The organism is Candidatus Blastococcus massiliensis AP3, assembly GCF_000582785.1.
Lineage (GTDB): Bacteria > Actinomycetota > Actinomycetes > Mycobacteriales > Geodermatophilaceae > Blastococcus > Blastococcus massiliensis.
The window spans coordinates 1,058,557-1,108,464 of the sequence record NZ_HG931173.1; the positions used below are offsets into that span (position 1 = coordinate 1,058,557).

The window sequence follows — 49,908 nt, forward strand, 5'->3', positions numbered from 1 at the left end:
AAGGCCCGCCCCCGGCGAGTGCCGCGATGACCGTGGCCGTGCGGTCCAGGTCGTCGGCCGGGCCGAGGGCGCCGACGAGCACCCGGGCCACCAGCCATCCGGCCGCTGCCCCGAGCACGCCCGGCAGGAGCAGCTCGAGGGCCGCCTTGCCGGCCAGCGCGCCCGGTCCGGCGCCGCGGGCGGCCAGGAGGCGCACCTCCGCGCTGCGCCGGTCGGCCCAGAACCCTCCGGCCGCGGCCGCGAGCAGGAGGGCCAGCACCCCGGCGGCGGCAGCGACGGCCAGCACCGGACCGCGCAGGCCCGCCTCGATCAGCTCGGCCCGCTCCACCGCCTGGTCCAGCCGGCCGTTCCAGCCCAAGGGGATCAGCGTCGACGCTTCGTCGTCGGCGAGTTCGCCGGCCGCTTCCCGCTGCTCGGCCACCAGACCCCGCGCCTCCTCGACGGAGAACTCACTGGGCCGGGTGGGCACCGTCTCGATGACCCGCAGCTGGCCCGCGGCGCTGCTGATCGCGGTCAGCGTCACCTGGTCGGTGGCCAGCAACAGAGCCGGCGGGGGGACGTTCGCCGAGGCCGCGTTGAGGTAGAGCTCGCCGTAGGCGCACCAGTACGGGCCCGCGTCGGTGTCGAAGAGATCGGTGTAGACGCCGGCGACCGGGACGGTCACCCCGGCGACGATGATCCCGTCCCCGACGATCGCCCCGGCGGCCTCCGCGTAGGAGGCGGGCAGCCACACTCCGGCTCCGCCGGCGGAGTCGACGACCTCGACGTGGTCGGTGATCCCCGGACGCCAGATCAGGTTCGCCGGCTGCGACAGCGGCGCCCCGGCGGTGTCGCGGACGGGCATCGCCGCCTGCGGGTTGCCCGCCGGGCCGACCGACCTCGTCACGAGCAGCGCCCGCTCGGGGTCGCGCCCGCGGTCGGTCCAGAGCTCCCGGGTCCTGTCCGCCGCCTCGACCAGCTGCTCCGGTGGCGTCCCGGGCTCGAACTCCAGGGTGGCGAAGGTCGCCGGCTGCGCGGCCTCCGCGCACTGCGGGGCCAGCTGCGCCTGCAGCGCGGCGGAGCGGGCCGAGGAGAGCAGCAGCGGGGCCGAGGCCAGCGCGCAGGCCAGCACCGCCGTCGTCACCAGGACGGCCAGGACGGTGACCGGCGAACTCAGGGCCAGCAACGGAGCGCGACGCCACGGGGCCAACCGCCACGGCCTCACACCGGCACCTCCCCGCCGAGCCGTCCGTCGCGCATCGACAGGACGCGGTCGGCCCGGTGCCAGGCCTGCTCGTCGTGGGTGGCCAGCAGCACCGCCGAGCCGCGGCCGGCCTGTGCCGCGATCGCGTCCAGCAGCGCGTCGGCGTGCCCGCGGTCCTGATGGGCGGTGGGCTCGTCGGCGAGGAGGACGGCGGGTTCCAGCACCAGCGCGCGGGCGACGGCGGCGCGCTGCTGCTCACCGAGGGAGGTCTGGTGCGGATAGCGCTCGGCGATGCGAACGAGCCCGAGCTCCTCCAGCAGCTGCCGCCCGCGGGGCTCCGCGCCGGCGAGGTCCCCGGCCAGTCGGGCGGGCAGCAGCACGTTGTCGGCCAGCGACAGGTCGGCGACCAGCCCCAGTGCCTGCGGCACGAGCGCGAGCTCGGGCCAGTCGAGGTCAGCGGGCGGCCGCCCGGAGAGCGGGCCGGTGTAGGTCAGCGTGCCGGAGTCGGCGGTGTCCCAGCCGCACAGCACCGCCAGGAGCGTGCTCTTGCCCGAGCCCGACGGCCCTGCGAGCGCCACCACCTCCCCACCGGCGACGGCGAGGTCCGCACCGGCCAGTGCGGGGACGATCTCCGACCCCCGGGTGAACGTGCGGACCAGCCCCCAGGAGACGAAACCGGGCCGGCCGTCCGTCGTCCCGGTCACGGCACGACCCGGCCGTGGTCCAGGTGCACCGTCCCGTCGGCGACGGCCATGACGCGCGGGTCGTGGGAGGAGACGACGAAGGCGACCCCCGAGGCGGCCAGGTCCGACATCGCCGCGAGCACCCGCTCGGCCGCGGCGGTGTCGAGCTCGGCGGTGGGTTCGTCGGCGACCACCAGCGTCGGCGAGCCGACCACGCTGCAGGCCACGGCGAGGCGCTGCTGCTCCCCGCCGGAGAGCTCGGCGGGGCGGTGCGCGCCGCGGTGCCCGAGACCCAGCCGGCCCAGCAGGTCCTGGACCTCGTCGCCGTCGACCGTCGCGCCGCGCATGGCCGCGGCCAGCCGGACCTGCTCTATGGCTCCCAGGTAGGGCAGCAGGTTGTCCCCGGGCCGCTGGAAGAGGTAGGAGACCTGGCGCCTGCGCAGCCGCCGCCGGCCGCGGGCGCGCAGCTCGTCGACGCGCTGCCCGCCGACGTGCACCGATCCGGAATCGGGCCGGTCGATGCAGCCGAGCAGCCGCAGCAACGAGGACTTGCCCGCTCCCGAGGGCCCGACGACGACGGTCACCCGGGCCCGGGGGATGCCGAGGGTGACCCGGTCCAGGGCGGTCACCGGCTCCGTGGCCGTGCGGTAGGTCTTCACCACGTCGGTGCACCGCGCGGCCATGCCGTCGGGCGTGTCCTCCGCGTGCGGGGACGGCGGGGCGCTCCTGGGCTCCAACCGACCACTCTCCTACCCCGGACCGGCGGCGCGCACAGCCGGACCCCCGCCGTTGCTGAGCGGAGACCCTAGTTCCGACCAGCCGTTTCGCGGTGCAGCGGCGGAGCTCCCGGTGCCCAGGTGTGTCGTTCCGCCGTCTCTGGGTAGGGCCCTGGGGGACGAAAGGAGCTCACATGAGCGGCGAGGACAAGACCAACAACAAGATGGAAGAGCTCGGCGGCAAGGCCAAGGAAGCGCTGGGCAACGCGACCGACGACAAGGACCTCCAGGCCGCGGGCCAGAAGGACCAGTCCAAGAGCAACCTGAAGCAGGCCGGCGAGAAGGTGAAGGACGCCTTCAAGTAACCGCCTGCACGTCAGGGACCGCAGGGGCCGCACTCACCCGGGTGCGGCCCCTGCGCCATGTTCCGGGACTTTCGGCGCCGAAAGTCCGTCGGTCGTCCTGGACTTTCGGCGCCGAAAGTCCTCATCCCGTCGGTTCCAGCGGCCTCAGCGCCGTGCGGATCCGCCGTACGACGGCGTCCATGTCCCTGAGATCCGCTGCGCTCAGGCGGATCACGCGCCAGCCCGCTGCCACGAGCCGTTCGTACCGACGATCGTCGCGCCGGATCTGCAGCTCCTCGAAGTGGTGCGCCCCCTCGTACTCGACGATCAGCCGGTGCTCGGGCCAGGCCAGGTCCACCCGGCCCAGGAAGGTGCCGTCCTCGAGGACGACGAACTGCGGCACGGGGTCCGGCAGCCCGGCTCGCGCACAGGCCACGCGCACCCAGGATTCCGGTGGGCTCTCACTGCGCCCGTCGACGAGCGGCAGGACCTTCTCCACCCGCGCGCGGCGCCACCGGCCGTGGGCTGTGGCCAGGTCGCGGCGACATGCGTCGAGGTCCAGCCGGCCGGCTCGGACCATGCCGTCGAGCATCGCCACTGCGGCAGGGAGCGGTTCGAGGGTCGCCACTTCCCATGCAGTGCGCAGTGGAGCCGTCAACCGCAACCCGTCTTCGGTCGTCATCACCTCGCAGGACCGGAGCGCCGTGCGGTGCGCGCGGACTCCTCGCGGCCCCCGCCACGTCGAGTCGGGCGGGACGAGCACGACCACGGGATCAGCGGCCGACGCGAAGTTCGCACCGAACCACGGGGCGGCGGATCTCCCGCCCAGAACCCCGTCGGCGGGCATGAGGAGTGCTGCCGCCCGCGCCAGCAACGCGTGGTCGACCGAGAGTCCCGGATCGGCGTAGACGTTCCGCATCAGGCGCCGGTAGAGGCCGGACTTGAGCTGCTTCGTGGTCACGGCGCCCTCGGACACCGCGTGCGAACCGAGGAAGACGCCGTGCAGTCGCTGCACAGGAGACATGCGGCCACCCTCGGGGACGTCGTCCTGTCGTGCGGGCGTCGTCCACAGGCCGAGGCCTTTCGGCGCCGAAAGTCCCTCGGTCGTCCCGGACTTTCGGCGCCGAAAGTCCGTCAGGTGGACGTGAGGAGGGCGCGGACGGCGGGGAGGAGGGGGCGGTCGGCGGCTATCCAGTCGAGGTCCTCGAGCTCGTCGAGCCCGACCCAGCGCAGCGCCGCGTGCTCGTGCGCGACGGGGGTCCCCGACGCGACGCGCGCCGACCACACCCGCATCGTCGACGCACCCGGTTCGCCGCCCCCGACCCGACCGTCGAGCACGACCTCGCCCAGGAACTCCTGCGGCACGATCGGCACGCCGAGCTCCTCGGTGCACTCGCGCACCAGCGCGGCCAGGTCGGACTCGCCGGGCTCGACCTTCCCGCCGGGGAACTCCCAGCACCCGTCGTAGGGCCCACCGGAGCGCTGTGCCACCAGCACCCGGTCCCCCTCGACCAGCGCGGCTCCCACCACCCGGACGACGGCGCGACCACGAGCCGCCGCCGCGGCGGCGAACGCGTCCAGGTGCGCCTGCATCGCCGGGACGATCCTCCGGCGCATGGCCCGGTCGGCCAGCACGCCCAGGACCCCCGGCAGACCGCTTCCCCCGACGATCTCCTCGTCGATCCGCGTGCCGTCCGCGGTGGCGGTGAACCGGCGGGTGTGGGTCAGCGTGCGCCGTCCGCCCGGGCCCCCGTGCGTGTGGACGTCGGAGTGCGGGCGCACCGACTCGACTTCCCGCAGCGGTGTCGGCCAGGGCCGGCCCAGGACGCGGGCGACGTCGAACGCCACGGTCAGCGGCGCCTCCACCAACGTGGTGAAACGCAGCCGCAACACCCGGCCACTGTTCCACGCCACGGCAGGATGGCAGTCGTGCGCATCAATGCCCGGGTCGACTACGCCGTCCGAGCCGTCGTCGAACTCGCCGCCGCGGCGCCGGACTCGATGACGGCCGACGCCATCGCCACCGCCCAGGGCATCCCCAGCCGGTTCCTGCAGGCGATCCTCACCGACCTGCAGCGGGCCCGGCTCGTGACCAGTCAGCGCGGCCGGGACGGCGGCTACCGGTTGGCCCTGCCGGCGTCGGAGATCTCCATCGCCCGGGTCATGCGCATCGAGCAGGGGTTCCTCGCCGAGGTGCACGGCCAGCGCCCCGAGGACGTGCGCTACCCCGGCGCGGCCGCCGACCTGGCGCAGGTCTGGGTCGCCGCGCGGGAGGCGTACCGGCGGGTGCTGGAGGGGGTCACCGTCGCCGACGTCGTCAGTGGCCGGCTGCCCGCGCACGCGGCCGAACTGGTGGCCATCGACGAGGCCTGGCGCTCGTTCGGCAACGCCTCCGGCGACTGACCGCGGGAGCCGGTGCGCGACACTGGCGGCCATGTCCGCAGCACCGCGTCCCGGCGTCACCGTCTTCCTCACCGGCCTGTCCGGCGCCGGCAAGTCCACGATCGCCGATGCGCTGGTCGACCAGCTGGAGTCCGAGGGGCGCCCGGTGACGGTGCTGGACGGCGACGTCGTCCGCACGCACCTGTCCAGCGAGCTGAGCTTCGCCAAGGAGCACCGCGACCTCAACATCCGCCGGATCGGCTGGGTCGCCGGCGAGGTGGTCAAGCACGGCGGCACCGTCGTCGTCGCCGCGATCGCGCCCTATGAGGAGGCCCGCGAGCAGGCACGGAAGCTGGTCGAGGCCCACGGGCGGTTCGTGCTGGTGCACCTGTCCACCCCGCTCGCGGTCTGCGAGCAGCGGGACGTCAAGGGCCTCTACGCCAAGGCGCGCGCGGGCGAGATCCCGGAGTTCACCGGTGTCAGCGACCCCTACGAGCCCCCGGTCGCCCCCGAGCTGGTCATCGACACCTCGGTCACGCCGCTGGCCGAGTCGGTCGCCCGCATCCGCGCCGCGATGGCCTGACGACGGCGGTGTGAGCCGCTCCACGCCACGACGTCGGGCGATTGTGGCACCATCGACGCCGTGACTGGTCGCGGCGTACTCCTCGTCGCGCGCCTGCACATCGATCTCGCGCGCGTCTCCAGCGCCACCTGTCACGCCTCGCGCTGACCCAGGTCCCCCCGCGCAGCACCCCTGCGCATCGAACCGGCAGCGCCCTCCCGACCGCGGCAGGCTGCCGTGCCGGGTGCAAGGCGCAGGAAGAAGTACCGAGACGTGACGACCCCCACCCGCACGAGCAACCGCCCCAAGCGCGGCGAGGGCCAGTGGGCTCTGGGCTACCGGGAGCCGCTCAACCCCAACGAGCGGATGAAGAAGGACTCCGACGGCCTCGAGGTGCAGCAGCGCATCCTCGACATCTACTCGAAGACCGGCTTCGACGGCATCGACCCCGGTGACCTGCGCGGCCGGATGCGCTGGATGGGCCTCTACACCCAGCGCGCCCAGGGCATCCCCGGCGGCAAGACCGCCGTGCTGGAGCCCGAGGAGCTCGAGGACTCCTACTTCATGATGCGCGTCCGTATCGACGGTGGGCAGCTGACCAGCGACGGGCTGCGGGTCATCGGCGGGATCAGCACCGAGTTCGGGCGGGACGTCGCCGACGTCACCGACCGGCAGAACGTGCAGTACCACTGGATCCGCATCGAGGACGTGCCCGAGATCTGGCGCCGCCTCGAATCCGTCGGCCTGAGCTCGATGGAGGCCTGCGGCGACGTCCCGCGCGTCATGCTCGGGTGCCCCCTCGCCGGGATCCTCGAGGACGAGGTCCTCGACGCCACCGACGTCATCGCCGAGACCGTCGCCACGTACGTCGGCAACCCCGTCTTCAGCAACCTGCCGCGCAAGTGGAAGACCTCGATGTCCGGCTGCGTGGACCACTGCACCGAGCCCGAGATCGACGACGTCTCGTTCGTCGGCGTCGTCAACGAGGACGGCGAGGCCGGCTACGACCTGTGGGTCGGCGGCGGCCTGTCGACCAACCCGCGGTTCGCCGAGCGGCTCGGCGTCTTCGTCCGCCCCGACCAGGTCACCGAGGTCTGGGCCGCCACGACGGCGGTCTTCCGCGACTATGGCTACCGCCGGCAGCGCAACCGCGCCCGCATCAAGTTCCTCATGGCCGACTGGGGCCCGGAGAAGTTCCGCCAGGTGCTGCAGGACGAGTACCTGCACGCACCGCTGCCCGACGGCCCGGCCCCCGCCCCGGCCAAGCACGACCAGCGCGACCACGTCGGCGTCAGCCGGCAGAAGGACGGCAACAACGCCGTCGGGTTCGCGCTGCGCACCGGCCGGATCAGCGGCTCCCTGCTCAGCACGATCGCCGACCTCGCCGACGAGTACGGCCAGGGCCGCATCCGGACGACGACGCAGCAGAAGCTGGTCATCCTCGACGTCCCGGACGACCGGGTCGAGGCCCTGGTCGAGGCGCTGGCCGCCCACGACCTGCAGGTGCGGCCCAGCGCCTTCCGCCGCGGCACCATGGCCTGCACCGGCCTGGAGTTCTGCAAGCTCGCGATCGTCGAGACCAAGCAGCACGCGCAGGACCTGTACGCGGAGCTGGAGAAGCGACTGCCCGAGTTCGACACCCCGATCGGCATCAACGTCAACGGCTGCCCGAACAGCTGCGCTCGCTTCCAGACCGCCGACATCGGGTTCAAGGGCTCGATGGTCAAGGACGACAACGGCGAGATGGTCGAGGGCTTCCAGGTGCACCTGGGCGGCCACCTCGGCGTCGAGGCGACCTTCGGCCGCAAGTTCCGCGGGCACAAGGTGACCAAGGCCGAGACCGCCGACTACTGCGAGCGGGTGCTGCGCGGCTTCCTGGAGCACCGGACCCCGGGCGAGTCCTTCGCCCACTACGTCTCCCGGGCCGAGGAGGCCTGGTTGCTGTGACGGTGCTCCTGTGAGCGAGGAGGCGGGCGCGGGAAGGACCCGGCAGCTGCCGGTGTTCCACTGCCCGTACTGCGGGGACGAGGACCTGACCCCGTACGAGGGTGAGTCGAATTCGGGCTGGCGCTGCAGCGCCTGCCTGCGGGCGTTCTCGGTCCGCCTGATCGCAACGGGGGTGCAGCAGTGACGATCGCCATCGGCGCCTCGCCGGAACTGGCCGCCGAGGCCGACGCCCGCTTCAGCGGCATCGCCGACCCCGTCGAGCAGGCCCTCGCCGTGCTGAGCTGGGCCGGCGACACCTTCGGCGAGCGGTTCGCGATCACGTCGTCCATGGCCGACGGGCTGCTCTCGCACCTGGCGAGCCGCGCGATCCCCGGCGTCAACGTGATCTTCCTCGACACCGGCTACCACTTCGCGGAGACGATCGGCACCCGCGACTGGATCAGCGGCGTCCTGCCGATCACGCTGCTCAACGTCACCCCGCCCCAGACCGTAGGGGAGCAGGACCTCTCGTTCGGCGCGGAGCTGCACGACCGCGATCCCGACCTCTGCTGCGAGCTGCGCAAGGTGAAGCCGCTGGCCGAGGCGCTCGCCGGGTTCGCCGCGTGGGGGTCCGGGGTGCGCCGCGACGAGTCCCCGACCCGTGCGGACACGAAGCTGGTCGACTGGGACGCCAAGCGCGGCATGGTGAAGGTCAACCCGATGGCCGCCTGGACCCAGGACGTCGTCGACGCCTACGTCGCCGAGCACCAGATCCCGGTGAACCCGCTGTTCGAGCTCGGCTACGGCTCGATCGGCTGCGCGCCCTGCACCCGGCCGGTCGCACCCGGTGAGGATCCCCGCGCCGGCCGCTGGGCGGGCTCCACCAAGACCGAGTGCGGCCTGCACACCTGAAAGAGGACCGTCGGGAGGATCGGCACATGCCGCGACCTCCCCGCCTCTCCCCCGACGCCGTCGCCGATGCGCTGACCGGTCTGCCCCGGTGGTCCGGCGACGCCGACGGGCTGCGGCGCACCGTCGAACTGCCGAGCTTCCGGGACGCCGTCGCCGCGATCGTGGCGATCGCCGACGTCGCCGAGGAGATGGACCACCACCCCGACGTCGACCTGCGCTGGCGCACCCTGCACCTGACGCTGGTCAGCCACTCCGCCGGCGGGGTGAGCGAGCTCGACCTCGAGCTCGCCCGCCGCATCGACCCCCTGCTCCCCGACGGCGTCTAGTGCACGAACCGCCCCCCGGCCCCGGCGGACTTCCGGCGCCGGAAGTCCGGACCCGGTGGACTACACGCCGGTGACGGGCAGGACGAGCAGGCGGAACAGCCGGTCGGCCTCGGCGTCGGGGTCCTCGGTGAGCCCGGTGTGCACCGGCCCCGGCTGGATGACCGTGCTGCGGGGTGCGGTCAGCCAGCGGAACCGCGATCCGAGCGCCTCCCGCCCGGCCGCGCCCGCACCCGGGTCGGCGGCGCACACGTCGGCCGCGGCCTGCAGGGCGCGCTCGATCGCGGCGGCGTCGGCCGTGGGGTCCAGGGCGCGCAGTCGTTCGGGGTCCAGCTGCACCCGCGACCCCAGGTAGTCCCGCTGCCGGCAGTAGACGAGGACGCCGGCGTTGAGGAACTCCCCGCGCTCGACGCGCGGCACCACCCGCAGCACCGCGTACTCGAAGGTGTCTCGGCTCATCGTTGGGTGACCCCTTCCGGCGGCGGAGGCCCCAGCCAGGAGGGGCGGTTCTCGCCCCGCGGCGCCCGCCGGCGGCCCGCTCCACCGGCCTCCGCGGCGGCCACCAGCCCGGGCAGCCAGGCGTCCCGGGCGTCCAGCCGCGCGAGCAGCTGGTCGGCGTACCGGCCGCGCAGGTCCCCGGGCGGCTCGCTTTCCAGCCACTCGTCGGGCACCAGCGCCAGCACGCCCATCAGCAGCTCGCGGGTGACCAGCGGGGCCAGCGCGGTGTCGGCGGCCGGTACGTCGGGCGCGCACTCGATCAGCGCGTGCGTCGACGCGTCGTAGGGCCGCGTCACGGCGGCTCCTGCGCCCGGCCAGTGGTGGTGGAACGTCAGCGCGGCGCCGTGGTCGATCAGCTGCAGCTCGCCGTGCCAGAAGAGCATGTTCGGGTTCCGCCACGAGCGGTCGACGTTGCCGACCAGCGCGTCGAACCACAGCACCCGGCCGGCCGGCCCGCCGTCCACCCCGTCGGCACCGGCCTCGAAGTCCAGCGCCCCGGGCAGGTAGTCCAGGCCGAGATTGAGCCCGGCGGAGCGCTGCAACAGGTCCTGCACCTCGACGTCCGGCTCCCCCACGGCGAGCTCCGGGGCGACGTCGACGGTCACCAGCGTCGGCACCGGCAGGCCCAGTGCCCGCGCCAGCTCCCCGCAGACCACCTCGGCGACCAGGACGTTCACGCCCTGCCCCGCCGCCCGCCACTTGACGACGTAGGTGCCCAGGTCGTCGGCCTCCATCAGCCCCGGCAGCGAGCCACCCTCGCGCAGCGGGGTGACGTAGCGGGTGGCGGTGACGGAGGCGAGCACAGTGCCGGGGACCCTACCGGCGCGCGGGTCGGCGAGACTGCATGACGTGGGCCTCCTCCGCACGCTGACACCTGCCGACCTCGTCGATGCCCCGTTCACCTACGACGAGGTCGGCGGCACCGGCGCGGCGGAGCTGCCCGCCGGCTACCACCACGCCACGCACACCGCCGTCGTCGGCTCGGGACGGGCGGACTTCGAGCGCGCCGCGACCGCCGTCCTCGACTGGGGTCAGCAGCGGGGCGCCGGCCTGCGGGTGCGCGCGGACGGTCCGGCCGGACGCCCCGGCACCGTTGTCGTCCTCACCGCGGGCCTCCCCCGGCTCGGCTACGACATCCCCTGCCGCGTGGTGTGGGCGGCCACCGACGGCGACGAGCGCGGTTTCGCCTACGGCACGCTGCCCGGCCACCCGGAGAGCGGTGAGGAGCGCTTCGTCGTGCGGCTGACCCCGGCCGGCGAGGTGGTGTACGAGATCCGGGTGTTCTTCCGGCTGGCCTCCCCCGCCGCCCGGCTCGCCGGGCCGCTGAGCATGGTGCTGCAGCGGCTGGCCACGGCGCGCTACGTCAGCGCGATCCGCACGGCCGCGCGCGCCTAGATCAACCGGCTCAGCCAGTCGACGGCGCCCCTCAGGCCGACGCCGATGAGCGCCGCTCCGAACAGCAGCCCGAGGGCGACCGCTCCCCATGGCGCGTCGTCCACTAGACGTCCCGCCGCTCGAAGAGGACGACGCCGAGGACCCAGGCACCCACCGCCCAGGCCGCGACGACGCCAGTGCCCACCTGCCAGGTCGTGGGCACCGCGAAGAAGGCGTCCTGGCCCACCCGCAGCATGGGCAGCGCCTGCGAGAGCCGCTCGGCCCACGACGGTCCGGACAGCGCGAGCACCGGTGGCAGCGCGAACACCAGCGCCGCCCCCACCCCGACCGCCCCGGCGGTGGAGCGCAGCACCGCGCCCAGCGCCACCCCGAGCACGCCCACCAGCGCCGTGGCGGCGACCTGGAGGCCGAGCGTGCGCAGCACCTCGTGGTCGGTCGGCGGGACACCGCCGGGCACCGCGGTGAGCGTGCGGGCGGCGAGGAAGCAGGGCGCGGCCAGCACCGCGCCGAGAAGGACGCAGTAGGTGACGACGACGGCCGTCTTGGCCAGCAGCAGGCGGGTGCGCCGTGGGACGGCGGTGAGCGTGGCCACCGCACTGCCCGACGCGAACTCGGCGCTGACGGCCAGCACCCCCACCACGAGCAGGACGAGCTGCCCGAAGGCGAACCCGACCAGCGCCGTCTGCACCGCGACCTCGGGGCGCTCCTCCGTGTCGGTCCCGGCGGCGGCCAGCGCCCCGACCGCTCCCACCACGAGCACGAAGACCGCCGTCGCCCACCAGGTCGAGCGGACCGACCAGAGCTTGGTCCACTCGCTGCGCAGCACCGCCGAGAACGGGACGCCGCTCACGGCACCGCCGCCCGGTACTCGACCTCGTCGCCGGTCAGCGCCAGGTAGGCCGCCTCCAGCGACGCCGTGACGCGGCTGAGCTCGTGCACGCGGACGCCGGACAGGAACGCGACGTCACCCACCTGCTCGGCGTCGAGGCCCTCCACCCGCAGGGACCCGTCGATCTGCAGCTCGATGGTGGCGCCGGCCCGCTGCAGAGCGGCCGCCAGCACCGGCGCCTGCGGGCTGCGCACCCGGACGGCCGAGTGCGCGCCCAGCAGGTCCGCCATCGGGAGGTCGGCCAGCAGCCGCCCCCGCCCGAGGACGACGAGGTGGTCGGCGGTGTCCTCCATCTCGCTCATGAGGTGGCTGGAGACGAGCACGGTGCGCCCCTCGTCGGCGAGGTCGCGGAGCAGCTCCCGCACCCACCGGATGCCCTCGGGGTCCAGGCCGTTCACCGGCTCGTCGAGCAGCAGGACGTCGGGGTCCCCGAGCAGCGCGGCCGCGATGCCCAATCGCTGACCCATGCCGAGCGAGAAGCCCCGTACCCGGTCATGCGCCACGCTGCCCAGGCCGACGAGCTCGATGACGTCGTCCACCCGGTGCGCGGGCAGCCGGTTGCTCTGCGCCAGGGCCAGCAGATGGGCGTGCGCCGTCCGTCCCGGGTGCCGTGCCCGGGGATCGATGAGGGCTCCCACCCGGCGCATGGGGTGGGCCAGCTCGCGGTAGGGGCGGCCGAGCACCCGCGTCGTCCCCGAGGTGGGGCGGGTGAGCCCGAGCACGCAGCGCAGCGTGGTGGTCTTGCCCGAGCCGTTCGGCCCGAGGAAGCCCGTGACCCGGCCCGGGTGGACGGTCGCGGTCAGGTCGTCGACGGCGACCCGGGAGCGGTACTCCTTGGTCAGGCCGTCGAGCTCGATCACCGGGCCAGCATGGCCAGCGCGGCGCCCCGGTGGAAGAGGGACGCGCTACCCCTCCCGGCGGACGGTCTCCCGTTCGCGCTCGATGAGCTCCTTGCTGCGGACGAGACGGATCAGGGTGACGACGAACAACCCGCCCGCCATGTTGAGCAGCACCGTGTACCAGAACCAGGCCAGCCAGTCCGCGTAGCCGAACGGGGCGCCCGCGTGCAGGGCACCGAAGATCAGCAGCGAGTCCAGGACCGAGTGGAACAACACCAGACCGGCGAGCAGGAAGCCGCCGATGACGGAGGCGGCGAGCTTCCCGGTCTCTGAGTCCGCGCCGTGCTGCATGCGGGTCATCAGCGTGATCACGCTGCCCGCCAGGAAGGCCAGGCAGACCGACCGCAGGTCCAGGGGCGCCTCGACGAAACGGGCCGCGGACTCGACGGCGGCGCCGGTCAGGTCGGGGAACCCCTGCACGACCACCCACATGACCAGCCAGCCGCCGACCAGGTTCGCCACCAGCGTCCCGGCCCACAGCTTGGCCAGCTGAGCGCTGCTCGCCCGGCCGGCGAACACCGCCGTCACCGGGACCAGGAACCCCTCGGTGAACAGCTCGCTGCGCCCGAGCATCAGCGCGATGAAGCCGACGCTGAAGGCCAGCCCCGCCAGCAGTTCGCTGCCCGTCGCCTCGAGGACGGCGAGCAGGGCCAGCACGCCGACGGCGATGTCCAGCCCGCCGGCGAGCCCCGTCGCCAGCACCTCGCGCCACCGGCGGTGCAGGCGCTGGGCGCCCTCGCTGACGATCTTCTCGAACGCCTGGGCCACCTCGTCCTCGGCCGGCGCGTCGGTATCGCCCAGGTCGGCACGCTTCTCGTCCTGCTCGTCCACGGTTCTCCTCCAGGTCGGACACCGGGACCGGGATCCGGGCGGCGCGTGCTCGCGCGGCCCTACCCGGAGCGGGCTCGGCCCCACACCTCGGGTCGCCCCCGGCCACGCGGACCAGCAAGATCGGCGACCGTGGACCGCGACCTGCTCGAGTACGCCGTGGAGCTGGTCGAGGAGGCCGGGGGGCTGGCGGCCCGGCGGTTCGCCGAGGCCATGCCGCGGACCGGCGCCGCCGGCGCGACGACACCGGTCGAGGTGGAGGTGGAGCGGCTGCTGCGCACCCGGATCTCCGCCCGCTACCCCGACGATGCCGTGCTCGGGAAGGAGTCCGAACCCTGTGCGGGGACCGACCGCCGGCGCTGGGTGCTCGACCCGATCAACGGCACCAGCCTGTTCGCCCAGCGGGTGCCGACGTTCAACGTGCTGCTGGCCGTGGAGGACGCCGAGGGGCCGGCGGTCGCCGTCGCCGGCTACCCCATGAGCGACGAGGTGCTCTACGCCGGCCGGGGGCTGGGCTGCTGGCACTCGCTGGCCGGCCGACCGCTGCGGCAGGTGCACGTCAACGACCACGAGCGGCTGCGCGGCGCCGTGGTGGAGATGCTCAACCCGCTGGCCTGGTCGGAGGAGCTGCTGCTCACGCTGCACCGCGAGCTGTACCTGCAGCCGTGGACCAAGGGCGACGTGGACCTCGCCACCGGGCTGGCCGACGCGCTCGTCATCGCCGGCCAGCCGATGGGCTACGAGGACCTCGCCGTCCTGCCCCTGCTCGTCGGCGAGGCGGGCGGGCGGGTCACCGACCTGTCCGGGCGCCCCGTCCTGCTCGGCGACGGCACCGTGCTGGCCACCAACGGGCGGCTGCACGACGCCCTGCTGGAACTCGTCGCCGGGCTCCCCCACGGCCGCGACTTCGCCGCGCTGCGCCGGGACCCGACCGCCTGACGACCGCGGATCACTTCAGGAACGGCGTCCGCTTCAGCAGCTTCAGACCGGCGGTCATCACCGAGGCGTACTTCTCCAGGGGCAGGCCGGGCATCGGCCCGATCGGCAGCCCGCGCTGCACCGCGACGGTCTGCGACTCGGTGTACTTGAGGATCCCCTCGGCCCCGTGCCGCCGGCCGACGCCGGAGTCCTTCATGCCGCCCATGGGGGCGTCGTGGGAGGCCCAGGCCGCGGCGTAGGCCTCGTTGACGTTCACCGTTCCCGACCGGATCCGGGTGGCGAGCTCGGCGCCCCGCCGCGGACTCGACCAGATGCTGGCGTTGAGGCCGTACTCCGTGTCGTTGGCCCGCTCGACCGCCTCGTCGGCGTCGCGGACCCGCGTCACGGCGACCACCGGGCCGAACGTCTCGTCGCGGCAGAGGTCCATCTCCTCGGTGACGCCCTCGAGCACCGTCGGCTCGTAGAACAGCGGCCCGAGGTCGGGGCGGGGCTTCCCGCCGGCCAGGACCCGCGCCCCCTTGGCGACGGCGTCGTCGACGTGCGCGCGCACCGCGTCGAACTGGTCCTGGCTGACGAGGGATCCCATCTCGGCGTCCCACGTGGTCCCCGCAGCCAGCCTCATCGCCTGCACGCGCTCGGCGAAGGCGGGCACGAACCGGTCGTAGACCGCGTCCTCGACGTACATCCGCTCGATGCTGATGCACAGCTGGCCGGAGTTGGAGAAGCAGGCGCGGATGGCGCCCTCGACCGCCTTGTCCAGATCGGCGTCTGCCAGGACGACCATCGGGTTCTTGCCGCCCAGCTCGGCCGAGAAGCCGATCAGCCGGCGGGCGCACTGCTCGGCGACGATCCGTCCGGTCGCGGTGGAGCCGGTGAACATCAGGTACTCGACGCCCTCGATCAGCGGCGCCCCGAGCACCTTCCCGGCACCGGTCACCACCTGGAAGAGGTCTCGCGGCAGGCCGGCCTCGAACAGGAGCTCGACGGCGATCAGGGCGGTGAACGGCGTCTGGGCGTCGGGCTTGAGGACGACGCCGTTGCCGGCCAGCAGCGCCGGGATCGCGTCGGACACCGCCAGGGTCAGCGGGTAGTTCCACGGGCTGATGACCCCGACCAGGCCCTTGGGGTGGTGGTGCTCGACGGTGCGGGTCAGCACCGGCAGCGCACCCTGGCGGCGCGTCGGGCGCAGATGCTTCGCCGCGGTGTTCGCGTAGTACCGCGCGGTCATGGCGACGTCGGCCAGCTCCTCGAAGGCGCTGACCCGGTTCTTGCCGGTCTCGGCCTGGGTGACGTCGAGGATCTGCTCCTGCCGCTCGAGCACCAGGTCGTGGTAGCGGAGCATCACCGCGCAGCGCTCGGCCAGCGGGCGGGCCGCCCACTCGGCCTGGGCCGCCCGCGCCCTGCGCTGCGCCTCGGCGACGTCCTCGGCGGTGCAGGTCGGCACCTCCCCGATCACCGCCCCGTCGACAGGCGCGTGCGACGCCTGGCGGGGGCGTCCGGGGGCCGCGGTGACCAGCGCCGCGAGGCGGCCGGCGAGGGCGGGGTCCAGGGGGCCGGGGGTGGTGGTGCCCGTCGGGGCGAGCTCGGCGGTCGACATGCCGGGGCCCTACCCGGGTCGCCGGGCGTCCACGCAGGTCAGGCGCTGGGGCCGAAGCGCTCCACCCGGATGGACGACGCCGGGCGTCCCGACGCCAGCAGCAGCTGGGTCGCCGCCTCCGCGAACGGCGCCGACCCGCAGACGTACACCGTCTGGTCGGGCTCCCACAGCGGGAGGAGCTCCTCGGCGTGCAGCCGTCCGGCCGGCCGGATGCCGTATGCCTCGCGGGTGAGCGCGATCAGCGCGCCCGCGGCGACCAGCTCGTCGGCGTACGGCAGGCCGGCGAGGGTGCGGGCGGAGACCGCGATCCGCAGCAGGTCCTCCCGTCCGGTGGCGCGGGCGTGCCGCAGCATCGACACGAACGGGACGACACCGGACCCGCCGGCGACCAGCAGGGCCGGCGACTCGCCGTCCCAGACGAACCAGCCGCCGATCGGCCCCCGCAGCTCCAGCTCGTCGCCGGGCTCCACGACATCGGCCAGGTGGATCGACACCTCGCCGTCGTCGAGCCGCTCGACGAACAGCTCCACGAGCGGGTCGGCCGGCGCGGAGGCCACGGAGTAGGAGCGCTGGGCGGTGTAGCCGTCCTCGGCGGTCAGCCGGACGACGTAGTGCTGCCCGGGCAGGTGGTCGACCCGGTCGTGGACGTCGAGGCGCAACTGCACCGAGCGCTGCACCGGGCGCCGCACGCCCGCCACCGTCGCGGTCCGCCATCCCCCGGCCGGCGCCGCGCGGCCGGCACCGGACAGCGGGCTAATCACCCTGGTAGCGCTGCTGGCGCCAGGGGTCGCCGAGGTCGTGGTAGCCGTTCTGCTCCCAGAACCCGGGCTGGTCGCGCTTCAGCAGCGTGAGCCGGGTGATCCACTTGGCGCTCTTCCAGAAGTACAGGTGCGGCACGAGCAGCCGGACCGGACCGCCGTGCTCGATCGGCAACGGCTTCCCGTCGTACTCCCAGACGATCCAGGCCTGCCCGCCGGTGACGTGCTCGAGCGGGAGGTTGGTCGTGTAGCCGGTCTTCGACGTCGCCATGACGAACCGCGCCTCGGCCGTCGGCCGGGCGGCTTCGAGCAGCGTGTCGACGCTGACGCCGGCGAACCAGGTGCCGAACTTCGACCAGGTCGTCACGCAGTGGATGTCGCCGCGGTACTCCGACCGGGGCAGCGCGTGCGCCTCGTCCCAGTCCCAGGTGGTCGGGCTCTCCACGGCGCCGTCGACGGTGATCGACCACGTCTCCGGGGTGATCCGCGGGGTCGGCTCGGCGGTGAGCACCGGCCAGTCGGAACCCGCGTCGTACTGGCCGGGGGGCAACCGGGGGTCGCGGTCGCGACGTCGGCCGAGAAAGCCCCGGGTGGGTCCAGGCATGGCTTTCCTCTTTTCTCGGCTGCGGGCCACCCGTCAGTCAACGACCCGGTCGGCCGGTAAGGCAAGCCTTACGAGAGAGGGGTCACCGCGCGTTGACATGGTCACCGGACCTGGAACGTCCTAGTTTTGTCGCCGTGGTCACGGTGACGGACGGCGTTCAGCGCAGAACTCCCAAGGCGGCGAAGACGAGTTCGGTCTTCAAGAAGGTCGTCATGGCGGTCAGCGGCATCATCCTGGTGCTGTATCTGATCGCGCACATGATCGGAAACCTCAAGGCGTTCTCGGGCGCCGAGGAGTTCAACCACTACTCGGAGTGGCTGCGGACGATCGGCAACCCGGCCCTGCCGGGCGCCACCACGCTCTGGCTGATCCGGATCATCCTGCTCGTCGCCGTGCTGGCGCACATCTGGGCGGCCGTCTCGCTGTGGCGCCAGGCCCGGCGGGCCCGCCCCGAGCGGTACGTCACCAAGAAGAGCGCCGCGCAGAGCTACGCCTCGCGGACCATGCGCTGGGGTGGCGTGATCATCGCCGCCTTCGTCATCTGGCACCTGCTCGACCTCACCTTCGGCACCGTCAACAGCCAGGGCGACGCGGAGCCGTACGACCGCCTGGTCGCGAGCTTCTCCAACCCGGTGTCCACCGCCTTCTACGCGATCGCGGTGATCCTGGTCGGCATGCACCTCCGGCACGGCATCTGGAGCGCCACCCAGACCCTCGGGCAGAGCAACCGCCGTCGCGAGGTGACGGTGAACTACGCGGCCACCGGCATCGCCACGCTGCTCACCCTGGGCTTCCTGCTCGTGCCCTTCTCCGTCCTCTTCGGTCTGATCGACTAAGACTCTTCCGCCTAGGAGACCCAGGCATGCCTCTCGACCTCTTCACCGAAGGCGACCCGATCGCCGACACCAAGGCGCCCTCCGACGTCCCGATCGGGGAGCGCTGGAGCGAGCGCAAGTTCCGCGGCCGCCTGGTCAACCCGGCCAACCGCCGGAAGATGACGGTCATCGTCGTCGGCACCGGCCTCGCCGGCGGCTCCGCCGCCGCGACGCTCGGCGAGGCCGGCTACCAGGTGAAGTCCTTCTGGTACCAGGACAGCCCGCGCCGGGCGCACAGCGTCGCCGCGCAGGGCGGCATCAACGCCGCCAAGAACTACCGCAACGACGGCGACAGCGTGCACCGGCTGTTCTACGACACGGTCAAGGGCGGCGACTTCCGCTCGCGCGAGAACAACGTGCACCGCCTCGCCGAGGTCAGCGTCAACATCATCGACCAGTGCGTGGCCCAGGGCGTGCCCTTCGCCCGCGAGTACGGCGGCCTGCTCGACAACCGCTCGTTCGGTGGCACCCAGGTGTCGCGCACCTTCTACGCCCGTGGTCAGACGGGCCAGCAGCTGCTCTACGGCGCCTACCAGGCCCTCGAGCGGCAGATCGCGGCCGGCACCGTCGAGCAGAACGCCCGCACCGAGATGCTCGACCTGATCGTCGTCGACGGCCGGGCCCGCGGCATCGTCGCCCGCGACCTCGTCACCGGTGAGATCAGCACCCACTTCGCCGACGCCGTCGTCATCGCCAGCGGTGGCTACAGCAACGTCTTCTACCTCTCCACGAACGCCAAGGGCTCCAACACCACGGCGATCTGGCGGGCGCACAAGCGGGGCGCGTACTTCGCCAACCCCTGCTACACGCAGATCCACCCGACCTGCATCCCGGTCAAGGGCGACTACCAGTCGAAGCTGACCCTGATGTCGGAGTCGCTGCGCAACGACGGCCGGGTGTGGGTGCCCAAGGAGCGCGGCGACGACCGCGACCCCCGCGACATCCCCGAGTCCGAGCGCGACTACTACCTCGAGCGGCTCTACCCCTCGTTCGGCAACCTGGTCCCCCGCGACATCGCGTCCCGCCAGGCCAAGAACGTGTGCGACGAGGGCCGCGGCGTCGGCCCCGGCGGGCTGGGCGTCTACCTGGACTTCGCCGAGGCCATCGAGCGGCTCGGCCGGCCGGCGGTCGAGGCGAAGTACGGCAACCTCTTCGACATGTACGCCCAGATCACGGGCGAGGACCCCTACGCGGTCCCGATGCGCATCTACCCCGCGGTGCACTACACGATGGGTGGCCTGTGGGTCGACTACGACCTGCAGTCGACGATCCCGGGGATGTTCGTGATCGGTGAGGCCAACTTCTCCGACCACGGCGCGAACCGCCTGGGCGCCAGCGCCCTCATGCAGGGCCTGGCCGACGGGTACTTCGTGCTCCCCTCGACGATCAGCGACTACCTGGCCGACGGGCCGTTCCCGGCCGTCGACGAGTCGCACCCCGCTGCCGTCGAGGCGATGCAGGGTGTCCAGTCGCAGGTGCAGAAGCTGCTCAGCATCAACGGCACCCGCACCCCGGCGTCCTTCCACCGCGAGGTCGGCCAGCTGATGTGGGACCTGTGCGGGATGGAGCGCACGGACGAGGGCCTGCGCAAGGCAGTCGAGCGGATCCAGGAGATCCGCCAGGAGTTCTGGACCAACGTCAAGGTCACCGGCGACTGGCACTCGTTCAACCAGACGCTGGAGCACGCCGGCCGGGTCGCCGACTTCATCGAGCTCGCCGAGCTCATGTGCATCGACGCCCTGCACCGCCGCGAGAGCTGCGGCGGGCACTTCCGGGCGGAGAGCCAGACCCCCGAGGGCGAGGCGCTGCGCGACGACGAGAACTTCGCCTACGTCGCTGCCTGGGAGTGGACGCCGGAGGGCCAGCCCCCGGTGCTCCACCGCGAAGACCTCGACTACGAGTACGTCCACCTCGCCCAGCGGAGCTACAAGTGACAGCGACCCACGAAGGCACCATGCGCTCCAGCGTCGGCGACCCCGGCGCCGGCAAGCGCGGCATGAACCTCACGCTGCGCGTCTGGCGCCAGCAGGGGCCGACGGTCAAGGGCAAGATGGTGACCTACAAGGTCACCGACATCTCCCCCGACATGTCGTTCCTCGAGATGCTCGACGTGCTCAACGAGCAGCTGATCATGCAGGGCGACGACCCGGTCGCCTTCGACCACGACTGCCGCGAGGGCATCTGCGGCATGTGCGGCCTCATGATCAACGGTGAGGCACACGGCCCCCAGCAGACCACCACGTGCCAGCTGCACATGCGCTCGTTCAAGGACGGCGACTCGATCGACATCGAGCCGTGGCGCGCCTCGCCGTTCCCGGTGATCAAGGACCTCGCCGTCGACCGGCGCGCGTTCGACCGGATCATCCAGGCCGGTGGGTACATCTCCGTCCCGACCGGGACCGCACCCGAGGCGCACGCGACGCCGGTGCCGAAGAAGGACTCCGACGCCGCCTTCGACGCCGCGACCTGCATCGGCTGCGGCGCCTGCGTGGCCGCCTGCCCGAACGCGTCCTCGATGCTGTTCACGGCCGCCAAGGTCACCCACCTCGGCCTGCTCCCCCAGGGCCAGCCCGAGCGCAACGACCGCGTGGTCAACATGGTCCACCAGCAGGACCTCGAGGGCTTCGGTGGTTGCACGAACATCGGCGAGTGCTCCCACGCGTGCCCGAAGGGCATCTCGATGGAGACCATCTCGCGGCTGAACCACGACCTGCTCGGCGCCCTGCGCGCAGGGGCCCGCCCCAAGAGCTGAGCACGTCGTCGTCCTCCGGACGACACCGCGACGGGCGGGGATCCCCACACCGGGATCCCCGCCCTCCGCCGTCTCCGGGACTTTCGGCGCCGAAAGTCCCGGTGCCGTCGTCGGGCTCAGCGCACGGAGGTGCGGCTTCGATCCTCGAGCCAGGTCCACAGCGCCTCGGCGGGCAGCGGCCGGCTGAGGTGGTAGCCCTGGACGACGTCGCAGCCGAGGCCGGCGAGCGCGTCCACGGTGTCCTGGTCCTCGGCGCCCTCCGCCACCAGCACCAGCCCGAGGGCGTGGGCCAGCTGCAGCGTGGAGGTGACGATCGACTCGGCGCGGGGACTCCCGGTCATGGCGCCGACGAAGATGCGGTCCAGCTTCAGCTCGGTGACCGGTAGCGCCGCCAGGTAGGCCAGGCTGGAGTAACCGGTGCCGTAGTCGTCGATGGCGACCCCGACACCGTCGTCGCGCAGCCGGCGGAGCACCCGCACGGCCCGCTCGCGGTCCTCCATGAGCAGGCTCTCGGTCACCTCGAGGACGAGGCAGGCAGCCGGCAGGTCGTACCTGGCGAGCAGCGCGCGCACCTGGTCCGGGAACTCCTCGTCGACCAGGTTGGACGGGCTGACGTTGACCGCCATGGTCAGCCGGCGGCCGCGGTCGGCCCAGGCGCGGCACTGGGCCAGCGCCACGTCGACGACCCGGTCGGTCAGCTGGGCCATGAGGCCCGCGGACTCGGCGAGGTCGATGAACGCGTCGGGGTAGAGCAGGCCACGGGTGGGGTGCTGCCAGCGGACGAGCGCCTCCACGCCGTCGACGCGGCCGGTCGGGAGTGCCAGCTTGGGCTGGTAGTGCAGCACCAGCTCGCCGCCCTCGATGGCGCGGCGCAGCTGGGCGACGTCCTCCAGCCGGTGCCGGCCGTGCCCGTCGCGGTCCTCGTCGTAGGTCGCGACCCCGCTGCGGGTGGACTTGGCCGAGTACATGGCCAGATCCGCCAGCTGCAGGAGCTCCGCGGCGCTGGCCGAGTCCTCCGGCCCGACGGCGACGCCGACGCTGGCGTCGACGCTGAGACCCATGCCGCTGAAGGCGAACGGCCGCTGCAGCTGGGCCCGGAGCCGGTCGGCGAGCAGCTGGGCGCCGTCGGCGTCCAGGTCGTCGGCGAGGACGACGAACTCGTCGCCACCGAGGCGGGCCAGCACGTCACCGGTGCGGAGCTGGCCGCGCAGGCGGGGACCGACCTGCGCCAGCAGGGCGTCTCCGACGGCGTGCCCGAGCGAGTCGTTGATCTCCTTGAAGCGGTCCAGGTCGATCACGAGGACGGCGGTGCGCTCGCCCTCGGACAGCCGCAGGTCGGCCGCCCCGAGCGCCTCGAACACCGAGCGCCGGTTGGGCAGGCCGGTGAGCTCGTCGGTGCGCGCCTGCCGGCGGCTGTCGGCGAGCGCCCGGACGTCGCGGAAGGTCAGACCCGTGCGGGCCAGCGCGGCGAGGACGGCGACGAGCGCGAACCCGCCGGCCACCGGGTCGCCCGGTCCGAGGTACCCGCGGAAGAGCAGGGCGAGGGCGACGAGCGAGCAGACCCCGGGGATCAGCAGTGCGCTGCCCCCGTCGGGGCGCGGCGTCGTGCGCGGGGCGGTGCGCTGGGTGGCGGCCATGCCGCAGCAGACGAAGGCGAGCCCCCAGGCGATGTCCAGCGGTCCGCCGACGACGTAGGTGCCGTGCGCCGACTGGTAGGCGTAGACGGTGTCGGTGACGACGAAGATGCCGAGGCCGGCGGTGACCCACCACCAGCCCGGCCCCGCTCCCCGGCCGATGAGCACCAGGCCACCGGCGATGAGGCTCAGCAGCAGCAGGTCGCCGATCGGGTAGAGCATCGCGGTCGTGACGACGAGGACGCTGCCGTCGGTGGCCTGCAGTTGCGCCCCGATGCCGGCCGCGGCGGCCACCGCGGCGGCGGTGCAGCCGGTCACGAGGACGTCGAGCCACATGCTGGCCGTCGGCCGCCCGACGCGGGCCCGGAGGAGCAGCAGGAACGCTGCGAAGGCCAGGGGGAAGAAGCCCAGGTACGCGATGTCGGACCACGCCGGCCGGGGCACGACGTCGAGCCCGCGGTAGTGGAACTCGTAGAGGCTGGCCCCGCCCAGGTAGCAGAAGACCGCGGCGGCGAAGCACCACCAGGAGGTGCGGTCGGCGGGCGACCCGGCGCCGCGGACGACGAGGATCAGCACCAGGCCGGCGAGGAACACGAGCTTGCCCTGCGCCGCCAGCAGGTCGCCGACGGCGTCGACGCCCAGCCCGGCGGCCGCGAGCGCCGCCACCCACATCCCGACGAATCCGGCGGCGAGCAGGCGGACGGCACGCAGGGACCGCTCGTCGTCGCGCGCCTCGTCGGACAGGTCCACGAGGACGTCGGGGTGCCGTTCGCCCATGCCCTCCCATCGGCCGGTGGCAGGGTGATCTAGAGCACTTCTCCGCAACCGGGCCGCGGCTCTCCCTCGACCGGGGGACGTCGTCTCCCCGGAGCCCTCCCGTCGACGAGAATCGATCCCCGTGCTGACCTGGGACGACGTCGCTCGCGCCTGCCTGGCGCTGCCGGCGACCACCGAGGCGGTGTCCGCATCCGGACGCCGCCGCTGGCTGGTGCGCGGGAGGACGTTCGTGCGGGAGCGGCCGCTGCACCGCACGGACCTCGACGAGCTGGGCGGGGCCGCGCCGGACGGCCCCGTGCTGGTGGCCTACGTCCCCGACGAGGGCGCCAAGGCCGCGCTCCTGGCCACCGAGCCGGACGTCTGGTTCACCACGTCGCACTTCGACGGCCGGCCGGCGCTCATGTGCCGGCTGGACGCCCTCGACCACCGGGCGCTGACCGAGCTGGTGGCCGAGGCGTGGGCCAGCCGGGCACCCCGCCGGCTGGTGGCCGAGCACCCCCTGCCGTCCTGACGCTGGCGGTCAGCTGCGCGGCGGGACGATCCTCTCGATGACGTCGGCCGGCATCAGCCCCGCCTTGCCGAAGCGCCGGGCGGCCTCCAGGAACTGGGGGGCGCAGCCGGCGAGATGGGCGAGCATGTCGCGGGCGGCGTCCTCCCGGCCGGCCAGCGCGGCGACGACCGCCCGCCACATGAGCTGGTCGGGTTCGGTCTGCGGGTCCATGGGCCGCAGCAGCTCGAGCTCGCGATCGGCGGTGAACGGGTCGCCGTCGATGGCGAGCTGGAACGCGCGGACCACGTCCTGGTACCGGGCGCGGGTCACCAGCAGGGCGGCCAGGGCGTCGATCGGCTCGTCCGAGTCGTCGACCCGCAGGTCCACCACCATGTCGTGCCACGGGCGACCGGTGGTCGTCGCGCGGATGACCATGATCGCCGCGGACCGGCGCCCCCGGAAGTCGCCACCGGCCTCCTCCCCCGCCTGCAGGGCGGTCAGCAGCCGCTGCGCCAGCGGACCGCCCGATCCCTCGAACCGCTCCACCATCGACTCCCACACCTGCTCCGAGGCGGCCATGTTGGCCAGCGCCACGCAGGTGTCGCCGACGAGGTGCCCGGCCGCGTCGACGCACTGCCCGCCGGTGTAGGCCGCGAGGTCCCCGTTGACGCCGAGGATGGCCAGCTGCCGGCGCTCCGGCTGGGGATCGACGCTGCTGAGGGCGGTGAGCACCTCCTGCGCGGTGAAGCCGCCCTGCAGGAGGTCCAGGCCGACGGCGCCGTACATGGGCTCGGCCATCGACTGGGTGGCGATGACGCCGTGACCGGGCAGCGCGAACGGAACGCTGTTGCCGACGGCGAAGGCCTGGGACTGGGTGGCGACGCCCATCTCCCCGGTCTCGGGGTCCCGGGCGACGATCGAGAAGGTCACCGCCCCGGGCTGCCCGCATCGGCGGGGAGAGCAAACACCGGGGGTCCGGCGGCCGCACCGGAGGCACTGGCGCCCGTGGCTCCGCGGCGGTAGGGAGGGCACATGCGCTTCCGGCCCGCCGGGTTGCTACCGGTGCTCCTGCTGTCTGCCCTGGTCGCGTGCGGCGGCGACGAGCCGCAGGACGACCCGGAACCCACCGCCACGGCCGCGACGACGTCCGAGGAGAGCCCGCCGACCTCCTCGCCCAGCCCACCGGACGGCTCACCGGGCGGCGCGAGCCCCGGCCAGGTGCCGCGTCCGTCACCGGGGAGCTGCCAGCCCGTGGCCGAGTCGCCCGACGGCCGGTACGTCATCCCCGACGTCGGGGAGATCGAACTGCGCCTCGAGGGCCCCGGCGAGCTCACCCTGAACGTGCGGTCCAGCGGCGAGTGGTCCACCTCGGTGGACAGCGACGACGACGAGGCCGAGATCGAGTTCACCCGCGGCGACGAGGAGATCGACTTCGAGGCCGACGTCGAAGGCGGCCGGCTGGTCCTCCGGATCTGCGACGGCGACGGCGACTGACCGGCCGGGACGCCGGGCGCCGGCCCTCAGGCCCGGACCGACTCCATCGCCTCGGCCAGCAGCTCGACGGAGCGCAGCCGCCCCTCCACCGTCGAGGACTGGTGGGCCACGATCAGCTCGTCGGCGTCGGCCAGCTTCCGGAACCCCGCCACGTAGTCGGCCAGCTGACCGGGACCGCCGACGGCGGTGTGCGTGAGCATCCCCTCGACGTGCTGGCCGGCGCCCTGGGCCAGCAACTGGTCGGCCTGCTCGTCGGTGAGCGACCGGCCGCGCCCGAACAGCCCGATGGCGAGGTTCCGCTCGACCGCCCGGAGCTCCTCCCGCGCGGCGTCCTCCGTGGCGGCGGCGACGACGTTCATGCCGGCGATGACGTAGGGCCGGTCGAGCTGGGCGGAGGGCTTGAACTCGCGCCGGTAGGCCTCGACGGCGGGCTGCAGCAGCTGCGGCGCGAAGTGCGACGCGAAGGCGTAGGGCAGGCCGAGCGCGGCGGCGAGGGTGGCACCGAACATCGACGAGCCGAGGATGTAGAGCGGCACGTGCGAGCCCTTGCCCGGGATGGCGTCGACCCCGGGCACGCGGGTCTCGCCGGCGAGGTAGGCCTGCAGCTCCAGCACGTCCTGCGGGAACCGGTCGGCCGAGTCGTTGGTGCGGCGCAGCGCGTACATCGTGTTCTGGTCGCTGCCGGGCGCGCGCCCGAGCCCGAGGTCGATGCGGCCCGGGTACATCGCATCCAGCGTGCCGAACTGCTCGGCGATGGTGAGCGGCGAGTGGTTGGGCAGCATGACGCCACCGGCGCCGAGCCGGATCGTGCTGGTGTGCGCGCCCACGTGCGCGATCAGCACGCTGGTCGCCGAGGAGGCGATGCGCGGCATGTTGTGGTGCTCGGCGTACCAGACCCGCTCGTAGCCGTGCTCCTCCGCGCGCCGGGCGAGGGCGACGCTCGCGGCGATGCTGCTCGACGGCGTCTCTCCGCGGTTGATCGGTGCCAGGTCGAGGATGGACAGCGGGATGCGCATGGAGAGGTGCCTTTCACGTCGGTTGCCCGGAGCAACCACGCCGTCCCCCGGAGGCTTCCCGCGGCGTCAGCGGCTCTGCAGGGCGTCCAGCGCCACGGCCATGGCCGCGGCCACCCGGAAGTCCAGCCGCGGGTCGGGCACCCGGACGTCGTACCGGTCGCGGATCGCCTTCCGCCGCTCGCTCACCAGGACCGGGGCGCCGGTGGCGGTGTCGGCGAAGTCGAAGTGGAAGACGAACGGCACCCAGACGTCGCCGAGGTAGGGGATCAGCTCCCAGATGCGGCGCAGGACCGCGATGACCGGCCGGCGCTCGCGCCCCACGGCCTCCAGCCCGGGGGCCTTCAGCTCCCAGGTCGAGCGGAGCAGGCTGGCGCCGAACTTCTTGCCGAAGCTGCCCAGCGGGGCGCCGTGCTCGTCGAGGACGTCGTGCCAGGCGCGCACGTCGAGGCGCTGGCGCGCCTTGAACGAGAACACCGCCCGGCTCTTCGACTCGTCGGAGTAGAAGACGACCTCCTCCTTGAGCTTCATCCGCTTCTGCTCGGCGAAGGCGAGGAGGTGCCCCTCGGTGCCGTCGGGGTTCGCCGCCCGGATCTCGTAGCGGTTCACCATCACGGTGATCCGCTGCTTCACGAGGAACCGGGGCACCGCCATCGGCGGGGGAACGGGCTGGGACGTGGTCACGGAGTGCTCCGGAGAAGTGGTCGGGAGATGCAGATCATGGCAGTGCCGCGGTGGTGCTGACGTCCGCGGAATCGTCGGTCGCTCGTCATCCAGCCGTCATTTCGGTCGATCAGGATCATCGCCATGACCGCCAGCCTCTTCGTGACCGGGACGTCCGTGGTGTGGAGCGGCCGCGAGCTGCGCGGGAGCGCCGCCGCGGCGGAGGGCGAGGTCTCCCATGCCGTGGCCAAGCCGGTGGTCGACGGGCTCGAGTCCTCGGTCTGCGGCTCGCTGGTCACCGCGACCGCGGGGCTGGACTGGCCGACCGCGCCGGACGCCCCCCGCTGCGAGGAGTGCGCCCGCATCGCGGGCTGACTCACGCGCGCGCCGCACCGGTCCCGTTGATGGCCGCGTGCAGGCGCTGGGCGAGCCGCTCGAGCGGGCTCAGCGCCCCGTCCACCGGGCCTGGGCCGGCCGGCAGCAGCACCCAGAGCAGCAGGTAGAGCAGGACGCCGCACCCGCCGAGCAGGGTGACGACGACGAACCCCACCCGCCACAGGACGGCGTCGACACCGCTGTACTCGGCGAGCCCCCCGCAGACGCCACCGGCCATCCGGTCGGTGCCGCTGCGCTGTGCGCGGCGGTAGCCGGGCGCCGCGGGCGGCGGGGTGGGGGCGTCGGCGGAAGCGCTGGACGGGGCTGCGTCGGTCATGGCACGAGCCTGCCGAGGCAGCCCCCTCCGGCGCCATCGGGTGATCCCCGGATCCGACCCTGGCTGCGCGCTCGGGGTCCTCCCGGTGCGCGAGGCCCGACGCCCGGCCGCGCCGCGACGTACCGTCGATGACGTGAGCGTCCTCCCCGTCCCGGCCGTCGGCCTCGACGACCGCTTCGCCCGTGCGCTGCCCGAGATGGCACTGCCCTGGCAGGCCGAGGAGGCGCCCGAGCCGACCCTGCTCGCGCTCAACGAGCCGCTGGCGGCCGAGCTCGGCCTCGATCCCGCCGCGCTGCGCAGCCCCGAGGGTCTGCGCCTGCTCGTCGGCACCTCGGTGCCCGAGGGCGCCACCCCGGTGGCCCAGGCCTACTCCGGCCACCAGTTCGGCGGCTTCACGCCCCGGCTGGGCGACGGGCGGGCCCTGCTGCTCGGCGAGCTCACCGGCGTCGACGGCGAGCTGCGCGACCTGCACCTCAAGGGCTCGGGTCGCACGCCGTTCGCACGGGGCGGCGACGGGCTGGCCGCCGTCGGCCCCATGCTCCGCGAGTACGTCCTCGGCGAGGCGATGCACGCCCTCGGCATCCCCACGACCCGGTCGCTGGCCGTCGTCGCCACCGGCCGCGCCGTCCGCCGCGAAACCCTCCTGCCGGGCGCCGTCCTGGCCCGGGTGGCGAGCAGCCACCTACGGGTCGGGAGCTTCCAGTACGCCCGCGGCACCGGCGACGACGCCCTGCTGCGCCGCCTGGCGGACGTCGCGATCACCCGCCACCACCCGGCCGCGGCCGACGCGGAGAACCCCTACCTCGCGCTGTTCGAGGCCGTGGTCGCCGTCCAGGCCTCGCTCGTGGCGCAGTGGATGCTGGTCGGGTTCATCCACGGGGTGATGAACACCGACAACATGACGATCTCGGGCGAGACGATCGACTACGGCCCCTGCGCGTTCATGGAGGCCTTCGACCCGGACACCGTCTACAGCTCCATCGACGAGGGCGGCCGGTACCGCTACGGCAACCAGCCGCTGGCGGCCGAGTGGAACCTGGCCCGGCTGGCCGAGGCGATGCTCCCGCTGTTCGCCGACGACGCGGAGCGGTCGATCGAGCTCGCGCAGGCCGCCCTGGGCACCTTCCGGCCGAGGTACGAGGCGGCCTGGTCGGAGGGGATGCGGGCCAAGCTGGGCCTGCCCGACGACGCCGACGACGCCGCGGTGGCGGGGCTGGTCGACGACCTGCTCCCCCTGCTGCAGGCCGACCACGTCGACCACACGTCGTTCTACCGGCGCCTCGCGGACGCCGCCCGCGGCGACGCGGAGCCCGCGCGGCTGCTCTTCCTCGACCTGGCCGGGTTCGACGCCTGGCTGTCACGGTGGCGGGCGCTGGGTCCCGACGGCGGCGCGATGGACCGGGTCAACCCGGTCTACATCCCCCGCAACCACCTGGTGGAGGAGGCGCTGGACGCCGCGACCGGTGGCGACCTCGCCCCGGTGGAGGCTCTCCTGGAGGTCCTGGCGGCGCCCTTCGACGAGCGCCCGGGACTGGAGCGGTACGCGGCCCCGGCGCCGCAGGACTTCGCCGGCACCTTCCGCACCTTCTGCGGCACCTGATCACCGCACCCGCCTGCCGGAGGATGCGGGTGGGCACGCCTGGTGTCGGCGGGGTTGCCGGTGAAGCCGGGACCCCCGACGAGGCCGGTGCGCGACGGATCCGCCGATGTCAGGGGATATTGGTCCCCGCCGGGCAGCTGTACTACTGCTGGGGGGCCGAGAACGACGGAGGCACGGAATGGTGAGCGCGACGACTCTGGACGGTGTCCGCCGTCCTGAGCCGGACGGCTCGCCCCGCGACACCGCGGTCGTGGCACGGGGCGACCACTTCCGCCCCGACATCGAGGGCCTCCGCGCCGTCGCCGTCGCGCTCGTCTTCGCCGACCACGTGTTCGGCTGGCCCGCCGGTGGGTTCATCGGCGTCGACGTCTTCTTCGTCATCTCGGGCTTCCTGATCACCAGCCTGCTCGTCCGCGAGCGGGCCCGGACCGGGCAGATCTCGTTCCGCGGGTTCTACGCCCGGCGCGCACGCCGGCTGTTCCCGGCGGCGTTCCTGACCCTGGCCGTGACGACGGCGGCCGCCTGGTTCGTGTTCCTCGGCGGACGCTTCCGGGAGACGGTCACCGACGTCGTCTGGGCGGCCCTGTTCAGCGCGAACATCAACTTCGCCCGACAGGGCACCGACTACTTCGAGGCCACGGCCGCGCCGTCGCTGGTGCAGCACTTCTGGTCGCTGGCGGTCGAGGAGCAGTTCTACCTGGTCTGGCCGGGGCTGATCCTGCTGGCCTTCGCGCTGCCGCTGATCGGGACGCGACGACGTCGGGTGATGCTCTGGGCCGTCCTCGGCACGGTCACCGCGGCCTCCTTCGCCTGGTCGGTGCACGCGACGAGCGCGTCCCCGGTGACCGCCTACTTCTCCACCTTCACCCGCGCCTGGGAACTCGGCCTGGGAGCGATGATCGCGATCAGCGCGCCCCAGCTGCACCGCGTCCCGGCCGCGCTCCGCGCCGTCCTCGCCTGGTGCGGGCTGGGCCTGGTGGTCGCCGCGGCCCTCCTCATCGACGAACGCACGCCGTTCCCGGGCACGGCCGCGGCCCTGCCGGTGGTGGGTGCCGCCCTGCTCGTCGCGTGGGGGAGCACGCCGGGCGGGCCGGGGACGCGGTGGCTGCTCTCCAGCGCACCGGCCGGCTTCCTGGGCGCGATCTCGTACTCGCTGTACCTGTGGCACTGGCCGGTGCTGATCCTCGCCGGGGCGCTCGTGCTGCCCGGCTCCGCGGTGTTCTACGCCGGCGTCGTCGTCGTCTCGCTGGTGCTGGCGACCTTCTCCTACTACTGCGTCGAGCAGCCGGTCCTGCACACGAACTGGTTGCTCTCGCACCGTCCGGTCGACCCCGCCCGGGCCCGGCGGGCCTTCGTGCGCGCGCGCACCGTGGGCCTGGCGACGGCGGCGGCCGTGGCGGTGACCGTCGGGGCGCTGGTCGTCGTCCCGGCCGGCGACGACGGGGACGCGCAGGCGGCGGCGGTCCAGGCCGCGGCCGACGCGGAGCAGGCCGCCGCCGACCAGGGGCTGCCGCCGCTGACGCCCCTGCAGCGGGACATCCAGGCGGCGACGTTCGCGACCGAGTGGCCGGCCGACCTCGATCCGGGGCTGGACGAACTACCCGACTACCTCGGCACGACCTGGGCGGGCAACTGCCTCCACATCTCCGAGTCGAACGTCGACGAGTGCCGCTGGGGCCCCGCCGACGCCGAGCAGTCGGTCGCCGTCCTGGGTGACTCGTTCGCCGCCGCGTGGCTGCCGGCGCTGCGGCAGGAGCTCGTCCCGGCTGGATGGTCGCTGCAGAGCCTGACGTTCGGCCTGTGCCCCAACATCACCTCGATGACCCTCTTCGAGGGGCAGCCCTTCCAGGGCTGCGTGGAGCACCGCGAGTGGGCCATCGAGCACATCCTCGAGACGCGGCCGACGATGGTCGTGCTGACCCACTCGTGGCGGGCACAGCTGTCCCGCGAGTCCGACCGGCCCGCCCTCTACACCGAAGGGCTCACCGCGGTGGTGCGGCGGATCCAGGCATCCGGCGCGGAGGTCGTCCTCCTGGGTGCCCCGCCCGGGTCGGAGAGCCTGCAGACCTGCCCGACGAGCCTGAACGGGCCGGACGACTGCCTCCGGGGCCCGGCCGACACGTTCGCCCCGCAGATGGCGAGCGAGCAGCAGGTGGCGGCCGCCACGGGGGCGCGGGCGATCGACCCGGAGGCGTGGTTCTGCATCGACGGCCGCTGCCCGACGTTCGTGGGGACGGCGCCGGTGTACGGCGACGGCCAGCACCTCACCCAGGAGTACGCGGAGCGCATCGCGCCCGAGGTCGTGGCGGCGATCCTGCAGCCCTGAGCCGGGCGGCCGGCGCCGTGTCACACGGCGGCCGCCGGCGGTGTCTCCATGTCGACAGCGATCGACATGATGGAGGAGACATGGCCACCACCACCCGGGTTCCCGCGACGGAGATCACCGGCGTCTACGGAGCCCTGCTGAAGACGATGAGCCGGCGGATCCTCGGCCAGGTACCCGACTCCGCCGGCGTGCTGTGGCACCACCCCGCCCTGCTCAAGGACGCGATGGGCTTCGGCCGGAAGGTCGAGTCGTGGAACCGCCTGGACCGCGACCTCGCAACCTTCGCCTCGATGGCCGCGGCCGGGGCGATCGGGTGCAGCTTCTGCCTGGACCTCCACTACTTCATGACCCGCAACCACGGCGTGGACGAGGCCAGGGCGCGGGAGGTGCCGCGGTGGCGGGAGTCCACCCTGTTCACTCCCCTGGAGCGGAAGGTCATGGAGTACGCAGAGGCGATGTGCCGGACGCCGGTCACCGTGACCGACGAGCTGTCGGCGGCCCTGCTCGAGGAGCTGGGCGCCCCGGCGTTGCTCGAGCTGACCTTCCGGGTCGGCGCGATGAACATGACCGCCCGTGGCAACGTCGCGCTCGGCATCCGCTCGCAGGAGTTCGCGGCGTCCTGCGGGCTGCCGCCGCTCGCGACCCCGAGCGCAGTGGGTTGACCCCCGGGATGACCGACGACCCCTTCGTGGCCCACCGCAGCCTGCTGTTCACCGTCGCCTACGAACTGCTCGGCTCGGCGGCCGACGCCGACGACGTGGTGCAGGAGACGTGGCTGCGGTGGGCGGAGGTCGATCAGGCGGAGGTGCGCGAGCCGCGGGCGTACCTGGTCCGGATCGTCACCCGCCAGGCGCTCAACCGGCTGCGCACCGTGGCCCGGCGGCGCGAGGACTACGTGGGCGAGTGGCTGCCCGAACCCTTGCTGACCAGCCCCGACGTGGCCGAGGACGTCGAGCTCGCCGAGAGCGTCTCGATCGCGATGCTCACCGTGCTGGAGACGCTGGGTCCGACCGAGCGCGCGGTGCTCGTCCTGCACGAGGTGTTCGACGTGCCCTACGACGAGATCGCCACCGCCGTGGGCAAGTCGGCTGCCGCGGTGCGGCAGATCGCGCCCGTGCGCGCGAGCACGTGGCGGCGCGACGACCACGGATCGCGGTGAGCCCGGCGGAGCAGCAGCAGGTGGTGGAGCGGTTCCTGACCGCCCTCACCGGCGGCGACGTGCAGGGCCTGCTCGACGTCCTCGCACCGGACGTCGTCGTGGTCGCGGACGGCGGTGGACTGGCACCGGCGGCCCTCCGGCCGATCTCAGGGGCGCCCCGCGTGGCCAACGCCCTGTCCCGTTTCCGGCAGCTGGTGCCGGACGTCGACATCACGACGCCGCTGGTCAACGGTGGGGTCGCCGCCCGGATCGACCCGGGAGGCGAGTTCGACACCGCGATCACCTTCGTCGTGGAGGACGGCCGGATCGCTCGCATGTACGCCGTGCGCAACCCGCACAAACTGGGCAGGCTGGACCAGGTGGCCGAGCTGCGGCGGTGACGTGATCCGCGGTCTGACTCGAGGAGCGGACGTGGAGCATCACGAGGTCCTGATCGTCGGTGCCGGCAATGCCGGCATCTCGCTGGCGGCGAAGCTGCTGCGCGACGGCATCCACGACGTCGCCGTCGTGGCACCCCAGCCGGTGCACCGGTACAAGCCGCTGCTCAACTACGTCGCGGCCGGCGAGGCCCGGATGGCCGACCTCGAGCGCCCGACGGAGGACGTCGTCCCGGACGGGTGTGAGTGGATCCGCGACAGCGTCGAGGCGGTCGATCCGGCGGCCATGACGGTGACGACTCGTTCGGGACGCACGCTGCACTGCTCGACGCTGGTCCTCTGCCCGGGGCTGACCGAGGACTGGGACGCCACCCCGGGGCTGCAGGCGGCCTACGCCGACGGCTGGATCGCCTCGCCCTACGTGCCGGGCAGCACCCCGACGGTCTGGCCGCGGCTGACGGCGCTGCGCGGTGGCTCGGTGGTGTTCACGGTGCCGCCCGAGCCTGCCTCGTGCGCGCCGACCGCCCTCAAGCCGCTGCTCATGGCCTGCGACCACTGGCGGCGGGCCGGCGTCCTCGACGAGCTCGAGGTCCGGCTCGTCCTGCCGGGCCGGACCGGCACGGGGGTGCCGCAGGCCGACGACGTCCTCGAGCAGGCCTTCACCGACTACGGGGTCGAGGTGCTGCGGGAGTCGCGCATCGAGTCCGTCGACGCGGACGCGCACGCCCTCACGGTGGCCTCGTCCACCGGGCGGCAGGTCCTGGAGGACGTCGCCTTCGCCCACGCCGTCCCCCACTACCGGGCGCCGCGCTGGATCGCCGACGGCGGCCTGGCCACCGGCGGCTCGAGCCTGGTGGACGTCGACCCCGGGACGCTGCGGTCCCGGCGGTACGAGTCCGTGTGGGCGATCGGCGACGCCGCTGACGTGGCGACCCGGCCGTCAGGCGGAGCGCTGCGGAAGCAGGTCGCGGTCCTCAGCAAGAACCTCGACGCTGCTCGCCGAGGGAAGCCGCTGCAGCGGTACGACGGCTACACGGTCATGCCGATCACCGTGAGCCGCCGGAAGCTGGCGCTGAACGAGGTGGACCGCGACAACCGGCCGAGCCCGTCGGTGCCCTTCCTCGACCCGTTCGTGCCCCGGCGCTGGCAGTGGCTCTTCGACCGGTACGGACTTCCGCAGGTCTACTGGCGGCGCATCCTCCGCGGCCGCGTCTGATCGAGGCTGCATACTCCGCTGGTGCGCCGGCCCGGACCTCCTTCGCCCGATCAGGGGCGCCGGGCGTTCCTCGCGGTGGTCGCGGGGGGCCTCCTGGCGGCGTGTGCGCGCACGGAGGCTCCGGTGGCACGGCCCACCCCGCCCCGGGCGGCCGCCACGGGCAGCACCACCGCCGCACCACCACCGAGCGCGCCGGCGCTCCCGAGCCGCCAGGACGTCGTAGCCCGCTACACGGGGGTGGTGCCCCGGGCCTTCGGGCTGGACGTGCCCGGTGTCGTGAACCGGCTGCCCACCCAGGACCGGGTGATCGCCCTGACCCTGGACGCGTGCGGCGGTGCGCGCGGCAGCGGCTACGACGCCGCGCTCATCGAGACGCTGCGGACGACGGAGACGCCCGCCACGCTGTTCCTCAACCAGCGGTGGGTGCTCGCCCACCCCGACCGCGTGGCGGAGCTCGCCGCGGACCCGCTGTTCGAGCTGGCCAACCACGGCACCGCCCACCTCCCCCTGTCGGTCACCGGCGCCGCGGCGTACGGGATCCCGGGCACGACCGGCCCCGGCGAGGTCTTCGACGAGATCGCCGGCAACCGCGACACCCTGACCACTGCGACCGGTACCGCACCGAGGTTCTTCCGTTCCGGGACGGCGCACTACGACGACGTCGCGGTGCGGATCGCCGCCGACCTGGGCGCCACCGTCGTCAACTTCGACGTCAACGGCGACGCGGGGGCGACGTCGGCTCCCGCGCAGGTGGCGGCCGCCCTTCGATCGGCGTCGGCCGGGTCGATCGTCATCGGGCACATGAACCAACCCGGCGGCGGCACCGCCGAAGGCGTCGCCACCGCGCTCCCCCACCTCACCGCCGACGGCTTCCGGTTCGTGCGGCTGTCGGAGTACCTGCCGTAGCGGCGGCCGGTCTGCCACGCCACGACGGTGAGCCGCGGCAGAGGACTGCGAGCCACTGGAGCGCAACGTTGGCCGGACCCCGAGGACCCCGAGGAGTCGGCCGACGACCTGACCAGGACCCTCGCCGAGAAGCGCCCGGTGCCGGCGCGGGCGCGGGCCGATCGAGCGGGCGGCGGGGTCCTCCTGTCGGCAGCCGCGACGTGGTGGGACCAGGGCCGGAGGCCGCTCACCGATCCGGGACGACCGCCGGATCGCTCCCTGTCGCTCCCCGACTGATCCGATGGCACACCGAGCGGCGGAGAAGTCCTCGGTCTGCGGACCGAGAGACCGATGGTCGGCGGGGCGTCGGCTGCACCGATGCGGAGGTCCCGCCGCGGCCTTCGGGATGCTGGTCAGCTGACGGGATGGCCCGCCAGGAAGGGCACGAGCACCTCGAGCAGCGCATCGGGGTGGGTCAGCGCGACGTCGTGCCCGGCGCCTGCGATCACCGCCTGGTCGGCATGCGGCAGCCACGCGCGGATCAGGTCGCCGACCCCGTCGAAGAAGGGGCCGTGGTCGCTTCCGGCGATGTGCAACACCGGACAGCGCACCCGGGTGGCGGTGGAGGCATCGAACGGCCAGCCGAGCAGCGCCGGGATGTCGACGTCGAGGAACGTCCGGCTGTCGCGCAGCACCTGCGTCGAGCTGCCCGGAACGATGCCGTCGAGCCGGCCGCGCCAGTCGTGCCCCATCATGCGCGTCAGGAAGCCATCGACGGCGGCCTCCGCGCCCCGGGCCTGCCGGTCGCCCAGGAGATCGGCGTTGGCGGCGCGGAACGTGGCATCTCCGGGGCCGTGCACCGGTGGCGGTTCGACGAGCGTGAGCGTGTGGACCAGGTCGGGGTGGTCGACGGCCATCTGGAGTGCCAGCGCAGCGCTGTAGGAGGCACCGAGGACGTTGACCCGCTCGATGCCGAGCGCCGCCAGCAGTCGTGCGCAGTCGGCCGCGTCCTGTGCGATGGAGCCCGGCGGCGTGACCGGGCTGCTGCCGGCATAGCCGCGCCGGTGGTAGTGAACGACCCGGAACCGGCTCCGCAGCCGTTCGGCCAGCGGCAGGAGCTCGTCCGCCATCAGCGCGGTGGGCACGAGCACGATCGGGTCGCCGGAGCCGAGGACCACCGTCTCCAGGTCCCCGGCGTCCATCGCGACCCGCGCCATGGGCTCCCTCATGGCGGCGATCGTGGCGCGCCGTCGGGGCCTCGGTCCAGCCGGACCATCAGGTCCGGGCGGCGTCAGACGTTGAAGCGGAACTCCACGACATCGCCGTCGGCCATGACGTAGTCCTTGCCCTCCATGCGGACCCAGCCCTTGGACTTGGCCTCGGCCATGGAACCGGCCTCGACGAGCTGGTCGAAGCTGACGATCTCGGCCTTGATGAAGCCACGCTGGAAGTCGGTGTGGATGACTCCGGCGGCCTGCGGGGCGGTCGCGCCGACCGGGATGGTCCAGGCGCGGGACTCCTTGGGTCCGGCGGTCAGGTAGGTCTGCAGCCCGAGCGTGCGGAAGCCGACCTTGGCGAGCTGGTCGAGGCCCGGCTCGTTCTGGCCGATCGACTCGAGCAGCTCGGCGGCCTCCTCGGCGGGCAGCTCGATGAGCTCGGACTCGGTCTGCGCGTCGAGGAAGATCGCCTCGGCCGGGGCCACCAGCGCCCGCAGCTCGTCGAGCTGCCCGGTGTTGGCCAGCTCGTCGGCGTCGACGTTGAAGACGTAGAGGAACGGCTTGGTCGTGAGCAGCGTCAGCTCGCGCAGCGGCTCGGGGTCGACGCCGGCGGAGAACAGGGTGCGGCCCTCGTCGAGCACCTTCTGCGCGTCCTGCGCGGCGGACAGCAGCGCGGCGCGCTCCTTGTCCTTCTTGGCTTCCTTCTCCAGCCGCGGGACGGCCTTCTCCAGCGTCTGCATGTCGGCCAGGACGAGCTCGGTGTTGATCGTCTCGATGTCGTCGGACGGGCTGACCTTGCCCTCGACGTGCACGACGTCCGGGTCGGAGAAGACCCGGATCACCTGGCAGATCGCGTCGCTCTCGCGGATGTTGGCGAGGAACTTGTTGCCCAGGCCCGCGCCCTCGCTGGCGCCGCGGACGATGCCGGCGATGTCCACGAAGGAGACGGTCGCCGGGATGATCTTCTGCGAGCCGAAGATCTCGGCGAGCTTCTCCAGCCGCGGGTCGGGCACGCCCACCACGCCGACGTTGGGCTCGATCGTCGCGAACGGGTAGTTCGCCGCGAGCACGTCGTTCTTGGTCAGGGCGTTGAAGAGGGTCGACTTGCCGACGTTGGGCAGGCCGACGATCCCGATGGTGAGGCTCACGGGGGTTCAGGTTACGGCCCGCCCGAGGGGTTCCCGGCGGGCCCGCGACCACCGGTCGTCGCCCGGCGCCGTGACCTGGGGCGGAACCCCTCGTTAGGAGGCACAGAGCCCTCGACGCAGGAGATGCCAGATGCGACGCACCGCCGCTCGATCAGCCTCCACCCGCCGCCGCCTGTCGCTGCTCGCCGCCGTACCGCTGCTCGTGACGTCCGGCGCGCTGACCTCCCCGGCGCTCGCGACCAAGCCGACGTCGCCCGGGCCGGCCGGTCCCCTGGCGGTGCCGGCGTACTCGTCCTTCGACCCGATGGACAACGGGGAACCGATCCAGGTCCGGACGCTGTCGTCACGCGCCGACCTCGTGAGCGGCGGCGAGACCTTCGTCGAGATCGTGCTGCCGCGCGGCACGAACCCACGCGCGGTGAAGGTGAAGGTCGGCAACCGGAACGTCTCGCAGGCGTTCCGTCCCGGAGGCCCGGGCCTGCGGGGGCTGATCACGGATCTGCCGCTGGGCGACAGCACGATCACCGCGCACGCACCGGGGAACCTGCGCGCCGAGCTGACGGTGACGAACGCGCCACAGGGCGGCCCGGTGTTCTCCGGACCGCAGATCGAGCCGTGGACGTGCACGAACGGCTCGGCGCAGCCGGACTGCGGCCAGCCACCGACGATCGCCTACTTCTACAAGTCCACCGACCCGACGAAGGGCGGCGTCAGCATCCAGATGTTCAACGGCGCGGTGCCGTCGGGCCTGCAGCCCTACGACCCGGCGAACCCGCCCACCGACGTCGCCACCACGACCACGGACGACGGCGAGACGGTTCCGTTCATCGTCCGCGAGGAGACCGGCTACAGCCTCCGCGACCAGTACAAGATCGCCGCACTCTGGGACCCGGCGCAGGGTGAGGCGCCGGACCCGGCGGCGGAGAACCCGGGGTTCGCCAACAAGCTCGTCCTGACCCACGGGCAGAGCTGCGACACCGGCTACGAGTCGGGCAGCGCCCCCGACGTCCTCTTCCGCGACGCGCTGTCGCAGGGCTTCGCCGTCGCGTCGCACGCGCTGGACAACGCCGGGCACAACTGCAACCTCGTCACGCAGGCGGAGTCGCTGCTGATGACCAAGGAGATGGTCGTCGAGCGCTTCGGCCCGCTGCGCTACACGATCGGCAGCGGTTGCTCCGGCGGCTCGCTCGTGCAGCAGCAGGTGGCCAACGCCTATCCCGGCGTCTACCAGGGCATCACGCCGCAGTGCAGCTTCACCGACGCGTGGAGCAGCGCCCAGCAGTACGTCGACTACGTGCTGCTGCGCGACTACCTGGAGGATCCCGCCACCGCCCTGGAGCACGGGATCACGCCGGCCCAGTGGCCGAGCATCTTCGGCCACGCCAACCCGCTGAACCAGATCACCTTCACCACGGCGATCCCCAACAGCGGCGAGCCGAGCCGGGAGTGCCCCGGGGTGGCACCGGAGGACGTGTACGACGAGAACACCAACCCCGACGGCGTCCGCTGCACCCTGCAGGACTACATGCGCAACGTGTTCGGCCTCGACGACGACGGTTTCGCGCGGCGGCCGATCAGCGGCGTCGGCATCCAGTACGGCCTCTCGGGTCTGCTGTCCTTCCTCGATCCGGCCGGCGCGGACCCGACCCGTCCGCCGCTGACCCCCTCGCAGTTCGTCGCGCTCAACGCCAACGTGGGTGGCTACGACCTCGACTTCAACCACACGCCGGAGCGGACCGCCCCCGACCCGGTCGCCAACGAGCGCGCCTACCGCAGCGGCGCGGTCAACACCGGAGCGCATCTCGACCAGGTCGCGATCATCGACCTGGGCGGACCGGAGCCCGGCGCCTTCCACGACGTGTACCGGAAGCACTCGATGCGCGACCGGCTGATCCGCGAGCACGGCACCGCGGACAACCACGTGTTCTGGGAGGGGCAGACGCCCCTGCTCGGCGACCTCAGCTTCGTCGACGACTCCATCCGCGCGATGGACGAGTGGCTCGCCGCGGTGGAGGCCGACGACCGCGCCGTGCCGCTGCCGGCGAAGGTCATCGATGCCCGGGCCGCGGCCGGCGTCGAGGAGAGGTGCGTCGCGGCGAACGGGATCGACGCGCCCTCGTCCCTGTGCGACCTCACGGTCGACGCGACCCTCTTCTCCTCCCCTCGCATCGAGGCGGGCGGCGGGGACCAGGCACCCGTCAACGGGGTCGGCCCGGCGACCGTCGGGTTCACCGACGACCGGCTGGACTGCCAGCTCATGCCGATCGAGGAGTTCGCGTACGCCGGGAAGGCGTTCGGCGAGGTCTTCACGCCCGACCAGCAGGCGCTCCTGAAGCAGACGTTCTCGACCGGCGTGTGCGACTACAGCCGGCCCGGGAACGGGTTCCAGGCAGCCGAGACCTGGCTGACCTACCAGGACGCCGACGGTGCCGTCACGTACGGCGGAACGCCGCTGGGTGCGCCCCCGCTGTCGGTGGCCTCCCGCCGCTGACCGAGTCGTCGGCCGCTCGCCACGAACCGTGGCGAGCGGCCACGATGCACCCATGCCCTCCCTCGTGGACCTCTCTGCCGCCCTCGCCCAGTTCGACCAGCCGTGGCAGCCGCGCACCGTTGCCATGCTGAACGACTACGACGTGCGCGTCGTGCACACCAAGGGCGAGTTCGCCCGGCACAGCCACCCGGAGACCGACGAGTTCTTCCTCGTCCTGTCCGGGTCGCTGACCATCCGCATGGACGACGGCGACGTCACCCTCGGCCCGGGCCAGCTCTACGTCGTCCCGAGAGGGACGCCGCACCAGCCCTCCTCCACCGACGGCGCGCAGGTGCTGCTCGTGGAACCCAGCGCGACGGTGAACACCGGCGACAACCCCGGCGAGCTCACCGCCGAACGCCGCGTCGTCTGACGACGGGCGTGTGGTCAGGCGGGGACGAGGAAGGGTTCGAAGATTTGGATCTCGGTGCTGTCGGGCCGGTAGGTGTGCCATCGGCCGGCGGTGTCGCGCACGATCTGGAAGCCGTGGTGGACCTTGGTGTGGTGCCGTTCGCACAGCAGGCCTGAATTCTCCAGCGTCGTCTCTCCGCCGTCGATCCAGTGCAGAAGATGGTGGACGTCGCACCAGTAGGACGGGGCGTCGCAGCCGGCGAAGACGCAGTGCTCGTCCCGCAGCTCCACGGCTCTGCGCAGCGCGGGGGGCACGACGCGGTGGCTGCGGCCGAGGTCGAGGCGGTGCCCGTCGGGGCCGAACACCACGCGGCTGACGTTGCCGTCGCAGGCCAGCCAGCGGGCGCGGGCGGCGGAGATGATGCCGCCGAATCCGGTGCGGGCGGCCCCGGCGCCGGGGTGCGGGTCGACCAGGTCGTCCAGATCGAGGCGCACCACCACGTGCGGCTTGTGCCCGCGCAGGATCGGCAGGTTCCCCGAGGCGAGGGCGTTGTCGCACAGCTGCACGAGCGCGTCGCCGGCCTGCTGGGCGCGGGTGCGCAGGTCACCGGCGGGGCGGGTGGCCTGCAGGATCGACTCGATCGCTGCCTGCAACTTCTCCCCACCGACCGCGTCCAGCACGAACCGGCCGACCACCATCCCGTTGCTGTCACGGCCGATGCTGAGGCTGCGCGACTCGGTCGGGTCCGGTTCGGGGCCGTCCGGATCGAGGCGGGCCAGGTAGTGGGCGACCACCTGCCGCAGCTCCGCGTGCGGCCGGGTGGTCGCCACCTTGGTCAGGGCGGCGTCGATCCCGGCCAGCTCCACGCCCTGCGCTTCCGCGGCGGCCACGTTCTCCGCCGAGGCGACCGGGGCGATCACCGACACCGCCTCCGGGCTGACCCCGCCGGCCGCAGCCGCTGCGGCCAGCACCGGCAGCTGCTCCAGCGCCCGCCCGTTGCGCACCAGCTGGTTGGCCGCACCCGAGGGCAGGCGGTGGTGCCCGCGCAGCCACCCGCCCATCGACGCCGCGCCGTCGTGCTCGGCAGCCTGGGAGAGCTCACCCTCCCGGACCGTGCGGGCCACTTCGGCGCCCAGTCGGTTCCGGGCGACCACCAATGCCCTGCACCGCTCCAGCACCGCGGGCCCGAACAACGGCTTCAGGTCCTGACCGGCCAGCGCCTGCAGAGCACCTGCCAGGCACTCCACAGGGGTCGCGCAGTCGGTCGAACACATGTACGAATCCTACCGCCGGAAGCGGCCGCGTGCGGGCACGAATCCCCAGGTCAGCAGCCCGTCCACAAATCCGAAGAACGGCTGGACACCGACCGGCGATCAGCTCCCCGGAGCCGGCAGCAAGCCGCGCTCCACCGCCACGAGAACCGCCCGCGTCCGGTCGTCCACACCCAGCTTCGCGAAGACCCGCAGCAGGTGCGTCTTCACCGTCGCCTCGCCGATGAACAGCTGCCGCCCGATCTCGGCGTTGGTCAGACCGCGGGCGACGCCGGCCAGCACCTCGAGCTCACGCGGCGTGGGCGCGTCCACCGCCGGAGCACGCATCCGTGAGACCAGCCGGGCGGCAACCGGCGGCGCCAGCACCGTCTCGCCTCGCGCCGCCGCGCGCACCGCATCGGCCAACTGGGGCAGCGGGGTGTCCTTGAGCAGGTAGCCGGTCGCCCCCGCCTCCACCGCCCGCACGATGTCGGCGTCGGTGTCGTAGGTGGTGAGCACGAGCACCCGCACGCCGGGGTGGGCAGCCGCCAGCCGCTCGGTCGCCGTCACGCCGTCCATGCGCGGCATACGCAGGTCCATGAGGACGACGTCCGGCGCCAGCGACGCGACCATCGCCAGCGCCTCCAGTCCGTCCGCGGCCTCGCCCACCACGTCGAGGTCCGCCTGCGCCGCCAGCCAGGCGACCACTCCGCCGCGCACCACCGGGTGGTCGTCGACCACCAGCACCCGCACGGTCGGCCCGCCGGAGCCTTCCGCCGTCATCGAGCCGGCACCCGGACCGTCACGCGCGTTCCCTCCCCCGGCGCCGAGCTGACGTCGACGGCACCGCCGACCTCCTCCGCGCGGTCACGCAGCCCCGCGAGCCCGACCCCCGCCACGGCGGCCGGGTCGAAGCCCACGCCGTCGTCCTCCACGTGCACCGACACCTGCGCAGCCTCCCCCGTGCCGACCCGGCCGAGCCGCAGGACCACGGCCGACGCCGAGGCGTGCCGGCGCACGTTCGCCAGCGCCTCCTGCGCACCCCGCAGCAGCACGATCTCCTCCGCCCGGCTCAGCGCGGGCTCGCTGCCACCCAGCGCGACCGTGTCGACCCGCGTGGCGATCCCGGTCTCCCGGCCGAACCGCTCCGCCAGTCGCTCCAGCGCCTCGACGAGAGTCGCCGAGTCCAGAGCCACCGGCGCGAAGGCGGCGACCATCGCCCGCGCCTCCGCGAGGTTCTCCCGGGCGACCTCCTCGATCACCGCCAGCCGCTCCGCGGCTGCCCCGGGCTCGTCCGGCAGCGCAGCGGCGGCGGTCTGCGCAAGGACGACGATGCTCGTGTAGCCCTGCGCCAGGGTGTCGTGCACCTCGCGGGCGAGCCGTTCGCGCTCGGCGACGATGCCCTGCTGGTGGTGCAGGGCGGCGAGCTCGGCGCGGGTGGACTCCAGCTCGAGGATCAGGGCCGCCCGTTGATCGCTCTGCTCCAGGACGCGGTGCACCCAGATGCCCATGGCCAGGCTGAAAACCAGCCCGACCAGGGTGGACCCGGGGCCCCACAGCGGTTCCTCGCCGCGCGTCCAGTCGACGAGCGGGCCGCTCGTCGCGGCGGCGGCCAGCGCGAACGTCCACGGCACCCCTTCGGCGGCCCGCTCGGCCAGGAACCAGACCTGGGAGTACGCGAGGAACATCAGGAACAGCAGCGACGGCTCGTGCCACGCGATGACCGCGACCGCGGCGACCATGACCGCCTGGTAGCCGAGGCGCCGGCGGACGTCCCGGGACAGCAGCGCCGGCCCGCCGAGGAGGAGGTAGGCCAGACCCCAGGCGCCGAGCGCGGCCAGCAGGAGAGGGCGTGACCCCTCGACGTCCACCACGAACACATTGCCGACCGCGACGGCGAACAGGACGGCGAAGGCGACGTGCAGGACGCCGATCGTGATGCGCCAGCCCCGCTCGGACAGCGGCGGCCCGCCGGGCTCCCCCGAGGCGGGGGGCCCGGCGGGCCGGGGCGACGACGACGTCATCCCTCGCCCCGCCGCCAGCGGAACGTGCGCACGCAGACCATGACGCCGATGATCACCCATGCGACCAGGACCAGGGCAGTGGTCCCGTGCTCCCACGAACCGGCGACCTCGCCCGCGGCGGCCCTGTCCGGCAGGAAGACCGAGCGCATGCCCTGGGTCAGCCACTTGAGCGGGAAGACCGCGGCGACCTGCTGCATCCAGGCCGGCAGCTCCGCGAAGACGAAGAAAACGCCGGAGAAGAACTGCAGGACGACGGAGAAGCCGGTGATGCCCGCGGACGCCGCCCGGGCGCTGCCGACGAACGGCGAGACCGCGATCCCGAGCACCGTCCCGGCGAGGATCCCCAGGACGGCGACCCATGCGAACGTGAACCAGCGCCCGGCGTCGGCCGGCATCGGCACGTCGTAGGCCAGCGAGGCGACGGTCAGCAGGACCGCCAGCTGTGCCGCCGTCGTCACCACGACCTGGCCGGCCTTGCCGATCACGTACGACGACGGCGGCGTCCCGAGCACCTGGAGCCGGACGAGGTCACCACGCTCGCGCTCCTCGGCGATCGCGATGCCGACGGCCTGGAAGCTGGTCAGCATGATCCCGGTGGCCGCGATGCCGGCCAGGAAGTAGTCCTCGAACCGCACGCCGGGCCCGGTCGTCTGGCCACCGAACACCGAGCCGAAGATCAGCAGCATGATCACCGGATAGGCGAAGGAGAACACCACCTGGCCCGGGTCGCGCAGGTAGAGCCGCAGCTCCAGCGCGATGCGGGCGACGCCGATCGGGAGTGCGCCCGGCGGTGCCGGGCGGACGTCGGCGGGCAGTGCGGTCGTGGTGGTCATCGCGGGCCTCCGTCGGCGGTGAGCTCGGCGCCGGACACCGGGGAGGCGCCGACGAGGTGCAGGTAGACCTCCTCGAGCCCGGGCCTGGTCACGGTGAGGTCCGGGAGATCCACCCGCGGACCGCCGGCGAGCAGGTCGCGCAGCACGGCCGCGGGCTCGGTGGTGACCACCGTCCGGAAGCCGCCGTCCTCCCGCCAGCGCACGGTCGAGCGCAGCCGGAGCTCGCCGCCCATCTCCTCCGGAGGGCCGACGTCGACCAGCCGTCCCGCGTCGATGACCCCGACCCGATCGGCCAGGTGCGCGGCCTCGTCCAGGTAGTGGGTGGTCAGCAGGATCGTCGTCCCGCCGGCCCGCAGCCCCTCCAGCACCGCCCAGAACTGGCGGCGGGCCACCGGGTCCATCCCGGTGGTCGGCTCGTCGAGGAACAGCAGCTCCGGCCGGCCCTGCATGCTCAGCGCCACCTCGAGACGGCGGCGCTGGCCGCCGGAGAGCCGGGCCGCCCGCGTGCCGGCCGCTTCCTGCAGGCCGACCGCGGCGATGAGCGCGTCGGTGTCCTCCGCGAGTGCGTGGTAGACGCCGAAGTGGTCGAGCGTCTCCCGGACGGTCAGCGCATCGCCCACGCCGGTGGCCTGCCCGACCACGCCGATCCGGTCGCGCCACCCCCGTGCGCCCGTGGCCGGGTCCTCGCCGAGGACGCGGACGTCCCCGCCGTCACGCGAGCGCAGCCCTTCCAGGATCTCGACGGTCGTGGTCTTGCCCGCGCCGTTGGGGCCGAGCAGCGCGAAGACCTCACCGCGGCGGACGTCGAGGTCGAGCCCGTCCACCACGGCGCGGCCGGCGTACCGCTTGACCAGGCCGCGCACCCGCACGGCCGGCGGCTCCCTCCCGGGTACCGCCGCGAGCTTGCGAGTGGTGGGGAGGAGGGAGTCCTTGTGCATGCAGCGAGCCTGTCGGCGCCGGCGTCCGTCCGGGACCGCCGAATTGCTGGTCCGGCGTCCACCGACCGGTGGACGCGCGCCCTCCACCGGTCAGGGAGGACCGTCCGGACCCACCTCGGGGCGGGCCACCGCCGCCGCCAGTCGCTTCGGCGCCCGGAGGCAGTAGGTGTCGGTGACCAGCTCGGCGACCTCCTCCCAGTCGACGGTGTCGTCCAGGCGCAGGCCCACCTCGTCGCCGCGCCACGGCGGGGCGAAGAACGGCGGGCCGGTCCGCCGCAGGGTCTCCAGCTCCAGCCCCGACGAGCGGAAGGTGAGGATCTCGCACGGGCCGGATGTGCCGGCGGCCCGCGCGTGGGCCTGCGGCCGGCCGTCCTCGATGTCGAGCAGGTGCGCGAACGTCCGGCCCCGGACCCGCCACCGCGTGCCCACCCAGGCCGGCTCCTCGTACGCCTCCGGAAGCGCCAGCGCGACCGCGCGCACGCCGGCGAGGAGTTCATCGTCCACGTCGTCCCTCCCGCCGTCCCGCGGCCGGACCCGCGGCGCCGTCATGGTGGACGACGGGTCCGACAGCCGGAACTCGCCGGCCAGCGCCTTGGCGACGTCCGAAAACCGCCAGAGGAGGACGCGGCCTGCTGTCATGCTCGTTGCCATGACACCGCCGCTGGAGCACGAGCGCTGCTACCGCGCCGTCGCCGGCCGCGACGCCCGGTTCGACGGCTGGTTCTTCACGGCGGTCCGGACCACCGGCATCTACTGCCGCCCCTCCTGCCCGGCGCGCACGCCGAAGCCGTCCAACGTCTCCTTCTTCAGCACCGCGGCGGCCGCCCAGGCCTCCGGCTACCGCGCCTGCCGCCGGTGCCGCCCGGACGCCAGCCCCGGCTCCCCCGAGTGGGACGTCCGTGCCGACGTCGTCGCCCGTGCCATGCGGCTGCTCGCCGACGGCGAGGTCGAGCGCACCGGCGTTCCGGGGCTGGCCCGGCGGCTGGGCTACTCCGAGCGCCAGCTGCACCGCCTCCTGGTGGCCGAACTGGGGGTCGGCGCCCTGGCCCTGGCCCGCGCCCAGCGGGCGCAGACCGCCCGGCTGCTCATCGAGACGACCGAGCTGCCGATGGCCGACGTCGCCTTCGCCGCCGGCTTCGCCAGCATCCGCCAGTTCAACGACACGATCCGCGAGGTCTTCGCGGCGACCCCGACCGACCTCCGGCACATCCCGGCCCGGGCGGCGACCGGGTCTCCCGGCGAGCTGACCCTGCGACTGGCCGCCCGGGCGCCGTTCACGGCGGAGGAGGTCCTGCTGTTCCTCGGTGCGCACGCCGTCCCGGGGCTCGAGGAGTGGGACGGGGCCACCTTCTCGCGGGTACTCGACCTGCCCCACGGGCCCGGTGTCGTCTCCCTCTCCCCCGCTCCCGACGGCAGCGCGGCGGTGACCGCGCGGCTGCGCCTGAGCAGGCTGGGCGACCTCGGCGTCGCGGTCAGCCGCTGTCGCCGCATGCTCGACCTGGACGCCGACCCCGTGGCGGTCGACGACGTCCTCGGCGCCGATCCCGCGCTCGCCCGTCTCGTGGCCGCCGCTCCCGGTCGCCGCGTGCCGGGCTCCCCCGACGGGCCCGAGCTCGCCGTGCGTGCGGTGCTCGGCCAGCAGGTCTCGGTCGCCGGCGCCCGGACGCTGACCGCCCGCCTGCTCACGGCGGCCGGCGTTCCGCTGCCCACCCCGGTCGGCACGCTCACGCACGCCTTCCCCCGCCCCGAGACACTCGCCGCGGCCGACCTCACGACCGTGGGCCTGACCGGCGCACGACGGGCGACCGTGCACGCGCTGGCGACGGCGCTGGCCGACGGCGGCCTCGCCCTGGACCCCGGCACCGACCGGGAGGAGGCCGGACGCGCGCTGCTCGCCGTCCGCGGCGTAGGCCCCTGGACGGCGGCGCTGGTGGCGCTGCGCGGTCTGGCCGACCCCGACGTGTGGCTGCCCGGCGACCTGGCGTTGCGCCGCTCCCTGAGCGCCGTGGGCAGCACCGACGCCGAAGCCGCCACCCGCTGGCGTCCGTGGCGTTCCTACGCGGTGATGCACCTGTGGGCGCTCGCCGCGCCGTCCTTCTTCACCCGCCCGGCCACTGCAGTTCCTCTCCCACTCCGCCCGGCCGCCGCGCCGGTCCCTTCCGAACGGAGCGCCTGATGACCGCACTCCCCGCCCGGTACGCCACCGTGGCCACCCCGCCCGGGCCCTTCACCGTCGTGGTCACCGACGCCCCCGACGGCCGGTCCGTGGTGCTCGCCAGCGGCTGGACCGACGACGTCTCCGCACTCCTGCCCGTGGTGCACCGGTCCCTGCGCCCCACCTGGGTCGAGCACGAGGACCGGCTCCCCGTCCTCGACGCCGTCGAGGCCTTCTTCGCCGGCGACATGACCGCCATCGACGACGTGCCGGTGCGCCAGCGCTCGGGCCCATTCCTCGAGGACGCCTGGGAGGTGCTGCGCACCGTCCCCGCGGGCGAGCCGGACACCTATGCGGGCTTCGCCGCCCGCTGCGGGCGACCGGCGGCCGTCCGCGCGGCGGCCAACGCCTGCGCGCGGAACGCCGCCGCCCTGTTCGTCCCCTGCCACCGGGTACTGGGCTCGAGCGGCGGCCTCGGCGGCTTCCGCTGGGGGACGGCGGTCAAGCGCCAGCTCCTGGAGCACGAGGCGCTGCACGCGCCGGTCGCCGCCGCCTGATCCGGAACTGTCGGACCCGTCGGGCACCCTGCCGGGCATGGACGCCGCTTCCCTGTTGCTCGGGCTCCTCCTGGGTGCGCTGCTGGCCACCGCAGCCACGCTCGGGGCCGTGGCCGTACGCGGCCGCCGGAGCCCCGCCGACACCGGACTCGAGCCGGTGCACGAGTCCCTCGACCACCTCCACCGGCTGCTGGCCGGGATGGAGCGTGCCCGCGCCACCGCCCACGGGGAGCTGCGCGAGCAGGTCGGCACCGTGAACCAGACCTCCGCCCAGCTGAGGCAGGAGACGGCCGCCCTGGTCACCGCGCTGCGCACGCCCCACGTCCGCGGCCGGTGGGGCGAGGTGCAGCTGCGTCGGGTGGTCGAGCTGGCCGGCCTGCTCGAGCACTGCGACTTCGTGGAGCAGCCCGCGGGCAGCAACGACGAGGGCGCCGGCGTGCGCCCCGACCTCGTCGTCACCCTTGCCGACTGCCGGCAGGTGGTCGTCGACGCCAAGGTGCCCTTCACCGGCTACATCGAGGCGGTGCAGGCCACCGACCAGGCCGTCCGCGACCAGCGGGTGGCGATGCACGCCCGGCAGCTGCGCACCCACGTCGACGCGCTGGCGGCCCGCCGCTACCCCACCGCGTTCCGGCCGGCGGCGCCGTTCACCGTCCTGTTCGTCCCCTCCGACGGCTTCCTCATCACCGCGCTCGAAGCCGAGCCCGGCCTGCTCGAGTACGGCTTCACCCGGGACGTGGTGCTCGCGACCCCGAGCACCCTGCTGGCCCTGCTCCGCACGGTGGCGTACTCGTGGCGGCAGGAACGGCTCGCGCGGGACGCCGACCAGGTGCTCGAGGTGGGGCGCCGCCTGCACGCCCGGCTCTCGACCCTGTCGGGCCACCTCACCCGGCTCGGCTCGGCCCTCGGCTCGACCATGGCGAGGTTCAACGAGACGGTGGGCTCCTACGAGCGCTCCGTGCTCACCGCCGCACGTCGCTTCGACGACCTCGGGGTCGCCGAGCAGCCGGTGCCCACCCCCACACCGCTCGAGGCGACGGTGCGCACCCTGCGGCCGGAGCCGGCGGACGACTCCGACGGCGTCCTGGTCGACGGGGAGGACCGGTTCGACCCGCTGCGCCGGCACGAGCACGAGGAGCGGAGCGGCACCCACGGCTGAGGGCGCCCCCTGGGTCCACCCCACCCCGCCAGTCCCACTGCTCACCCTGCGTCGCCAACCGCACACAGCGAGAGGCGCGACGCGGCCTCGTCTTCCGCCGCTGTTGCCTTCGCGCTCGCTACCGTGAGCATCGGGAGACGGCCGTCCGGGCCCGACCGCGGTGGAACGGAGGTGTGCCATGACCTCGGCGAGTACAGCCGACGCATGGCGGCAGGGCGGGGCCTACTCCGACCGGTCGTTCCCCGGGTCGCGGATGCCCCGGGACGACCGCCCGGTCGGCCACGACCGCAGCGGCCGCCCCGTGCGCCCCGCCGTGCCGCCGCGCGGCCGGCCC

At 73.6% G+C, this 49,908-nt stretch carries 54 protein-coding genes; 28 read left to right on the forward strand and 26 right to left on the reverse strand.

What is annotated here, in order from left to right; translation table 11 throughout:
• From BN344_RS20150 to BN344_RS05225, 3 genes are all read right to left on the reverse strand, one after another.
• On the reverse strand, positions 1-1,165 hold a 1,165-nt coding region (locus BN344_RS20150), incomplete at its 3' end, for a hypothetical protein (protein WP_166518188.1).
• Between the two features lie 35 nt (positions 1,166-1,200).
• The gene (locus BN344_RS05220) at positions 1,201-1,887 is read right to left on the reverse strand and encodes an ATP-binding cassette domain-containing protein (protein ID WP_051515564.1); all 687 of its coding nucleotides are present in this window, start codon (positions 1,885-1,887) and stop codon (positions 1,201-1,203) included.
• Complete coding sequence (locus tag BN344_RS05225) at positions 1,884-2,603, reverse strand: ABC transporter ATP-binding protein (protein ID WP_231486504.1); 720 nt, start codon at positions 2,601-2,603, stop codon at positions 1,884-1,886. Before BN344_RS05225 ends, BN344_RS05220 begins: the two co-directional genes overlap by 4 nt.
• Before the next feature lie 173 nt (positions 2,604-2,776).
• Between BN344_RS05225 and BN344_RS19435 the strand changes: the two genes are divergently transcribed.
• A complete protein-coding gene (locus BN344_RS19435) occupies positions 2,777-2,947 on the forward strand; it encodes a CsbD family protein (RefSeq protein WP_081788370.1) in 171 nt (56 codons plus the stop codon).
• Between the two features lie 121 nt (positions 2,948-3,068).
• On the opposite strand, the gene BN344_RS05230 is transcribed toward BN344_RS19435, so the two are convergent.
• The gene (locus BN344_RS05230) at positions 3,069-3,950 is read right to left on the reverse strand and encodes an endonuclease domain-containing protein (protein WP_040337243.1); all 882 of its coding nucleotides are present in this window, start codon (positions 3,948-3,950) and stop codon (positions 3,069-3,071) included.
• A gap of 110 nt (positions 3,951-4,060) precedes the next feature.
• Positions 4,061-4,840 carry a (deoxy)nucleoside triphosphate pyrophosphohydrolase gene (locus tag BN344_RS05235; RefSeq protein WP_231486506.1) on the reverse strand — a complete coding sequence of 260 codons (780 nt, stop codon included), beginning with the start codon at positions 4,838-4,840 and terminating at the stop codon, positions 4,061-4,063.
• Positions 4,841-4,846: 6 nt separating this feature from the next.
• Between BN344_RS05235 and BN344_RS05240 the strand changes: the two genes are divergently transcribed.
• From BN344_RS05240 to BN344_RS05265, 7 genes are all read left to right on the forward strand, one after another.
• Positions 4,847-5,329: an RrF2 family transcriptional regulator gene (locus tag BN344_RS05240; protein ID WP_414625666.1), complete on the forward strand. Its 483-nt coding sequence runs from the start codon at positions 4,847-4,849 to the stop codon at positions 5,327-5,329.
• 31 nt (positions 5,330-5,360) lie between these two features.
• The gene (cysC, locus tag BN344_RS05245; RefSeq protein ID WP_081788371.1) at positions 5,361-5,891 is read left to right on the forward strand and encodes an adenylyl-sulfate kinase; all 531 of its coding nucleotides are present in this window, start codon (positions 5,361-5,363) and stop codon (positions 5,889-5,891) included.
• Positions 5,892-5,951: 60 nt separating this feature from the next.
• Positions 5,952-6,038: a putative leader peptide gene (locus tag BN344_RS21160; protein ID WP_414625670.1), complete on the forward strand. Its 87-nt coding sequence runs from the start codon at positions 5,952-5,954 to the stop codon at positions 6,036-6,038.
• A gap of 105 nt (positions 6,039-6,143) precedes the next feature.
• Positions 6,144-7,817 carry a nitrite/sulfite reductase gene (locus BN344_RS05250; protein WP_040337246.1) on the forward strand — a complete coding sequence of 558 codons (1,674 nt, stop codon included), beginning with the start codon at positions 6,144-6,146 and terminating at the stop codon, positions 7,815-7,817.
• A 10-nt stretch (positions 7,818-7,827) separates the two neighbouring features.
• Positions 7,828-8,001 carry a hypothetical protein gene (locus BN344_RS05255; RefSeq protein WP_197022287.1) on the forward strand — a complete coding sequence of 58 codons (174 nt, stop codon included), beginning with the start codon at positions 7,828-7,830 and terminating at the stop codon, positions 7,999-8,001.
• Positions 7,998-8,708, forward strand: a complete 711-nt coding sequence (locus BN344_RS05260; RefSeq protein WP_040337247.1) for a phosphoadenylyl-sulfate reductase — start codon at positions 7,998-8,000, stop codon at positions 8,706-8,708. Before BN344_RS05255 ends, BN344_RS05260 begins: the two co-directional genes overlap by 4 nt.
• Before the next feature lie 26 nt (positions 8,709-8,734).
• Entirely contained in the window at positions 8,735-9,034 is a 300-nt protein-coding gene (locus BN344_RS05265; protein ID WP_040337248.1) for a 4a-hydroxytetrahydrobiopterin dehydratase, read from the forward strand.
• Positions 9,035-9,094: 60 nt separating this feature from the next.
• Here the strand turns inward: BN344_RS05265 and BN344_RS05270 are convergent, their stop codons facing one another.
• Together BN344_RS05270 and BN344_RS05275 are read right to left on the reverse strand one after the other, a co-directional pair.
• Entirely contained in the window at positions 9,095-9,490 is a 396-nt protein-coding gene (locus BN344_RS05270) for a DUF3037 domain-containing protein (protein WP_040337249.1), read from the reverse strand.
• Positions 9,487-10,332, reverse strand: coding sequence for a HipA family kinase (locus tag BN344_RS05275; RefSeq protein WP_040337250.1), 846 nt, complete (start codon positions 10,330-10,332; stop codon positions 9,487-9,489). The genes BN344_RS05270 and BN344_RS05275 overlap by 4 nt, the downstream gene beginning before the upstream one ends.
• A gap of 46 nt (positions 10,333-10,378) precedes the next feature.
• Here BN344_RS05275 and BN344_RS05280 point away from each other — a divergent pair, with 46 nt between their 5' ends.
• Positions 10,379-10,924 (forward strand): DUF1990 family protein, encoded by a 546-nt coding sequence (locus BN344_RS05280; protein WP_081788372.1) that lies wholly within the window; start codon positions 10,379-10,381, stop codon positions 10,922-10,924.
• 103 nt (positions 10,925-11,027) lie between these two features.
• On the opposite strand, the gene BN344_RS05285 is transcribed toward BN344_RS05280, so the two are convergent.
• Genes BN344_RS05285 through BN344_RS05295 form a run of 3 tightly spaced genes read right to left on the reverse strand, consistent with a single transcriptional unit; the run spans position 11,028 to position 13,543 of the window.
• Positions 11,028-11,774 carry an ABC transporter permease gene (locus tag BN344_RS05285; RefSeq protein ID WP_051515566.1) on the reverse strand — a complete coding sequence of 249 codons (747 nt, stop codon included), beginning with the start codon at positions 11,772-11,774 and terminating at the stop codon, positions 11,028-11,030.
• A complete protein-coding gene (locus BN344_RS05290; protein ID WP_040337251.1) occupies positions 11,771-12,673 on the reverse strand; it encodes an ABC transporter ATP-binding protein in 903 nt (300 codons plus the stop codon). Before BN344_RS05290 ends, BN344_RS05285 begins: the two co-directional genes overlap by 4 nt.
• A gap of 45 nt (positions 12,674-12,718) precedes the next feature.
• Complete coding sequence (locus BN344_RS05295) at positions 12,719-13,543, reverse strand: formate/nitrite transporter family protein (protein ID WP_040337252.1); 825 nt, start codon at positions 13,541-13,543, stop codon at positions 12,719-12,721.
• 129 nt (positions 13,544-13,672) lie between these two features.
• Between BN344_RS05295 and BN344_RS05300 the strand changes: the two genes are divergently transcribed.
• The gene (locus BN344_RS05300; RefSeq protein WP_040337253.1) at positions 13,673-14,479 is read left to right on the forward strand and encodes an inositol monophosphatase family protein; all 807 of its coding nucleotides are present in this window, start codon (positions 13,673-13,675) and stop codon (positions 14,477-14,479) included.
• 10 nt (positions 14,480-14,489) lie between these two features.
• On the opposite strand, the gene BN344_RS05305 is transcribed toward BN344_RS05300, so the two are convergent.
• From BN344_RS05305 to BN344_RS05315, 3 genes are all read right to left on the reverse strand, one after another.
• Positions 14,490-16,076: a succinic semialdehyde dehydrogenase gene (locus BN344_RS05305; RefSeq protein ID WP_040337254.1), complete on the reverse strand. Its 1,587-nt coding sequence runs from the start codon at positions 16,074-16,076 to the stop codon at positions 14,490-14,492.
• A gap of 38 nt (positions 16,077-16,114) precedes the next feature.
• Complete coding sequence (locus tag BN344_RS05310; protein ID WP_231486508.1) at positions 16,115-16,765, reverse strand: FAD-binding oxidoreductase; 651 nt, start codon at positions 16,763-16,765, stop codon at positions 16,115-16,117.
• Positions 16,766-16,829: 64 nt separating this feature from the next.
• Positions 16,830-17,438 carry a sulfite oxidase-like oxidoreductase gene (locus tag BN344_RS05315; protein WP_040337256.1) on the reverse strand — a complete coding sequence of 203 codons (609 nt, stop codon included), beginning with the start codon at positions 17,436-17,438 and terminating at the stop codon, positions 16,830-16,832.
• 134 nt (positions 17,439-17,572) lie between these two features.
• Between BN344_RS05315 and BN344_RS05320 the strand changes: the two genes are divergently transcribed.
• From BN344_RS05320 to BN344_RS05330, 3 genes are read left to right on the forward strand one after another with little or no spacing between them, the layout of a single operon-like run.
• The gene (locus BN344_RS05320; protein WP_081788373.1) at positions 17,573-18,274 is read left to right on the forward strand and encodes a succinate dehydrogenase cytochrome b subunit; all 702 of its coding nucleotides are present in this window, start codon (positions 17,573-17,575) and stop codon (positions 18,272-18,274) included.
• A 26-nt stretch (positions 18,275-18,300) separates the two neighbouring features.
• Positions 18,301-20,247, forward strand: coding sequence for a fumarate reductase/succinate dehydrogenase flavoprotein subunit (locus tag BN344_RS05325; protein WP_040337257.1), 1,947 nt, complete (start codon positions 18,301-18,303; stop codon positions 20,245-20,247).
• Entirely contained in the window at positions 20,244-21,065 is an 822-nt protein-coding gene (locus tag BN344_RS05330) for a succinate dehydrogenase/fumarate reductase iron-sulfur subunit (RefSeq protein WP_231486509.1), read from the forward strand. Before BN344_RS05325 ends, BN344_RS05330 begins: the two co-directional genes overlap by 4 nt.
• A gap of 116 nt (positions 21,066-21,181) precedes the next feature.
• Here the strand turns inward: BN344_RS05330 and BN344_RS05335 are convergent, their stop codons facing one another.
• The gene (locus BN344_RS05335; RefSeq protein ID WP_051515567.1) at positions 21,182-23,476 is read right to left on the reverse strand and encodes a putative bifunctional diguanylate cyclase/phosphodiesterase; all 2,295 of its coding nucleotides are present in this window, start codon (positions 23,474-23,476) and stop codon (positions 21,182-21,184) included.
• Positions 23,477-23,597: 121 nt separating this feature from the next.
• Between BN344_RS05335 and BN344_RS05340 the strand changes: the two genes are divergently transcribed.
• Positions 23,598-23,987: an MmcQ/YjbR family DNA-binding protein gene (locus BN344_RS05340; RefSeq protein ID WP_040337258.1), complete on the forward strand. Its 390-nt coding sequence runs from the start codon at positions 23,598-23,600 to the stop codon at positions 23,985-23,987.
• Positions 23,988-23,996: 9 nt separating this feature from the next.
• Here the strand turns inward: BN344_RS05340 and BN344_RS05345 are convergent, their stop codons facing one another.
• Positions 23,997-24,896 (reverse strand): DUF1028 domain-containing protein, encoded by a 900-nt coding sequence (locus tag BN344_RS05345; protein WP_040337259.1) that lies wholly within the window; start codon positions 24,894-24,896, stop codon positions 23,997-23,999.
• A gap of 102 nt (positions 24,897-24,998) precedes the next feature.
• On the opposite strand from BN344_RS05345, the gene BN344_RS05350 reads away from it, so the two are divergent.
• The gene (locus BN344_RS05350; protein WP_040337260.1) at positions 24,999-25,460 is read left to right on the forward strand and encodes a hypothetical protein; all 462 of its coding nucleotides are present in this window, start codon (positions 24,999-25,001) and stop codon (positions 25,458-25,460) included.
• 26 nt (positions 25,461-25,486) lie between these two features.
• Here the strand turns inward: BN344_RS05350 and BN344_RS05355 are convergent, their stop codons facing one another.
• A complete protein-coding gene (locus BN344_RS05355) occupies positions 25,487-26,476 on the reverse strand; it encodes an LLM class flavin-dependent oxidoreductase (RefSeq protein WP_040337261.1) in 990 nt (329 codons plus the stop codon).
• Between the two features lie 66 nt (positions 26,477-26,542).
• Positions 26,543-27,157, reverse strand: a complete 615-nt coding sequence (locus tag BN344_RS05360; RefSeq protein WP_231486510.1) for an LURP-one-related/scramblase family protein — start codon at positions 27,155-27,157, stop codon at positions 26,543-26,545.
• 123 nt (positions 27,158-27,280) lie between these two features.
• On the opposite strand from BN344_RS05360, the gene BN344_RS05365 reads away from it, so the two are divergent.
• Entirely contained in the window at positions 27,281-27,511 is a 231-nt protein-coding gene (locus BN344_RS05365) for a hypothetical protein (RefSeq protein WP_040337263.1), read from the forward strand.
• A 1-nt stretch (position 27,512) separates the two neighbouring features.
• On the opposite strand, the gene BN344_RS05370 is transcribed toward BN344_RS05365, so the two are convergent.
• On the reverse strand, positions 27,513-27,848 hold the full coding sequence (locus tag BN344_RS05370) for a PspC domain-containing protein (protein ID WP_040337264.1): 336 nt from the start codon (positions 27,846-27,848) through the stop codon (positions 27,513-27,515).
• Positions 27,849-27,981: 133 nt separating this feature from the next.
• Between BN344_RS05370 and BN344_RS05375 the strand changes: the two genes are divergently transcribed.
• The 7 genes from BN344_RS05375 to BN344_RS05400 all read left to right on the forward strand — a co-directional run bounded on the left by BN344_RS05375 (position 27,982) and on the right by BN344_RS05400 (position 35,432).
• Entirely contained in the window at positions 27,982-29,448 is a 1,467-nt protein-coding gene (locus BN344_RS05375; protein ID WP_040337265.1) for a protein adenylyltransferase SelO, read from the forward strand.
• A 181-nt stretch (positions 29,449-29,629) separates the two neighbouring features.
• Entirely contained in the window at positions 29,630-31,774 is a 2,145-nt protein-coding gene (locus tag BN344_RS05380) for an acyltransferase family protein (RefSeq protein ID WP_166518189.1), read from the forward strand.
• An 80-nt stretch (positions 31,775-31,854) separates the two neighbouring features.
• Entirely contained in the window at positions 31,855-32,436 is a 582-nt protein-coding gene (locus BN344_RS05385) for a carboxymuconolactone decarboxylase family protein (RefSeq protein ID WP_040337267.1), read from the forward strand.
• A gap of 8 nt (positions 32,437-32,444) precedes the next feature.
• A complete protein-coding gene (locus tag BN344_RS20600) occupies positions 32,445-32,933 on the forward strand; it encodes a sigma-70 family RNA polymerase sigma factor (RefSeq protein WP_208091977.1) in 489 nt (162 codons plus the stop codon).
• Entirely contained in the window at positions 32,930-33,313 is a 384-nt protein-coding gene (locus BN344_RS20605) for a nuclear transport factor 2 family protein (RefSeq protein ID WP_208091978.1), read from the forward strand. Before BN344_RS20600 ends, BN344_RS20605 begins: the two co-directional genes overlap by 4 nt.
• A gap of 31 nt (positions 33,314-33,344) precedes the next feature.
• Entirely contained in the window at positions 33,345-34,526 is a 1,182-nt protein-coding gene (locus tag BN344_RS05395; protein WP_040337268.1) for an NAD(P)/FAD-dependent oxidoreductase, read from the forward strand.
• A gap of 123 nt (positions 34,527-34,649) precedes the next feature.
• Complete coding sequence (locus BN344_RS05400) at positions 34,650-35,432, forward strand: polysaccharide deacetylase family protein (protein WP_197022233.1); 783 nt, start codon at positions 34,650-34,652, stop codon at positions 35,430-35,432.
• A gap of 392 nt (positions 35,433-35,824) precedes the next feature.
• Here BN344_RS05400 and BN344_RS05405 read toward each other — a convergent pair whose 3' ends face one another.
• Entirely contained in the window at positions 35,825-36,640 is an 816-nt protein-coding gene (locus BN344_RS05405) for an alpha/beta fold hydrolase (protein ID WP_081788375.1), read from the reverse strand.
• A 62-nt stretch (positions 36,641-36,702) separates the two neighbouring features.
• Entirely contained in the window at positions 36,703-37,776 is a 1,074-nt protein-coding gene (gene ychF / locus BN344_RS05410; RefSeq protein ID WP_040337271.1) for a redox-regulated ATPase YchF, read from the reverse strand.
• Positions 37,777-37,906: 130 nt separating this feature from the next.
• Here ychF and BN344_RS05415 point away from each other — a divergent pair, with 130 nt between their 5' ends.
• Together BN344_RS05415 and BN344_RS05420 are read left to right on the forward strand one after the other, a co-directional pair.
• A complete protein-coding gene (locus tag BN344_RS05415) occupies positions 37,907-40,267 on the forward strand; it encodes a DUF6351 family protein (protein WP_051515568.1) in 2,361 nt (786 codons plus the stop codon).
• Positions 40,268-40,319: 52 nt separating this feature from the next.
• Positions 40,320-40,679 (forward strand): cupin domain-containing protein, encoded by a 360-nt coding sequence (locus BN344_RS05420; RefSeq protein ID WP_040337272.1) that lies wholly within the window; start codon positions 40,320-40,322, stop codon positions 40,677-40,679.
• A 14-nt stretch (positions 40,680-40,693) separates the two neighbouring features.
• Here BN344_RS05420 and BN344_RS05425 read toward each other — a convergent pair whose 3' ends face one another.
• The 6 genes from BN344_RS05425 to BN344_RS05450 all read right to left on the reverse strand — a co-directional run bounded on the left by BN344_RS05425 (position 40,694) and on the right by BN344_RS05450 (position 46,342).
• Positions 40,694-41,932: an HNH endonuclease signature motif containing protein gene (locus BN344_RS05425; protein WP_051515569.1), complete on the reverse strand. Its 1,239-nt coding sequence runs from the start codon at positions 41,930-41,932 to the stop codon at positions 40,694-40,696.
• A gap of 99 nt (positions 41,933-42,031) precedes the next feature.
• Positions 42,032-42,691 (reverse strand): response regulator, encoded by a 660-nt coding sequence (locus BN344_RS05430; protein WP_040337274.1) that lies wholly within the window; start codon positions 42,689-42,691, stop codon positions 42,032-42,034.
• Positions 42,688-43,932, reverse strand: coding sequence for a sensor histidine kinase (locus tag BN344_RS05435; protein WP_040337275.1), 1,245 nt, complete (start codon positions 43,930-43,932; stop codon positions 42,688-42,690). Before BN344_RS05435 ends, BN344_RS05430 begins: the two co-directional genes overlap by 4 nt.
• Positions 43,929-44,765, reverse strand: coding sequence for an ABC transporter permease (locus tag BN344_RS05440; RefSeq protein ID WP_040337276.1), 837 nt, complete (start codon positions 44,763-44,765; stop codon positions 43,929-43,931). Before BN344_RS05440 ends, BN344_RS05435 begins: the two co-directional genes overlap by 4 nt.
• Entirely contained in the window at positions 44,762-45,703 is a 942-nt protein-coding gene (locus BN344_RS05445; RefSeq protein WP_051515570.1) for an ABC transporter ATP-binding protein, read from the reverse strand. Before BN344_RS05445 ends, BN344_RS05440 begins: the two co-directional genes overlap by 4 nt.
• Positions 45,704-45,793: 90 nt before the next feature.
• Positions 45,794-46,342 carry an MmcQ/YjbR family DNA-binding protein gene (locus tag BN344_RS05450; RefSeq protein ID WP_197022234.1) on the reverse strand — a complete coding sequence of 183 codons (549 nt, stop codon included), beginning with the start codon at positions 46,340-46,342 and terminating at the stop codon, positions 45,794-45,796.
• Between the two features lie 10 nt (positions 46,343-46,352).
• Between BN344_RS05450 and BN344_RS05455 the strand changes: the two genes are divergently transcribed.
• The 3 genes from BN344_RS05455 to BN344_RS05465 are packed head-to-tail and all read left to right on the forward strand — an operon-like array spanning position 46,353 to position 49,574.
• The gene (locus BN344_RS05455; protein ID WP_040337277.1) at positions 46,353-47,879 is read left to right on the forward strand and encodes an AlkA N-terminal domain-containing protein; all 1,527 of its coding nucleotides are present in this window, start codon (positions 46,353-46,355) and stop codon (positions 47,877-47,879) included.
• A complete protein-coding gene (locus tag BN344_RS05460) occupies positions 47,879-48,415 on the forward strand; it encodes a methylated-DNA--[protein]-cysteine S-methyltransferase (protein WP_040337278.1) in 537 nt (178 codons plus the stop codon). Before BN344_RS05455 ends, BN344_RS05460 begins: the two co-directional genes overlap by 1 nt.
• A 37-nt stretch (positions 48,416-48,452) precedes the next feature.
• The gene (locus tag BN344_RS05465) at positions 48,453-49,574 is read left to right on the forward strand and encodes a DNA recombination protein RmuC (RefSeq protein ID WP_081788376.1); all 1,122 of its coding nucleotides are present in this window, start codon (positions 48,453-48,455) and stop codon (positions 49,572-49,574) included.
• Positions 49,575-49,908 lie beyond the last annotated feature (334 nt).

What these genes read in the sequence shown, in the direction of transcription:
- BN344_RS05440 (WP_040337276.1), bottom strand. Translation starts at nt 44,765, where the DNA reads ATGACCACCACGACCGCACTGCCCGCCGACGTCCGCCCGGCACCGCCG.
- BN344_RS05370 (WP_040337264.1), bottom strand. Translation starts at nt 27,848, where the DNA reads ATGACCGACGCAGCCCCGTCCAGCGCTTCCGCCGACGCCCCCACCCCG.
- BN344_RS05415 (WP_051515568.1), top strand. Translation starts at nt 37,907, where the DNA reads ATGCGACGCACCGCCGCTCGATCAGCCTCCACCCGCCGCCGCCTGTCG.
- BN344_RS05420 (WP_040337272.1), top strand. Translation starts at nt 40,320, where the DNA reads ATGCCCTCCCTCGTGGACCTCTCTGCCGCCCTCGCCCAGTTCGACCAG.
- BN344_RS05465 (WP_081788376.1), top strand. Translation starts at nt 48,453, where the DNA reads ATGGACGCCGCTTCCCTGTTGCTCGGGCTCCTCCTGGGTGCGCTGCTG.
- BN344_RS20600 (WP_208091977.1), top strand. Translation starts at nt 32,445, where the DNA reads ATGACCGACGACCCCTTCGTGGCCCACCGCAGCCTGCTGTTCACCGTC.
- cysC (WP_081788371.1), top strand. Translation starts at nt 5,361, where the DNA reads ATGTCCGCAGCACCGCGTCCCGGCGTCACCGTCTTCCTCACCGGCCTG.
- BN344_RS05455 (WP_040337277.1), top strand. Translation starts at nt 46,353, where the DNA reads ATGACACCGCCGCTGGAGCACGAGCGCTGCTACCGCGCCGTCGCCGGC.
- BN344_RS05385 (WP_040337267.1), top strand. Translation starts at nt 31,855, where the DNA reads ATGGCCACCACCACCCGGGTTCCCGCGACGGAGATCACCGGCGTCTAC.
- BN344_RS05405 (WP_081788375.1), bottom strand. Translation starts at nt 36,640, where the DNA reads ATGAGGGAGCCCATGGCGCGGGTCGCGATGGACGCCGGGGACCTGGAG.
- BN344_RS05335 (WP_051515567.1), bottom strand. Translation starts at nt 23,476, where the DNA reads ATGGGCGAACGGCACCCCGACGTCCTCGTGGACCTGTCCGACGAGGCG.
- BN344_RS05265 (WP_040337248.1), top strand. Translation starts at nt 8,735, where the DNA reads ATGCCGCGACCTCCCCGCCTCTCCCCCGACGCCGTCGCCGATGCGCTG.
- BN344_RS05450 (WP_197022234.1), bottom strand. Translation starts at nt 46,342, where the DNA reads ATGACAGCAGGCCGCGTCCTCCTCTGGCGGTTTTCGGACGTCGCCAAG.
- BN344_RS05445 (WP_051515570.1), bottom strand. Translation starts at nt 45,703, where the DNA reads ATGCACAAGGACTCCCTCCTCCCCACCACTCGCAAGCTCGCGGCGGTA.
- BN344_RS19435 (WP_081788370.1), top strand. Translation starts at nt 2,777, where the DNA reads ATGAGCGGCGAGGACAAGACCAACAACAAGATGGAAGAGCTCGGCGGC.
- BN344_RS05230 (WP_040337243.1), bottom strand. Translation starts at nt 3,950, where the DNA reads ATGTCTCCTGTGCAGCGACTGCACGGCGTCTTCCTCGGTTCGCACGCG.
- BN344_RS05350 (WP_040337260.1), top strand. Translation starts at nt 24,999, where the DNA reads ATGCGCTTCCGGCCCGCCGGGTTGCTACCGGTGCTCCTGCTGTCTGCC.
- BN344_RS05425 (WP_051515569.1), bottom strand. Translation starts at nt 41,932, where the DNA reads ATGTGTTCGACCGACTGCGCGACCCCTGTGGAGTGCCTGGCAGGTGCT.
- BN344_RS05240 (WP_414625666.1), top strand. Translation starts at nt 4,847, where the DNA reads ATGGCAGTCGTGCGCATCAATGCCCGGGTCGACTACGCCGTCCGAGCC.
- BN344_RS05430 (WP_040337274.1), bottom strand. Translation starts at nt 42,691, where the DNA reads ATGACGGCGGAAGGCTCCGGCGGGCCGACCGTGCGGGTGCTGGTGGTC.
- BN344_RS05365 (WP_040337263.1), top strand. Translation starts at nt 27,281, where the DNA reads ATGACCGCCAGCCTCTTCGTGACCGGGACGTCCGTGGTGTGGAGCGGC.
- BN344_RS05355 (WP_040337261.1), bottom strand. Translation starts at nt 26,476, where the DNA reads ATGCGCATCCCGCTGTCCATCCTCGACCTGGCACCGATCAACCGCGGA.
- BN344_RS05305 (WP_040337254.1), bottom strand. Translation starts at nt 16,076, where the DNA reads ATGTCGACCGCCGAGCTCGCCCCGACGGGCACCACCACCCCCGGCCCC.
- BN344_RS05315 (WP_040337256.1), bottom strand. Translation starts at nt 17,438, where the DNA reads ATGCCTGGACCCACCCGGGGCTTTCTCGGCCGACGTCGCGACCGCGAC.
- BN344_RS05270 (WP_040337249.1), bottom strand. Translation starts at nt 9,490, where the DNA reads ATGAGCCGAGACACCTTCGAGTACGCGGTGCTGCGGGTGGTGCCGCGC.
- BN344_RS05435 (WP_040337275.1), bottom strand. Translation starts at nt 43,932, where the DNA reads ATGACGTCGTCGTCGCCCCGGCCCGCCGGGCCCCCCGCCTCGGGGGAG.
- BN344_RS05460 (WP_040337278.1), top strand. Translation starts at nt 47,879, where the DNA reads ATGACCGCACTCCCCGCCCGGTACGCCACCGTGGCCACCCCGCCCGGG.
- BN344_RS05325 (WP_040337257.1), top strand. Translation starts at nt 18,301, where the DNA reads ATGCCTCTCGACCTCTTCACCGAAGGCGACCCGATCGCCGACACCAAG.